At 68.1% G+C, this 57,494-nt stretch carries 52 protein-coding genes and 3 tRNA genes (1 of these 55 cut by a window edge); 26 read left to right on the forward strand and 29 right to left on the reverse strand.

Annotated features, from left to right (window positions below):
* Together EDF42_RS01770 and gabT are read right to left on the reverse strand one after the other, a co-directional pair.
* A protein-coding gene (locus EDF42_RS01770) for an NAD-dependent succinate-semialdehyde dehydrogenase (protein WP_123671296.1) crosses the window boundary here: on the reverse strand, positions 1-1,391 show its 5' portion. 142 nt of this gene lie to the left of the window's left edge; 1,391 of the gene's 1,533 nt are visible here — the first part of the coding sequence; the start codon lies at positions 1,389-1,391; its stop codon lies off the left edge, out of view.
* A complete protein-coding gene (gene gabT / locus EDF42_RS01775; RefSeq protein WP_123339539.1) occupies positions 1,388-2,749 on the reverse strand; it encodes a 4-aminobutyrate--2-oxoglutarate transaminase in 1,362 nt (453 codons plus the stop codon). The genes EDF42_RS01770 and gabT overlap by 4 nt, the downstream gene beginning before the upstream one ends.
* 92 nt (positions 2,750-2,841) lie before the next feature.
* Between gabT and EDF42_RS01780 the strand changes: the two genes are divergently transcribed.
* Both EDF42_RS01780 and EDF42_RS01785 read left to right on the forward strand, forming a co-directional pair.
* On the forward strand, positions 2,842-4,377 hold the full coding sequence (locus tag EDF42_RS01780; protein ID WP_123671297.1) for a PucR family transcriptional regulator: 1,536 nt from the start codon (positions 2,842-2,844) through the stop codon (positions 4,375-4,377).
* Between the two features lie 20 nt (positions 4,378-4,397).
* Positions 4,398-5,015 (forward strand): TetR/AcrR family transcriptional regulator, encoded by a 618-nt coding sequence (locus EDF42_RS01785; RefSeq protein WP_123339311.1) that lies wholly within the window; start codon positions 4,398-4,400, stop codon positions 5,013-5,015.
* Here EDF42_RS01785 and EDF42_RS01790 read toward each other — a convergent pair.
* Positions 4,998-5,699, reverse strand: coding sequence for an NUDIX domain-containing protein (locus EDF42_RS01790; RefSeq protein WP_123671298.1), 702 nt, complete (start codon positions 5,697-5,699; stop codon positions 4,998-5,000). The genes EDF42_RS01785 and EDF42_RS01790 overlap by 18 nt on opposite strands.
* A 224-nt stretch (positions 5,700-5,923) precedes the next feature.
* Positions 5,924-6,010 (reverse strand) — tRNA-Leu (locus EDF42_RS01795).
* A gap of 86 nt (positions 6,011-6,096) precedes the next feature.
* Between EDF42_RS01795 and EDF42_RS01800 the strand changes: the two genes are divergently transcribed.
* The 7 genes from EDF42_RS01800 to pknB all read left to right on the forward strand — a co-directional run bounded on the left by EDF42_RS01800 (position 6,097) and on the right by pknB (position 15,249).
* Positions 6,097-6,777, forward strand: coding sequence for a DUF3662 and FHA domain-containing protein (locus tag EDF42_RS01800; RefSeq protein WP_123292929.1), 681 nt, complete (start codon positions 6,097-6,099; stop codon positions 6,775-6,777).
* Positions 6,774-7,325: an FHA domain-containing protein gene (locus EDF42_RS01805; RefSeq protein ID WP_123339313.1), complete on the forward strand. Its 552-nt coding sequence runs from the start codon at positions 6,774-6,776 to the stop codon at positions 7,323-7,325. Before EDF42_RS01800 ends, EDF42_RS01805 begins: the two co-directional genes overlap by 4 nt.
* Positions 7,326-7,331: 6 nt before the next feature.
* Positions 7,332-8,690 (forward strand): Stp1/IreP family PP2C-type Ser/Thr phosphatase, encoded by a 1,359-nt coding sequence (locus EDF42_RS01810; RefSeq protein ID WP_123339314.1) that lies wholly within the window; start codon positions 7,332-7,334, stop codon positions 8,688-8,690.
* Entirely contained in the window at positions 8,687-10,129 is a 1,443-nt protein-coding gene (locus EDF42_RS01815; RefSeq protein WP_123339315.1) for an FtsW/RodA/SpoVE family cell cycle protein, read from the forward strand. The genes EDF42_RS01810 and EDF42_RS01815 overlap by 4 nt, the downstream gene beginning before the upstream one ends.
* A complete protein-coding gene (locus tag EDF42_RS01820; protein WP_123339316.1) occupies positions 10,126-11,580 on the forward strand; it encodes a penicillin-binding protein 2 in 1,455 nt (484 codons plus the stop codon). The genes EDF42_RS01815 and EDF42_RS01820 overlap by 4 nt, the downstream gene beginning before the upstream one ends.
* On the forward strand, positions 11,577-13,325 hold the full coding sequence (locus EDF42_RS01825) for a serine/threonine-protein kinase (protein ID WP_123671299.1): 1,749 nt from the start codon (positions 11,577-11,579) through the stop codon (positions 13,323-13,325). Before EDF42_RS01820 ends, EDF42_RS01825 begins: the two co-directional genes overlap by 4 nt.
* 127 nt (positions 13,326-13,452) lie before the next feature.
* A complete protein-coding gene (pknB, locus tag EDF42_RS01830; protein ID WP_260234982.1) occupies positions 13,453-15,249 on the forward strand; it encodes a Stk1 family PASTA domain-containing Ser/Thr kinase in 1,797 nt (598 codons plus the stop codon).
* Positions 15,250-15,366: 117 nt separating this feature from the next.
* On the opposite strand, the gene EDF42_RS01835 is transcribed toward pknB, so the two are convergent.
* Positions 15,367-16,011: an aminodeoxychorismate/anthranilate synthase component II gene (locus tag EDF42_RS01835; protein WP_123339319.1), complete on the reverse strand. Its 645-nt coding sequence runs from the start codon at positions 16,009-16,011 to the stop codon at positions 15,367-15,369.
* Positions 16,012-16,092: 81 nt separating this feature from the next.
* Here EDF42_RS01835 and EDF42_RS01840 point away from each other — a divergent pair, with 81 nt between their 5' ends.
* Positions 16,093-16,347: a cell division protein CrgA gene (locus EDF42_RS01840; RefSeq protein WP_123339320.1), complete on the forward strand. Its 255-nt coding sequence runs from the start codon at positions 16,093-16,095 to the stop codon at positions 16,345-16,347.
* Positions 16,348-16,791: 444 nt separating this feature from the next.
* Here the strand turns inward: EDF42_RS01840 and EDF42_RS01845 are convergent, their stop codons facing one another.
* Both EDF42_RS01845 and EDF42_RS01850 read right to left on the reverse strand, forming a co-directional pair.
* Positions 16,792-17,646: a rhomboid family intramembrane serine protease gene (locus EDF42_RS01845; RefSeq protein ID WP_123671301.1), complete on the reverse strand. Its 855-nt coding sequence runs from the start codon at positions 17,644-17,646 to the stop codon at positions 16,792-16,794.
* Positions 17,647-17,653: 7 nt separating this feature from the next.
* A complete protein-coding gene (locus EDF42_RS01850; RefSeq protein ID WP_111083688.1) occupies positions 17,654-18,193 on the reverse strand; it encodes a peptidylprolyl isomerase in 540 nt (179 codons plus the stop codon).
* A 117-nt stretch (positions 18,194-18,310) separates the two neighbouring features.
* Here EDF42_RS01850 and EDF42_RS01855 point away from each other — a divergent pair, with 117 nt between their 5' ends.
* On the forward strand, positions 18,311-18,886 hold the full coding sequence (locus EDF42_RS01855; protein WP_123339322.1) for a hypothetical protein: 576 nt from the start codon (positions 18,311-18,313) through the stop codon (positions 18,884-18,886).
* Between the two features lie 399 nt (positions 18,887-19,285).
* Here EDF42_RS01855 and EDF42_RS01860 read toward each other — a convergent pair.
* The 10 genes from EDF42_RS01860 to dnaA all read right to left on the reverse strand — a co-directional run bounded on the left by EDF42_RS01860 (position 19,286) and on the right by dnaA (position 30,694).
* Positions 19,286-19,358: transfer RNA gene (locus EDF42_RS01860), tRNA-Ala, on the reverse strand.
* A 55-nt stretch (positions 19,359-19,413) separates the two neighbouring features.
* Positions 19,414-19,490: transfer RNA gene (locus tag EDF42_RS01865), tRNA-Ile, on the reverse strand.
* Positions 19,491-19,565: 75 nt separating this feature from the next.
* Positions 19,566-19,973 (reverse strand): DUF3566 domain-containing protein, encoded by a 408-nt coding sequence (locus EDF42_RS01870; protein ID WP_027466922.1) that lies wholly within the window; start codon positions 19,971-19,973, stop codon positions 19,566-19,568.
* A complete protein-coding gene (gyrA, locus tag EDF42_RS01875; protein ID WP_216834274.1) occupies positions 19,966-22,623 on the reverse strand; it encodes a DNA gyrase subunit A in 2,658 nt (885 codons plus the stop codon). The genes EDF42_RS01870 and gyrA overlap by 8 nt, the downstream gene beginning before the upstream one ends.
* 126 nt (positions 22,624-22,749) lie before the next feature.
* Positions 22,750-24,753, reverse strand: a complete 2,004-nt coding sequence (gene gyrB / locus EDF42_RS01880) for a DNA topoisomerase (ATP-hydrolyzing) subunit B (RefSeq protein ID WP_123292937.1) — start codon at positions 24,751-24,753, stop codon at positions 22,750-22,752.
* Between the two features lie 133 nt (positions 24,754-24,886).
* Positions 24,887-25,387 carry a DUF721 domain-containing protein gene (locus EDF42_RS01885; protein WP_111083686.1) on the reverse strand — a complete coding sequence of 167 codons (501 nt, stop codon included), beginning with the start codon at positions 25,385-25,387 and terminating at the stop codon, positions 24,887-24,889.
* Positions 25,387-26,697 (reverse strand): DNA replication/repair protein RecF, encoded by a 1,311-nt coding sequence (gene recF, locus EDF42_RS01890; protein ID WP_123671302.1) that lies wholly within the window; start codon positions 26,695-26,697, stop codon positions 25,387-25,389. Before recF ends, EDF42_RS01885 begins: the two co-directional genes overlap by 1 nt.
* 31 nt (positions 26,698-26,728) lie before the next feature.
* Entirely contained in the window at positions 26,729-27,616 is an 888-nt protein-coding gene (gene gnd / locus EDF42_RS01895; protein ID WP_123292939.1) for a phosphogluconate dehydrogenase (NAD(+)-dependent, decarboxylating), read from the reverse strand.
* Positions 27,617-27,686: 70 nt separating this feature from the next.
* Positions 27,687-28,832, reverse strand: coding sequence for a DNA polymerase III subunit beta (gene dnaN / locus EDF42_RS01900; RefSeq protein WP_111083683.1), 1,146 nt, complete (start codon positions 28,830-28,832; stop codon positions 27,687-27,689).
* A 407-nt stretch (positions 28,833-29,239) separates the two neighbouring features.
* A complete protein-coding gene (dnaA, locus tag EDF42_RS01905; protein WP_111083682.1) occupies positions 29,240-30,694 on the reverse strand; it encodes a chromosomal replication initiator protein DnaA in 1,455 nt (484 codons plus the stop codon).
* A 517-nt stretch (positions 30,695-31,211) separates the two neighbouring features.
* Here dnaA and rpmH point away from each other — a divergent pair.
* The 9 genes from rpmH to EDF42_RS01950 all read left to right on the forward strand — a co-directional run bounded on the left by rpmH (position 31,212) and on the right by EDF42_RS01950 (position 36,707).
* Complete coding sequence (gene rpmH, locus EDF42_RS01910; RefSeq protein ID WP_022889115.1) at positions 31,212-31,349, forward strand: 50S ribosomal protein L34; 138 nt, start codon at positions 31,212-31,214, stop codon at positions 31,347-31,349.
* Between the two features lie 47 nt (positions 31,350-31,396).
* Positions 31,397-31,747 carry a ribonuclease P protein component gene (gene rnpA / locus EDF42_RS01915; RefSeq protein WP_123339324.1) on the forward strand — a complete coding sequence of 117 codons (351 nt, stop codon included), beginning with the start codon at positions 31,397-31,399 and terminating at the stop codon, positions 31,745-31,747.
* Positions 31,744-32,124 (forward strand): membrane protein insertion efficiency factor YidD, encoded by a 381-nt coding sequence (yidD, locus tag EDF42_RS01920; protein ID WP_185040717.1) that lies wholly within the window; start codon positions 31,744-31,746, stop codon positions 32,122-32,124. Before rnpA ends, yidD begins: the two co-directional genes overlap by 4 nt.
* Before the next feature lie 8 nt (positions 32,125-32,132).
* Positions 32,133-33,101 carry a membrane protein insertase YidC gene (gene yidC, locus EDF42_RS01925; RefSeq protein WP_123339325.1) on the forward strand — a complete coding sequence of 323 codons (969 nt, stop codon included), beginning with the start codon at positions 32,133-32,135 and terminating at the stop codon, positions 33,099-33,101.
* A complete protein-coding gene (locus tag EDF42_RS01930) occupies positions 33,102-33,602 on the forward strand; it encodes a R3H domain-containing nucleic acid-binding protein (RefSeq protein WP_123339326.1) in 501 nt (166 codons plus the stop codon). It begins immediately after the preceding gene.
* Complete coding sequence (rsmG, locus tag EDF42_RS01935) at positions 33,599-34,279, forward strand: 16S rRNA (guanine(527)-N(7))-methyltransferase RsmG (protein WP_123339327.1); 681 nt, start codon at positions 33,599-33,601, stop codon at positions 34,277-34,279. The genes EDF42_RS01930 and rsmG overlap by 4 nt, the downstream gene beginning before the upstream one ends.
* 81 nt (positions 34,280-34,360) lie before the next feature.
* Complete coding sequence (locus tag EDF42_RS01940; RefSeq protein WP_131845076.1) at positions 34,361-35,248, forward strand: ParA family protein; 888 nt, start codon at positions 34,361-34,363, stop codon at positions 35,246-35,248.
* A gap of 5 nt (positions 35,249-35,253) precedes the next feature.
* Entirely contained in the window at positions 35,254-36,219 is a 966-nt protein-coding gene (locus tag EDF42_RS01945; protein ID WP_123671303.1) for a ParB/RepB/Spo0J family partition protein, read from the forward strand.
* Between the two features lie 179 nt (positions 36,220-36,398).
* On the forward strand, positions 36,399-36,707 hold the full coding sequence (locus EDF42_RS01950; protein WP_123671565.1) for a helix-turn-helix domain-containing protein: 309 nt from the start codon (positions 36,399-36,401) through the stop codon (positions 36,705-36,707).
* Between the two features lie 24 nt (positions 36,708-36,731).
* On the opposite strand, the gene EDF42_RS01955 is transcribed toward EDF42_RS01950, so the two are convergent.
* From EDF42_RS01955 to EDF42_RS19115, 7 genes are all read right to left on the reverse strand, one after another.
* Positions 36,732-37,319, reverse strand: a complete 588-nt coding sequence (locus EDF42_RS01955) for a ClpP family protease (protein ID WP_123671304.1) — start codon at positions 37,317-37,319, stop codon at positions 36,732-36,734.
* Positions 37,316-37,954, reverse strand: coding sequence for a ClpP family protease (locus tag EDF42_RS01960; protein ID WP_123339330.1), 639 nt, complete (start codon positions 37,952-37,954; stop codon positions 37,316-37,318). Before EDF42_RS01960 ends, EDF42_RS01955 begins: the two co-directional genes overlap by 4 nt.
* Before the next feature lie 159 nt (positions 37,955-38,113).
* Complete coding sequence (locus tag EDF42_RS01965; RefSeq protein ID WP_123339331.1) at positions 38,114-39,076, reverse strand: D-alanine--D-alanine ligase; 963 nt, start codon at positions 39,074-39,076, stop codon at positions 38,114-38,116.
* Between the two features lie 60 nt (positions 39,077-39,136).
* The gene (locus EDF42_RS01970) at positions 39,137-40,441 is read right to left on the reverse strand and encodes a PLP-dependent aminotransferase family protein (RefSeq protein WP_123339332.1); all 1,305 of its coding nucleotides are present in this window, start codon (positions 40,439-40,441) and stop codon (positions 39,137-39,139) included.
* A gap of 160 nt (positions 40,442-40,601) precedes the next feature.
* Positions 40,602-40,928 (reverse strand): thioredoxin, encoded by a 327-nt coding sequence (trxA, locus tag EDF42_RS01975; RefSeq protein WP_017887828.1) that lies wholly within the window; start codon positions 40,926-40,928, stop codon positions 40,602-40,604.
* Positions 40,929-41,004: 76 nt separating this feature from the next.
* Positions 41,005-41,991 (reverse strand): thioredoxin-disulfide reductase, encoded by a 987-nt coding sequence (trxB, locus tag EDF42_RS01980; RefSeq protein WP_123671305.1) that lies wholly within the window; start codon positions 41,989-41,991, stop codon positions 41,005-41,007.
* A gap of 83 nt (positions 41,992-42,074) precedes the next feature.
* Entirely contained in the window at positions 42,075-46,226 is a 4,152-nt protein-coding gene (locus EDF42_RS19115) for a DUF6049 family protein (protein ID WP_221180996.1), read from the reverse strand.
* A gap of 110 nt (positions 46,227-46,336) precedes the next feature.
* Here EDF42_RS19115 and EDF42_RS01990 point away from each other — a divergent pair, with 110 nt between their 5' ends.
* From EDF42_RS01990 to dnaB, 6 genes are all read left to right on the forward strand, one after another.
* Entirely contained in the window at positions 46,337-47,776 is a 1,440-nt protein-coding gene (locus tag EDF42_RS01990) for a CCA tRNA nucleotidyltransferase (protein ID WP_123671567.1), read from the forward strand.
* A 192-nt stretch (positions 47,777-47,968) separates the two neighbouring features.
* Positions 47,969-48,358, forward strand: a complete 390-nt coding sequence (gene rpsF / locus EDF42_RS01995; RefSeq protein WP_123671306.1) for a 30S ribosomal protein S6 — start codon at positions 47,969-47,971, stop codon at positions 48,356-48,358.
* Positions 48,359-48,361: 3 nt separating this feature from the next.
* Positions 48,362-48,949, forward strand: coding sequence for a single-stranded DNA-binding protein (locus tag EDF42_RS02000; RefSeq protein WP_123311310.1), 588 nt, complete (start codon positions 48,362-48,364; stop codon positions 48,947-48,949).
* 50 nt (positions 48,950-48,999) lie between these two features.
* Positions 49,000-49,257, forward strand: a complete 258-nt coding sequence (gene rpsR, locus EDF42_RS02005; protein WP_017887834.1) for a 30S ribosomal protein S18 — start codon at positions 49,000-49,002, stop codon at positions 49,255-49,257.
* 14 nt (positions 49,258-49,271) lie between these two features.
* Positions 49,272-49,724, forward strand: coding sequence for a 50S ribosomal protein L9 (rplI, locus tag EDF42_RS02010; RefSeq protein ID WP_111083665.1), 453 nt, complete (start codon positions 49,272-49,274; stop codon positions 49,722-49,724).
* A gap of 647 nt (positions 49,725-50,371) precedes the next feature.
* Complete coding sequence (dnaB, locus tag EDF42_RS02015; RefSeq protein ID WP_111083664.1) at positions 50,372-51,736, forward strand: replicative DNA helicase; 1,365 nt, start codon at positions 50,372-50,374, stop codon at positions 51,734-51,736.
* Positions 51,737-52,938: 1,202 nt separating this feature from the next.
* Here dnaB and EDF42_RS02020 read toward each other — a convergent pair.
* From EDF42_RS02020 to EDF42_RS18785, 5 genes are all read right to left on the reverse strand, one after another.
* Positions 52,939-53,913, reverse strand: a complete 975-nt coding sequence (locus EDF42_RS02020; RefSeq protein WP_123671307.1) for an IS481 family transposase — start codon at positions 53,911-53,913, stop codon at positions 52,939-52,941.
* 102 nt (positions 53,914-54,015) lie between these two features.
* Entirely contained in the window at positions 54,016-55,014 is a 999-nt protein-coding gene (locus EDF42_RS02025) for a hypothetical protein (protein ID WP_123671308.1), read from the reverse strand.
* Positions 55,001-55,537: a DUF6932 family protein gene (locus tag EDF42_RS02030; protein WP_395864949.1), complete on the reverse strand. Its 537-nt coding sequence runs from the start codon at positions 55,535-55,537 to the stop codon at positions 55,001-55,003. The genes EDF42_RS02025 and EDF42_RS02030 overlap by 14 nt, the downstream gene beginning before the upstream one ends.
* A 473-nt stretch (positions 55,538-56,010) precedes the next feature.
* Entirely contained in the window at positions 56,011-56,535 is a 525-nt protein-coding gene (locus EDF42_RS02035; protein ID WP_123671310.1) for a hypothetical protein, read from the reverse strand.
* Between the two features lie 60 nt (positions 56,536-56,595).
* Positions 56,596-56,739, reverse strand: coding sequence for a hypothetical protein (locus EDF42_RS18785; RefSeq protein ID WP_185040718.1), 144 nt, complete (start codon positions 56,737-56,739; stop codon positions 56,596-56,598).
* Positions 56,740-57,494: the final 755 nt, after the last annotated feature.

Genomic DNA, 57,494 nt, shown 5'->3' on the forward strand with positions numbered 1-57,494 from the left:
GCGTTCGAGACGACCCCGGTGTTGAGTCCGAGCATGCCGGTCTCGAGCCGCTCCGTCAGGCGCTGGCCGCGGGCCGGGTCCTCGGTGAACGCGTAGCCGACCAGACCGTACTCGGTGTCGTTGGCGGCGGCCACGGCCTCGTCCTCGGTCCGGAAGGTCCGGATCGCCAGGACGGGTCCGAAGATCTCGTCGCGGAGCAGGTCGCTGCCGGGCTGCACGTCGGTCAGGACCGTGGGCGCGTAGAAGGTGCCGGGGCCGTCGACCGGGTGGCCGCCGGTGTGGAGCGTCGCCCCGCGGTCGAGCGCGTCGGTGACCAGGCGGTGCGCCTTGTCGACGGCGCGGTCGTCGATGAGCGGTCCGATGGCGACGCCGTCCTCGGTGCCGCGGCCGACCCGCATGGCCTCGACGCGTTCGGCGATCCGGCGCGTGAACTCGTCGACGACGTCCTCGTGCACCAGGAACCGGTTCGCGGCGGTGCACGCCTGCCCGGTGTTGCGGAACTTGGCGGCGAGCGCGCCCTCCACGGCCAGATCGAGGTCGGCGTCGGCGAACACCAGGAACGGGGCGTTGCCGCCGAGCTCCATGCTCGTCCGGAGCACGTTCTGCGCCGCCTGGGCGAGCAGCGTGCGTCCGACCGGCGTCGAGCCCGTGAAGGACAGCTTCCGGAGCCGGGGGTCGGCGATCACCGGCCCGGAGACGTCAGCGGCCCGCGTTGTCGGGACCACGTTGACCACCCCGGCGGGCAGACCGACCTCGCGCAGCAGGTCGACGAACAGCAGCGTCGTGAGCGGCGTGAGCTCGGCCGGCTTCACGACGACCGTGCACCCGGCGGCGAGCGCCGGTGCGATCTTCCGGGTCGCCATCGCCAGCGGGAAGTTCCACGGTGTGATGAGGAACGCGGGGCCGACGGGCTTGTGGGAGACGGTGGCACGGCCGGTGCCCTCCGGGTTGGTGCCGTACGAGCCGCCGATCCGGACCGCTTCCTCCGAGAACCAGCGCAGGAACTCTCCGCCGTACGCGACCTCGCCGCGGGCCTCGGCGAGCGGCTTGCCCATCTCGAGCGTCATGAGCAGCGCGAACTCCTCGCGTCGTTCCTGCAGCAGGTCGAACGCGCGGCGGAGCAGCTCGGCGCGGTGCCGCGGCGGTGTGCTCGCCCAGCCCGTCTTGGCGGCTTCCGCGGCGTCGAGGGCGCGGACACCGTCTTCGGGGGTTGCGTCTGCGATGTCGAGCAGCGTCTCGCCGGTGGCGGGGTCGACGACGGCGAAGGTCCGGCCGTCGGCCGACGACTGCCAGGTGCCGCCGACCAGGAGGCCCGTGGGGACGCGGGCGAGCAGCTCGCGTTCGGCGTCGGTGCGGTCGGCCGCAGGGGCGGTGGTGGTGCCGGTGGTCATGCGGTTGCGAGTCCTTCCAGGACGACGTCGAGTCCCTCGTGGAGCAGGGCGTCGCCGATCGACAGTGGGGGCAGGAACCGGACGACGTTGCCGTACGTACCGGCGGTCAGCGCGATGACGCCGTGCTCGAACGCCGACCGCACCACCTTCCCGGTCAATGCTGCGTCCGGTTCGCCGGTCGCGGGGTCCACGAGTTCCATCGCGACCATCGCGCCGCGTCCGCGGACGTCACCGATCCGCGGGTCGGTCGTCTGCGCGGCACGGAGTCGTCCGAGCAGCACCTCACCGATCTCGCGGGCTCGGTCGATCAGCCCGTCGTGCTCGAACGCGTCGATCGCGGCGAGGGCGGCGGCGCAGGCGATCGGGTTGCCGCCGTAGGTGCCGCCGAGCCCGCCGACGTGCGCGGAGTCCATGATCTCGGCGCGCCCGGTCACGGCGGACAGGGGCAGACCGCCGGCCATGCCCTTCGCGGTCGTGACGACGTCCGGCACGATCCCCTCGTGCTCGCTCGCGAACATCGACCCGGTGCGCGCGAAGCCGGTCTGCACCTCGTCGGCGATGAGCACGACGCCGTTCGCCGTGGTCCACTCGGACAGGGCGGTGAGGAACCCGGGCGCGGGGACGACGAAGCCGCCCTCCCCCTGGATCGGTTCGATGAGCAGCGCAGCGGTGTTCGCCGCGCCGACCTGCTTCTCGATCTGGCTGATCGCGCGCTTCGCCGCCTCGGGCCCGGAGAGGCCGTCGTGGAACGGGTAGGACATCGGCACCCGGTAGACCTCGGGCGCGAACGGGCCGAAGCCGTCCTTGTAGGGCTGGTTCTTCGCGGTGAGCGCCATCGTGAGGTTCGTGCGCCCGTGGTACGCGTGGTCGAACACCACGACGGCCTGCCGACCGGTGTGCTTGCGCGCGATCTTCACGGCGTTCTCGACGGCCTCGGCGCCGGAGTTGAACAGCGCCGTGCGCTTCTCGTGGTCACCGGGGGTCAGCCGGTTGAGTGCCTCGGCGACCGCGACGTACCCGTCGTAGGCGGCGATCGTGAAGCACGTGTGGGTGAAGGCAGCGACCTGCTCGGTGACCGCGGCGACGACGGCGGGGTGCGCGTTGCCGACGCTGGTCACGGCGATCCCGGACCCCAGGTCGACGAACGAGTTGTCGTCCGCGTCCACGACGACCCCACCACCGGCCGCGACGACGGCGATCGGCACGGCGACCCCGACCCCGGCCGCGACGGCTCCGGCCTTCCGCGCCATGAGCTCTCGAGACCGGGGGCCGGGGACGGCCGTGACGAGCCGTCGTTCCTGGGGCAGCGAGGGGCCGCCGGTGGGCGCACTGATCGATGGTGCTGCGGTGGAGGACATGCGGCGATGGTAGGAGCCTGCGGCGACCCCGGTGGCTGTCCACCGTGTACATCGAGCACCGGTCGGATCGCCCCGGTGGATAAGGTGCTCCCATGCCCGCGACGCTGCGTTCCCTGTTGCACCGTGCCGACCTCCGCCTCCGCCCGCTGACCGACGCGGACACGGGCGCCCTCGACGCCCCGCTGTCGTGGCTGCACAGCTCCGACCTCGAGGACCCGACGCCGTTCCTGGCCGACGGGCAGGGACTGCTGACCACGGGCACCCAGTTCGGCGCCGAGGCCGAGGTCCCGGAGGACGTCGCCGGCCCGTACGTCCGCCGACTCGTCGACCGGGGCGTCGTCGCACTCGGGTTCGGCACCGAGGTCGTCCGCGCGGGCACCCCGGACGCCCTCGTCGCCGCCTGTTCGCAGCACGGGCTCCCGTTGTTCGAGGTGCCCTACGAGACCTCGTTCATCGCGGTCGCGCAGGCGAACGCCGAAGCGGTCGCCCGCGACGCGAACGCCCGGAACGCCTGGGCCCTCGCCGCACAGCGGGCGATCTCGCTCGCGGCGATGCGCCCGGACGGACTCGGCGCCACGATCGCCGAGCTCTCCGGGCAGCTCGACGGCTGGGTCGGGCTCTTCGACGTGTCGGGACGGCTCGACCGCGGGCACCCGAGCGACGAAGTGCCCGCCCAGGACCTCGAGCTGCTCCGGACCGAGGCGCTGCGCCTGTTGCGCGCGGGACAGCGGGCGAGCCTGCCGGTGACCACCGAGCACCACACCGGGTTCACCCTGCAGACCCTCGGCAGCGGGGGCCACCTGAGCGGCGTGCTCGCGATCGCCAACGGTGGTGCGCTCGACCGCGCCGGACGTGAGGTGGTGACGTCCGTCATCGCCCTCGCCGGACTCGCGCTGCAGCAGAACCGTGAGCTGGCCCGGGCACGCGGGCTCCTGCGCACCGGCCTGCTCACCATGCTCTCGGTCGGCGATCCGGAGGTGGTCCAGTCGACGTCGCGCGAGGTGTGGGGTCCCCTGCCCGCCGAACCCGTCCGGATCGCGGCCCTCGACGTCGACGACCACGACCTCGACACCGTCGTCGACCTGCTCGAACTGTGGGTGCAGGACCGGCCCGGACAGCTCTTCTTCGCCGTCGACGACGCCCTCTTCCTGTGCGTGAGCGCCGACGACACCGCGATCGTCGAGGAACTGGTCGGGCGCTTCGACCTGCGGGCCGGCCTGTCGGACGGTGCCGCGTACCGGTCGTTCGGCCGCGCTCGCACCGAGGCCGTGCAGGCCCTGGACCGTCGGCGCGAAGGACGACCGGGCACCACCGAGTTCGGCGACCTCGCCCGGGAAGGCGTCCTCGCACACCTGGCCCACGTGGACGTCGACGCCGGAGCCGTCGCCCGCGCGTTCCTCGCTCCCCTGCTCGAACACGACCGATCGGCGGGCACCGAGCTCACCCGCACCGTCCGTGCCTGGCTCGAGCAGAACTGCGAGTACGACCGCGCCGCCCAGGTGCTCGGCATCCACCGCCACACCGCACGCTCCCGGGTCGAGCACGCCGGTCGGCTCCTCGACCGCGACCTCGCCGTCTTCGCGACTCGTGCCGACCTGTGGGCAGCCTTCGTCGTCGAGGGCGCGTGACGCGCGGATACGGTGGGACGATGCCGACGACACCGGCCCGCCGGCGCCTGAGCCCGGCCGAACGCGGATCCCAGATCGCGGCGGCGGCCGTCGACCTGGCGCGCGCCGAGGGCCTCGCGGCGGTGACGCTCCGCGGGGTCGCCGCCGTGATCGGGGTCGCGCCGTCGCTCGTCGCCCACTACCGCCCGAGCATGGAGGACCTGGTCGGCGAGACGTTCCGCACCGTCGCGACAGCGGAGGTCGCCGAGGTCCGCGCGATCGTCGCCGCTGCGCCCGACCCCGTCTCCGGCCTCCGCACCCTGCTCGGCTGCATCGCCGATCCCGCGCGCGACGACGTCGCCACCCTCTGGGCCGACGCGTGGAGCATCGGCCGCACGAACGCGGCACTGGCGACCGCGGCACGGGACGTCATGGACGACTGGCAAGTCCTCGCGACCACGGTCGTCGTCGACGGGGTGCGCACGGGCGTGCTGTGGACCGACGACCCGGACGGCGTAGGACGCCTGCTCTTCGCGCTCGTCGACGCCACCAACGGGTACGCCCTGGTCGACTACCTCGACCGACCGACCCGCGAAGGCCTGGTCCGCACGACGATCGCCCGAGCGGTGGGCCTGGACGGCTCAGCCCTGTCGGGGTGACACCCGCCACACTGCCACCGACCGCAGTGCCACCCACTGCAGCAGCATGATCGTCTTGCCGTCGGCGATCCGGCCGTCCTCGACCATCGCGAGCGCCTCGTCGAGTGCCAGCTCGAGCACCTCGATGTCCTCACCCTCGTCCTCGACCCCGCCTCCCGCCTCGACCCGGTCCGCCGGCGTGTAGGCACCGACGTAGAAGTGGACACGCTCGGTGACCGAACCGGGGCTCATGAAGACGTCGCCGACGCGCACCAGGTCACCCAGCCGGATGCCGAGCTCCTCGGCGGCTTCGCGTCGGACGGCGGTCTCGGGGTCGTCCTCGTCGAGCAGCCCCGCCGCAGCCTCGATGAGCATCCCGTCCGGGTGCCCGTTCACGTACGCCGGCCACCGGAACTGCCGGGTGAGCAGGACGGTGCCGCGCTCGGCGTCGTACGGCAGCACCGTGGCGCCGTTCCCCCGGTCGTAGGTCTCGCGCTGCTGCCGGTCCCACCGGCCGTCCCGGCGCCGGACGTCGAGCGTGGTGCGACGGAGCACGTGCCAGCCGTCCGACACGACCTCGACGTCCCGCACGACGACGTCGGGGTTGCGCTCGAGGTCACGGCCGACGGCGTCGAGTCCGGTCCGCCCACGGGCATCGGGGACGTCGACACCGGGACGAGGGACTGCTGCACGATCTTCGGTCACCTGGTCACGCTAGCGGCGCGGGTGGACCGGAGCGGTGCGGGAAGACCCGACCACGGGTTCTCCGGACCCGGCGTGTCGGGGTCGAGCCGCGCCTCCTGGCCGGATCCCGACCACGCGACGGACGCCGATCGGACCTGATCCGCCATCCGGCGACGGCCGCTCCGGGACGCCCCGGAAGAAACACGAAAGGCCCCGGATTCCTCCGGGGCCTTTCGCTGTTTGCCTGGTGCGCGAGGGGGGACTTGAACCCCCACGCCGTTTCCAGCACACGGACCTGAACCGTGCGCGTCTACCAATTCCGCCACTCGCGCCAGCCCCAAAACACTACCACGCACAGACTGCCCCCTGCGCCAACCACTACCATGCAGTGGTTGACGACCGACGACTCTGGAGACACATGGGCCTGCTGGACAACTTCGAGCGAGGGCTGGAGCGCGCCGTGAACGGCGCGTTCGCGAAGACCTTCCGCTCCGGTGTGCAGCCGGTCGAGATCTCCAGCGCCCTGCGCCGCGAGCTCGACACGAAGGCCGCCGTGGTGTCGCGAGAGCGCATCCTGGTGCCGAACGAGTTCACCGTGCGCCTCGCGCCGCCGGACTTCACGCGCATGAACGACGTCGGTCGTCCGCTCATCGACGAACTCACGCAGATGGCCCACCAGCACGCCGTCGCGCAGAACTACTCGTTCTCCGGACCGGTCACCATCCGGCTGCAGCAGGACGGCACGTTGTCGACGGGCATCCTGCAGATCGACTCCACCACGGTGCAGCGCGACGTCGCCTGGATCGCCGTGCTCGACATCGGCTCGCAGCGCCACCGCCTGCAGCGCGGACGCACCGTGATCGGCCGTGGCAGTGACGCCGACATCACCATCGCGGACACCGGGACGAGCCGGAAGCACGTCGAGGTCCTGTGGGACGGCAAGCACGCCCAGGCCACGGATCTGGGCTCGACGAACGGCTCGAAGCTGAACGGACAGCACTTCCAACAGGCGATCGTGGAGCCGGACTCCACCATCGAGATCGGTCGTACCCGTATGGTGTTCCGGGTGATCCCGGAGAACGACGGAGGTGCTCGATGACCACAGGCCTGACCCTGCTCGTCCTGCGCTTCGCGTTCCTCGCGGTGCTCTGGCTGTTCGTCTTCGTGATCGTCTTCGCCCTGCGCAGTGATCTCTTCGGCCAGCGCGTGCGCACGATCCCCACGGATTCCAAGTCGGCTCCCTCCGGACCGACGACCCCGACGATCCCCGCAGCGGCGGCGCCGGCAGCGGCCTCGGGTGGAGCGTTCACCGACCTGATCGGGCAACCGACCCAGGCGACGCAGTCCGCATCGCCAGCCGCGACCCGCCTCGTGATCACCGAGGGCGCGCGTGAGGGCATGGAGATGCCGCTCGGCGGCGGACCGATCACGATCGGTCGCTCCAGCGAGTCCAACGTCGTGATCCGCGACGACTACACCTCGACCAACCACGCCCGGCTCGACCTGCGCACCGACGGCTGGCTCCTCACCGACCTCGAGTCCACGAACGGCACCTTCGTCAACGGTCAGAAGGTGAGCGCTCCCCTGATCGTCGCGGAGCGCACGCCGATCACGATCGGGACGACGACGTTCGAGCTGCGGCGGTAACCCGGCATGACCGCTCGCACGTTGAGCGCCGCTGTGTCCCACGTGGGCCGCATCCGCGCGAACAACCAGGACTCCGGCTACGCCGGGGCGCACCTGTTCGCGGTCGCGGACGGCATGGGTGGGCACGCCGGCGGCGACGTCGCCTCGGCGATCGCAATCCGGCGCATCAGGGAGGTGGACCGCGAGTTCCCCTCGGCCCACGACGCCGAGTTCGCGCTGCAGTCGGCACTGATCGCCGCGAACCAGCTCATCACCGAGACGGTCTTCGAGCACCAGGAACTGACCGGCATGGGCACCACGGTGTCCGCGATGATCCGGGTCGGCGACCAGATCGCGATCGCCCACATCGGTGACTCGCGCATCTACCGCCACCGCGACGGTGAACTGCAGCAGATCACGTCGGACCACACCTTCGTGCAGCGCCTGGTCGACAGCGGCCGGATCACCCCGGAAGAAGCCGCGGTCCACCCCCGTCGCTCGGTGCTCATGCGGGTGCTCGGCGACGTCGATGCGGCACCCGAGGTCGACACCGCGATCATGGACATCCAGCCGGGCGACCGCTGGCTGCTGTGCTCCGACGGCCTGTCGTCGTACCTGGCCGAAGAGCGCATCCGGCACGCGCTGGCGTCGAACATGGACGCCAACCAGGTCACGCAGCGCCTGGTCAAGGAGACCCTCGACCACGGCGCCCCCGACAACGTCACCGTCGTCGTCATGGACGTCACCGCGGACGAGGTCGACGACGACGACGACGCGGCCACCACCGTCGGGTCCGCGGCCGCTCCCCTGACCTTCGAGGCGTCGACCGGCCGCAAGCCGATCCGCCTCCCCACGATCCTGCTGCACCCGCTCAAGGTCACCACGGCTCCAGAGGACTCGCACTTCGAGCCCGAATCCGACCAGTTCTTCGCGGAGCTGATCGCCGAGGACCGCCGACGCCGCATCCGACGTCGGGTCTCGTGGACGGTCGCGCTCGTGGTGGCGGTCGCTGCCCTGGTCGGGGCCGTGTTCCTCGGCTGGCGGATCACCCAGGACCACTACTACGTCGGCACCGACCGCGGCACGGTCGCGATCTACAAGGGCGTCCAGCAGTCGATCGGACCACTGGCGCTGTCGGACGTCTACGAGGACACCGACATCACCGTGTCGATGCTCCCGGACTACACCCGCGAGAACGTCCGCTCGACGATCAACGCGCAGTCGCTCGACGACGCGCGGGACATCGTCGACCGACTGCGCAAGGCCGCCGAGACCGGGCAGGACCAAGCCGGTACCGGCGGTGACGGCGGATCCACCTCGTCACCCTCGCCGTCACCGACCCGGTCGTCGACGCCCTCCCCGTCCCCGACCCGGGGCTCGCGATGAGCAACGCCACCGCCCAGTCGTTCACGCAGGCGATCACGATCAAGCTCCGTGAACCCGCACGTGCTCGGAACCTCGAGCTCGTGCTGCTGGTCATCGCCTGCGGCATCTGCGCCGGCGCGATGGTGCTCGTGCAGCTCGGCACCAAGGGGCGACTGTTCGACACCTCGGTGCTGTGGGTCGGCGGGGGCATCCTCGGGCTGGGGCTCGTGATGCACGTCGTGCTGCGGGTCGTCGCCAAGAACGCCGACCCGTTCGTCCTGCCGATCGCACTCGTCCTGAACGGCATCGGCATCGCGGAGATCTACCGCATCGACGTCCACAACGGCCTGACCGGCTGGGACGCCATCGGTGTGAAGCAGATCGTCTGGACGATGCTCGCGATGGTCCTGGCGATCATCACGCTGCTGCTGGTGCGGAACCACCGGTTCCTGCAGCGGTACCGCTACATCTTCATGTTCCTGACGATCGCGCTGCTGCTGCTGCCGATCCTGCCCGGCATCGGTCAGAACATCGGTGGCGCACGGGTCTGGATCAAGATCGGACCGTTCTCGTTCCAGCCGGGCGAACTCGCGAAGATCACCATGGCGCTGTTCTTCGCCGGGTACCTCGTCACCGCGCGCGACTCACTGTCGATCGTCGGCAAGAAGTTCCTCGGCATGACGTTCCCGCGTGCCCGCGACCTCGGCCCGATCCTGGTGATGTGGGGCGCCGCGATGGCGGTCCTCGTCTTCCAGCGCGACCTCGGCACGGCGCTGCTGTACTTCGGCCTGTTCCTCGTGATGATCTACGTCGCGACCGCGCGGATCAGCTGGGTCGTCATCGGTCTAGCGCTGTTCGTCGGTGGTGCCCTCGTCGCGCAGAGCGCCCTCGAGTACGTGCACGGCCGCTTCGAGCAGTGGCTCGACCCGTTCAACCAAGAGGTCTTCAGCCGCGACACCCAGGCGAGCTACCAGCTCGTGCAGGGGCTCTTCGGCTTCGCGAACGGCGGCATCACCGGCACCGGCCTCGGCCAGGGGCGCCCGTACATCACACCCGTCGCCAACGCCGACTACATCATCGCCTCGCTCGGCGAAGAGCTCGGCCTGATCGGCGTCTTCGCGATCCTGGCGCTCTTCATCGTGCTGGCCTCGCGCGGCATCCGCGTCGGGTTCATGGCACAGGACGACTTCGGCAAGCTCCTCGGCGTCGGCTTCGGCTTCGTGATCGCCCTGCAGGTGTTCGTCGTCGTCGGTGGCATCACCCGCGTGATCCCGGTGACCGGCCTGACCACACCGTTCATGGCCGCGGGTGGTTCCTCGCTCATCGCCAACTGGATCATCGCCGCGATGCTGCTGCGACTCACCGATTCCATCCCAGCCGAACAACGCGTCCAGCAGGGCGCGATCCCCGCCGCGAGCGGGCGGTCCGCGCGCGCGACCAGGAAGGAGCGTCGTCGATGAACCGACAGCTCCGCGGTGTCTCGACCGTCATCGTGCTCATGTTCGTCGCACTCTTCGTGTCGACGACCTCGATCCAGTTCTTCTCGGCTGACACGCTCCGCGCCGACTCCCGCAACTCACGCACCATCTTGGACAGTTACTCGACCAAGCGCGGTGCGATCCTCGTCGACGGCAGCCCGATCGCCGAGTCGACCCCGGTGGACGACCAGTACGAGTACCAGCGCAAGTACACGAACGGGGACCTGTACTCCGCCGTCACCGGGTACTTCACCATCGGCCAGGGCAACACCGGCATCGAGAGCGCGGAGAACACCGTGCTGTCCGGCAACTCGGACGCCTCGTTCTTCCAGAACCTCAACTCGATCCTCACCGGCCAGGACGTCCAGGGCGACAACGTCAACCTGACGATCGACCCCGCCGTGCAGCAGGCCGCGTACGACGCCCTCGGCACGAACAGCGGCGCCGTCGTCGCCGTCCAGCCGAAGACCGGCAAGATCCTCGCGATGGTCTCGAAGCCGAGCTACGACCCGAACACCCTCACCTCGCACGACACCGCGAAGGTCAAGGAGCAGTACGACGCCCTGCTCGGCGCCTCGTCGTCCCCGCTGCAGAACCGCGCGATCGGCGGCGACCTGTACACGCCCGGATCCGTCTTCAAGCTCGTCGTCGCATCGGCGGCGCTCGAGGGCGGCAAGTACAACCTCGACTCGACGTTCCCGAACCCGTCACGCCTGCAGCTCCCCGGCACGAGCTCGTACATCAACAACGCCGAGGGTGGCACCTGCGGCGGTGGCGACAAGGTCAAGCTCCGCACGGCCATCCAGTACTCGTGCAACATCCCGTTCGCCGAACTCGGGCAGAAGCTCGGGTACGACGCGATCAAGAGCATGGCCGACAAGTACGGCTTCGGTGACGCCATCGAGGTCCCGATGTCCGCCACCGCCAGCCAGTACCCCGAGGTCGACTCCACGGCGCAGCTCATGCTCAGCGCGTTCGGGCAGGCGAGCGTCCGGGTGTCCCCGCTGCAGATGGCCATGGTGTCGGCTGGCATCGCGAACGGTGGCAAGGTCATGCAGCCCTCGCTCATCGACTCGATCACCACGAGCGACCTGAAGACGGTCGAGTCCTTCTCCCCGAGGCAGTACAGTGATCCGCTGTCGTCCTCCGAGTCCGCTGACCTCACCGAGGCCATGCAGAGCGTCGTGAACGCCGGGACCGGAACGAATGCCAAGATCGACGGTGTCGACGTCGCAGGGAAGACGGGCACGGCCGAGGGCGGAACAGGCGATCCCTACACGCTCTGGTTCACCGGGTTCGCGCCCGCGAAGGACCCGGAGGTCGCCGTGGCGGTCGTCGTCGGAGACGGCGGCGGGCTCGGTCAGTCGGGAGTCGGCAACACGGTCGCGGCCCCGGTCGCGAAGAAAGTCATGGAGGCGGTGCTGAACAAATGAGACCCACCAGCGGACTCACCTTCGGTGGGCGGTACCAGCTCTCGTCCCGGGTCGCCATCGGCGGCATGGGAGAGGTGTGGCAGGCCACCGACCTCGTCATCGGCCGAACCGTCGCACTCAAGATCCTCAAGGACGAGTACCTCGGCGACCCCGGGTTCCTCGAGCGCTTCCGCGCCGAGGCCCGCCACGCTGCGCTCGTCAACCACGAGGGCATCGCCAACGTCTTCGACTACGGTGAAGAGGACGGCAGCGCCTACCTCGTGATGGAGCTCGTCCCCGGCGAAGCACTGTCGACCATGATAGAGCGCGAGCACACGCTGCCCGTCGACAAGGTCCTGGACATCGTCGCGCAGACCGCGAACGCCCTGCAGGCCGCACACGCGGTCGGTCTCGTGCACCGTGACATCAAGCCCGGCAACCTGCTCATCACGCCGGACGGCCGCGTCAAGATCACCGACTTCGGCATCGCGCGCATCGCCGATCAGGTCCCGCTCACCGCGACCGGCCAGGTCATGGGCACCGTGCAGTACCTCTCGCCCGAGCAGGCGAGCGGGCACCCGGCGTCGCCGTCGACCGACATCTACTCGCTCGGCATCGTCGCGTACGAGGCCCTCGCGGGTCGTCGTCCCTTCACGGGTGAGTCGCAGGTCGCGATCGCGATGGCGCACATCAACGAGCAGCCGCCGGCGTTGCCCGGGGACATCCCCGAGCCCGTCGCTGCCCTCGTGATCTCGTGCATCGCGAAGAAGCCCGCCGATCGTCCCGCCACCGCCGCCAACCTGGCGCGCGCCGCACAGGCGCTCCGCCGTGGTGACGTCGCAGCGGCCACCGTCGCCGTCCCCGCCATCGCGCAGGGTGGCACCGTCGCGTTCAACCCGCCGCAGGGCCAGGGGAACGACGCCGCCACGGCACTGCTCGGCACACAGTCCGCCGCGGCAGCCGCGGGCGCCGGCGGACCCGGCGCACCGGTGTCCCCGTCGAACGACGAGGCCGAGGAGCCGAAGAAGAAGCGCGCCTGGATCTGGTGGGTCGTCGGGATCGTCGTGGTGCTCGCGATCGCCGGTGTCGTCGGCGCCTTCGCACTGAACGGTGCGGCTGAGCCGGAGCCGACCCCGACGAAGTCCTCGAGCAGCCCGAAGCCGACCCGTTCGCAGACGCCGCCCCCGACACCGACCACACCGGCCCGCGTGACGGTGTCGCAGGCCGACTACGTCGGCATGCAGGCGACCGATGCCCAGGCGAAGCTGCAGCAGCTCGGGCTCGAGGCCACGATCGTCGACGGCGACCCGGCGGCGAACGCCGGACAGGTCGGCACCGTGCAGTCGCTCGACCCCACCGGCAACCTCGAACCGGGATCGCTGGTGACCATCAAGGCGTACACCGAGGTGGCGACGGTCACGACCGCACCCGACGCCCCGACGGCCGGCACGGTCTCGTCGGACGGCAAGGTGACGTTCTCGTGGAACGCGTTCACGGCATGCCCCGCCGGCCACTCCCTGAGCGGCTACACGTACACGATCAACAACGGCACCGACGCGAAGAACCAGTCGACCGGGACGGTCACGAACACCTCCATCGAGGTCACGGGGAAGGACCCGGGCACGATCTCGCTCTCGTACACGGCGGAGTGCGGTGACCTGACGTCGCCGAGCTCGTCGACCACGAGTGCGACGTGGGAGGCCGACCCGGAGCCGACGACCGACCCGACCGAGGGCATCAACCCCAGCCAGGGACCGCAGGACTGACCGCGAACGTCCCCCGGACGGGGGCTGTCGACACCGTTCGGTAACGGTTCGGTCGACCCGTCCGTGGCCAGCGTCTCACCAGGTCGGGCTGCCGTACACTAGCCCGGACCGACAGACGGAGGAGTACGTGCCAGAAGGTGTGACCGCGGGGATCACGCTCCTCGCGAACCGTTACGAGATCGGTGACGTCATCGGTCGAGGCGGCATGGCCACCGTGCACCTCGGTAACGACACGCGTCTCGGTCGCAAGGTCGCGGTGAAGCTGCTGAAGCCGAGCCTGGCCAACGACCCGGCCTTCCGCACACGGTTCCGGCAAGAGGCCCAGGCGGCCGCACGCATGGCGCACCCGACCGTGGTCCGGGTCTACGACGCCGGCGAGGAGACCGTGACGGAGACGTCCGGCGCCGAGGTGCAGGTCCCCTTCATCGTCATGGAGTACGTCGAGGGCCGGCCGCTCTCCGACATCATCGCCGAGGGCGCGGTCGCCCCGGACGAGGCCGTGCGCATCACCGAGGGCATCCTCACGGCCCTCGAGTACTCGCACCGTGCCGGCGTCGTGCACCGCGACATCAAGCCCGCCAACGTCATGGTGACCCACACCGGCCAGGTGAAGGTCATGGACTTCGGCATCGCGCGCGCGATCACCGACACCTCGGCCACGGTCGCGCAGACCACCTCGATCCTCGGGACCGCGTCGTACTTCTCGCCGGAGCAGGCACGCGGCGAGACCGTCGACCCCCGCACCGACATCTACTCGACCGGTGTCGTGCTCTTCGAACTCCTCACCGGACGACCGCCCTTCCTCGGGGACACCCCCGTCGCCGTCGCCTACCAGCACGTCAGCGAGCACCCGGTTGCACCGTCGTCGATCACCCCGGCGGTCTCACCGGCGCTCGACGCCGTGACCCTGCACGCACTCGTCAAGGACCGCACCCGGCGCTTCCAGAACGCCGCCGAGTTCCGCACCGACCTGCAGCAGGCCGCCGCTGGTCGCGTGCCGACGTCCACCAAGAAGCTCCAGCAGAACGCGGCGAACGACGCATCGACCGTGTTGTTCGGGGTCGACCCGCGCACCACGTCGAACCCGGCCGCAGCCTTCCGCGAGCTCGACGACGACACCGCTGAACACCGACCGCAGCGCACCCAGAACCGGCCGCCCGTGGCGTGGATCTGGGTCGGCATCCTGCTGACGGTCGCGGTCATCGTGGGCGTGGTGTTCTTCGTCGCGAACCTGCAGCCGGGCAAGCCCCCGGTGTCGTCCTCGGTGAGTGTGCCGAACGTGGCCGGGTCGACCTTCGACGCCGCGAAGGCAGCCCTCGCCAAGCGCGACCTGACGGCCGTCAAGGTCGAGGAGAACTCCGACGACGTCGCCAAGGGCACCGTCATCCGGACCGACCCCGGCTCCGGCATCAACGTCGGACGGAGCCAGAGCGTGGACGTCGTCGTGTCGCTCGGCCCGGCACCCGTCGCGATCCCCCAGTTGAGCGGTCAGACACAGTCGGCTGCGCAGCAGGCCCTCGACGCCGCCGGGTTCCAGCTCGGCGCGATCAGCTCGGACTACTCGTCGGACGTCCCGGCGGGGACCGTCCTGAGCTCCGACCCCGAGACGGGTTCGATGCAGGCCAAGGGTTCCGTGGTGAACCTCACGATCTCCAATGGCAAGGTGCAGCTGCCGGACGTCACCAACCAGCAGTACGCCGACGCCAAGGCCGCGCTGGAGCAACTCGGTCTCACCGTCACCCCCGCGCCCACGAACTCGTGCACCGGCGGTGCGGTCACGCAGCAGGACACCCCGCAGGGCGACGTCGACCAGGGCAGCTCGGTCGCCCTGACCTACTGCGCTGCGCCGGCTCAGCCCTCGCAGGCACCGCCCGCCAACGGTGACGACGGCGACGAGAAGGACGGCGGCGACGACGGTCGCTGACCGGCGTGACCGGTCTGGAGGGACGGCGCACCGCCGCCACGCACCGCAGCTCCCACGCGCGGACGGTTCACGAGCCCCACACGACGCCGTCGTGTCGGCACGCGGACTGCAGCCTGGTCAGGCGCGGTGCGTCGCGATGAGCGGACCCAGACCGGCAGCGTGCTCCGCTGCACCCGACAGGCCCGTGGTCTCGAGCCAGTTGCCGACCATGCGGTAGCCGCCCTCGGTCAGCACGGACTCGGGGTGGAACTGCACGCCGTACACCGGGTGCGCGCGGTGCTGCACGCCCATGATGACGCCACCGCCGGTACGCGCCGTCACGGTGAGCTCGTCGGGCACCGTGCCGTCGACGATCGCGAGGGAGTGGTAGCGCGTCGCCGTGAACGGGTGCGGGACCCCGGCGAACAGCACGCTGTCGTCGTGGTCGACTTGCGAGGTCTTGCCGTGCATGAGCTCGTCCGCGTGCGTGACGGTGGCGCCGAGGGCTTCCGCGATCGCCTGGTGCCCGAGGCAGACCCCGAGCAGCGGAGTGCCGGACGCGATCGCCGCGTGCACCGTGGGGATGGAGACACCGGCGTCCGCGGGAGTCCCCGGGCCGGGCGAGAGCAGCACGCCGTCGTACTCGGCGATGCGGTCGGCGATCTCCGACTCGGGGAAGGCATCGTTCCGCACCACGTCGGTCTCGGCCCCGAGCTGCTGGACGTAGCCGTTCAGCGTGTAGACGAAGCTGTCGTAGTTGTCGACGACGAGGATCCTGGTCATGGCGGTTCACCGTACTCGTGGGGGATGTGTGCAGCGGTCTGCGGGCCGATCCACACACGTGGTCACGGTAGGATACCGGCCATGGCCAGTGACAAGGACCGCACCAAGCCCGCCCGGAAGACCCGAGCCGACTCGGTCGACACCGCCGGGGACGCCCCGAACCCGGTGTGGTTCAAGCCGGTCATGTTCGGCTTCATGATCATCGGCCTCGTCTGGGTGATCGTCTTCTACATCTCGAACGCCACGCTGCCCGTGCCGAGCCTTGGTTCGTGGAACATCCTGGTCGGCTTCGGCATCATGTTCATCGGCTTCCTCATGACCACCCGCTGGCGCTGATCCACAGTCGCGAGACTCTCTGACGCCCGTCGCACCAGTTGGTGCGGCGGGCGTTGTCGTTGTCCACAGGACTTCCGGCCCCTGGTACCCAGATCATCGAGGATCCGGGTGGTTGTCCACACTTCTCCACACTCTCCACATCGTCATCCACACCCGGACCCCGGAGTTATCCACAGCTGAGTCCACAATGGGGATAATCACACGCGTGTAACTCACCGCTTTCTCCACACCTGTGGATAACTCGGCGAGGGCCTTGTGGACGAGCGCATGTCGCGCCCGAGTCGCGTGCCGACGGCGGACGGGAGGCCCGTGGCGAGCCGGCACCGTGCCTCCCGTCCGCCTGGTGGTCGCGGAACGGACGGCTGCCGGCAGCGATGGCCCGGGAACACCGAACGCCCCGCCGCGGAGGCGACGGGGCGTTCGGGGACGTGTGACCGGACCGTGTCAGCCGATGGTGACCGCGTACCCGACTGCGGTGAGGGCGATACCCACCAGTGCGGAGGCGACGAGCAGGCCGATCTGTAGCGGCCGCTGCCGGATGTTCCGGGTCTTGGCGAACACGAAGCCCACCAGGAAGCCACCGATGATGCCACCGACATGCGCCTGCCACGAGATGTTCGTCCCCGGGAGGAACCCGACGACCAGGTTGAGGCCCATGATCACCAGGAGCTGGACGGCGTTCTGACCGAGGCTCCGCTGCAGGACGAAGAACGCCGCGAAGAGCCCGAAGATCGCGCCGGACGCCCCGACCACCCAGGTGCCGGGGGCGAGGAACGTGACGAGCATCGAACCGAAGATCCCGGTGATGAAGTACAGCGCCACGAACCGCCACGCACCGAGCATGTTCTCGAGCATCCGGCCGAAGATCCACAGCGCCCACATGTTGAACAGGATGTGGAGGATGCCCGAGTGGACGAAGAGCACGGTCACGACCCGCCACGGCTGCGTGGGCAGCAGCAGCGAGTTGTAGGCGAGCAGGCTGGTGAAGAAGCCCCCACTGACCTGGTCCAGCAGCCAGATGGCGACCGTGATCGCCACGATGACGACCGTCGCCTTCTGGTCGAGCATCGCGAAGCGCCGTCGCGCGACCGTCAGCCCACTGGGGGCTCCGGACGCGCGACGGTTCGCCGCGAACTGTGCGCGCTGCTCACGCACGCACTCCGGGCAGTGCACCCCGACTGCCGCCGGCGTCTGGCACTCCGGGCAGATCGTCCGCCCACAGCGCTGGCAGAGCACGAAGCTCTGCCGGTCCGGATGCCGGTAGCAGGTGTTGTTCGGGTTGTACGCCTGGTCGGTCACGTGAGGATCAGACGCCTTCGACGTCGATGCTCTGGATGACCACGTCCTCGACGGGCTTGTCACGGCCGTCGGTGGGGACACCCTCGATGGCGTCGACAACGGCACGCGACTCGTCGTCGGCGACCTCACCGAAGATGGTGTGCTTGCCCTGCAGCCACGGCGTCGCCACCGTGGTGATGAAGAACTGCGAGCCGTTGGTGCCACGGCCACCCTGGATGCCGGCGTTGGCCATGGCGAAGATGTAGGGGTTCTGGAACGTGAGCTCGGGGGAGATCTCGTCGTCGAAGCGGTAGCCCGGGCCACCGATGCCCTGGCCGAGCGGGTCCCCGCCCTGGATCATGAAGTCCTTGATGATGCGGTGGAAGACGACGCCGTCGTAGAGCTTGTCGGTGGAGACCTTGCCCGTACCCGGGTGGGTCCACTCCTGCTTGCCCGTGGCGAGGTCGACGAAGTTCTTGACGGTCTTCGGTGCGTGGTTGCCGAACAGGTTGACGCGGATGTCGCCCTTGTTGGTGTGGATCGTTGCGACAGCGGTGTGCAGAGACATGTTCCGATTCTCGCATGTAGCGGCTGCGTACGGACCGCACCCACAGGTGAGGCTCCGTGACCTGTCAGGGACTCTGGTGGCAGGATGGGTGTCACGCCGATCCGATGGAGGTACCAGATGACGACGATCGAGATCCCGCGCAAGCGTCGGAAGCAGATCAAGAAGCTCAAGGGCCAGACCGCCTCGCTCCTCGGAGAGCAGCGCAAGGTCCTCGAGCACGCGAACGCGATCCTGGCGGAAGCCCGGTCGAACGCAGCCGACGCAGCCCGCAAGGACATCGCCCCCCGTGTGCAGAACGCGATCGACAACGGGATCCGTCCCGCGGTCGCAACGGGCGTGCACGCTGCGACGTCCGCAGCACACAGCGCTTCGCACAAGTTCCAGTCCGAGGTCATCCCCGGGCTGGTGTCGACCGCTGGCTCTGTGCTCAGCGTCACCGACCTCGCGAAGGACCCCCGGGTCAAGAAGATCGTGAAGAACGCCCAGAAGAAGGGCAAGAAGGCGAAGAAGGCTGCTGCGAAGTACGTACCGTCGCAGCAGAAGAAGGGCATCGGCTTCGGTGGTGTCGCACTCATCATCGTCGGCGTCGTCGCCGTTGCTGGTGCTGCGTACGCCGCGTACCAGACGCTCCGCGCCGACGACGACCTGTGGGTTGCCGACGACGCTGACACGGCGGAGAAGCCTGCCGCCTGACCTCCACGGTTCGTACGAAGGGCCCCGGCACTCCGCCGGGGCCCTTCGTCGTCTCCGGGTGCAGCGCTGCGACGACGCGCGGTGTTCCCGTGTCCGGTACCGCGCGGACGCGCCCGTCGGCCGACGCCGAGGTTCCACGACATGCCGCACGTTGCCCGCCGAGGTTCCACGGGCGGCCCCTGGAGCGCCCGAGATGCCAAGATTTCGGAACCTCGGCGCCGCGAGACGTCGGCGCACCGGCACCCGCCCGACCCGAGCACGCACGCACGCACGACGAACGCTCGACGTCTCACGGAGCCGGCCATCGCGGAGCGGCCAGTGCCGAAGGCACGAGGCCAGCACGGCGGAACGATCCGGCGGAGAGTGGAACGACCGCAGCAGGGTCATCCCGGAGTGGAGTGGAGCCTGGGAGAATCGAACTCCCGACATCCTGCTTGCAAAGCAGGCGCTCTACCAACTGAGCTAAGGCCCCGGGTGCCACCGAGGTGATCGGTGGCGGGATGGAATTGTCGTGTGTTCCGAAGAACTGGTGGGGCTACAAGGACTTGAACCTTGGACCTCTTCGTTATCAGCGAAGCGCTCTAACCGCCTGAGCTATAGCCCCTCAGACCGGATGAAAGCCTACCCCACGGATCTCGCAGAACGAAATCGAGCGATCGGCTCACCCGGCCCGGGTGTGTCAGTTGTTCGTGAAGCCGACGAGCAAGCCGCCGGTGATGCGAACACTGAGGTTGTAGAGGACGCTCACGATGGCGCCGAGCACGGTGCCGACGACCACGTTGAGGATGCCCACGACGATGGAGAACCCGAGCACCTGACCCAGTGAGAACTGGTCCATGATCGAGTAACTGTTCTGACCGGTGACGTCCTTCAACAAGGCGTCCACCTGCGTGAACACGCCCGTCTGGTTGAGGATGACCCACACCAGCGCCGTGGCGACCACGATCACGATGCTGCCGGCCAGGGCGATGAGGAAGCTGAGCTTCACCATCGACCAGAAGTCGACGTAGACCAGCCGCAGCCGCACTTGGCGGGTGCCGACGGGTCGCTTCGCCTTCTTCTGGAGCTTCTCGGCGACACTACTCATTGCTTGACTGGTCCTCTCCGGCCTCGTCCGCGACGGGCTCGGTGTCGATGGGATCAGTGGAGTCCGGGGCCGCTTCGGAAGGGCTGACCGTCTCCACCGGGCCCGCTGGCTCGATCTCGGCGTCGTCCTGGTCGACCAGGTTCCGCTCGGTGTTCTGGGCCACTGCGATGATCTTGTCGTTCGCCGCGAACCTGGCGAAGACGACACCCATGGTGTCGCGACCCTTGGCAGGGACCTCGGCCACGGCAGACCTTACCACCTTGCCCGATTGCAGCACGACGAGCACTTCGTCGTCCTCACCGACGATGAGAGCACCCACAAGGTCGCCTCGGTCGGTCGCCAACTTCGCCACCTTGATGCCGAGACCACCGCGTCCCTGGATGCGGTACTGGTCGACGGCGGTGCGCTTGGCGTACCCGCCCTCGGTCATCACCCAGACGAAGCCGTCGTCCGCCACCACGCGTGCGGCCAGGAGCGAGTCGCCGTCGCGGAAGGACATGCCCTTCACACCGGAGGTCGACCGACCCATCGGCCGCAGGGTGTCGTTCGTCGCGGTGAACCGGAGCGACATGCCCTGTCGGGAGACGAGCAGCAGGTCGTCGTGCTCGTCGACGAGCAGCGCCTGCCGGAGCTTGTCGCCGTCGCGCAGGTTGATCGCGATGATGCCTCCGGTGCGGTTGGTGTCGTACTCGGTGAGCGCGGTCTTCTTCACCAGCCCGTGCTCGGTCGCGAGGACGAGGTACTGCGCGACCTCGTAGTCACGGATGTCGAGCACCTGCTGGATCTGCTCGTCCGGCTGCATCGCGAGCAGGTTCGCCACGTGCTGGCCCTTGGCGTCGCGGCCGGCTTCCTGCAGCTCGTACGCCTTGGCGCGGTAGACCCGGCCCTGGTCGGTGAGGAACAGCAGCCAGTGGTGCGTCGTCGTGACGAAGAAGTGCTCGACGATGTCGTCCGCGCGGAGCTGGGCGCCACGGACACCACGGCCACCGCGGTGCTGCGAGCGGTACTGGTCGCTGCGCGTGCGCTTGACGTACCCGCCGCGGGTGATGGTGACGACCATCTCCTCTTCGGGGATGAGGTCTTCCATCGACATGTCGCCGTCGTAGCCGAGCATGATCTCGGTGCGGCGGTCGTCGCCGAAGCGGTCGACGATCTCCTCGAGCTCGTCGCGGATGATCGTGCGCTGCCGGGTCTCCGACGCCAGGATGTCCTGGAAGTCGGCGATCTTGCGCTCGAGCTCTTCGGCCTCGTCGTGGATCTTCTGGCGCTCGAGCGCGGCCAGTCGACGGAGCTGGAGCTCGAGGATCGCGCGCGCCTGGATCTCGTCGACGGACAGCAGGTCCATCAGGCCGGAGCGGGCCTCTTCGACGTCGGGCGAACGACGGATGAGCGCGATGACCTCGTCGAGGGCGTCGAGCGCTGCGAGGTAGCCGCGCAGGATGTGCGCGCGCTTCTCGGCCTCGCGCAGGCGGAACTGGGTGCGGCGGACGATGACGTCGACCTGGTGCGCGACCCACGCCGAGATGAACCCGTCGAGCGGCAGGGTGCGGGGCACACCGTCGACGATCGCGAGCATGTTCGCGCCGAAGTTCTCCTGCAGCTGCGTGTGCTTGTACAGGTTGTTCAGCACGACCTTGGCGACGGCGTCGCGCTTGAGCACGATCACGAGGCGCTGGCCGGTGCGACCAGAGGTCTCGTCGCGGATGTCCGCGACGCCGGCCAGCTTGCCGTCCTTGACCAGGTCGGCGATCTTGATCGCGAGGTTGTCCGGGTTGACCTGGTACGGCAGCTCGGTGACGACGAGGCAGGTGCGACCCTGGATCTCCTCGACGTTGACGACGGCGCGCATCGTGATCGAACCACGACCGGTGAGGTAGGCGTCCTGGATGCCCTTGGTGCCGAGGATCTGCGCACCGGTCGGGAAGTCGGGCCCCTTGATGCGCTGCATGAGCGCGGCGAGGAGCTCTTCGCGCGTCGCCTCGGGGTTGTCGAGCGCCCACTTCGCGCCCTCGGCCACCTCGCGCAGGTTGTGCGGCGGGATGTTCGTCGCCATGCCGACCGCGATGCCGACCGAGCCGTTGACGAGCAGGTTCGGGAACCGTGCCGGCAGGATCGCCGGCTCCTGGGTCCGACCGTCGTAGTTGTCCTGGAAGTCGACGGTGTCCTCGTCGATGTCCCGGACCATCTCCATGGCGAGCGGCGCCATCTTGGTCTCGGTGTACCGCGGCGCTGCTGCGCCGTCGTTGCCCGGCGAGCCGAAGTTGCCCTGGCCGAGTGCGAGCGGGTAGCGCAGCGACCACGGCTGCACCAGACGGACCAGCGCGTCGTAGATCGCCGAGTCACCGTGCGGGTGGAACTGCCCCATGACGTCACCGACGACGCGGGAGCACTTCGAGAACGCGCGGTCCGGACGGTAGCCGCCGTCGAACATCGCGTAGATCACGCGGCGGTGCACCGGCTTCAGGCCGTCGCGGACCTCGGGCAGCGCACGGCCGACGATGACCGACATCGCGTAGTCGAGGTAGGAACGCTGCATCTCGAGCTGCAGGTCGACCTGCGAGATGCGGTCACCGGAGACGACGATGTCCCCGCTGTCGCCGTGGACGATCTCGGGCTGCTCGTCGGGGGCGTTCTCGTTGTCGTCAGCCATTGGCTTGCGTTACCTTTCTGACGGCCGGGAGGCCGTGGTGACGTTCGTCGCGGTGGACGCGACCACAGGTGGTCCGGACCAGAGCGCGCGGCTGGCACCGCGCCTCCAGGCCAGGGTCGAGACTGTTCAGATGTCCAAGAAGCGGACGTCCTTGGCGTTCTGCTGGATGAACTGGCGACGTGCGTCGACGTCTTCACCCATCAGCGTCGAGAAGGTGCTGTCCACCGCGGCGGCGTCCTCGAGCGTGACCTGCAGGAGCGTGCGGGTGTCCGGGTTCATCGTGGTGTCCCAGAGCTCCTTGTAGTCCATCTCGCCGAGGCCCTTGTAGCGCTGGATGCCGTTGTCCTTCGGGATCCGCTTGCCGGCGGCGATGCCCGACTGCATCAGGGCGTCGCGCTCGCGGTCGCTGAACACGTACTCGTGTGCGGCGTTCGACCACTTCAGGCGGTACAGCGGCGGCTGCGCGAGGTACACGTAGCCGCGCTCGATGAGCGGCCGCATGTAGCGGAACAGCAGGGTCAGCAGCAGCGTGGTGATGTGCTGGCCGTCGACGTCGGCATCGGCCATCAGCACGATCTTGTGGTACCGGGCCTTGTCCGGGTCGAAGTCCTCGCCGATGCCGGCGCCGAACGCCGTGATCATCGACTGGATCTCCTGGTTGGCGAGCGCGCGGTCGAGCCGCGCCTTCTCGACGTTCAGGATCTTGCCGCGCAGGGGCAGGATCGCCTGGGTCATCGGGTTGCGGCCCTGCACGGCGGAACCGCCGGCGGAGTCGCCCTCGACCATGAAGATCTCCGACAGGGTCGGGTCCTTCGACTGGCAGTCCTTCAGCTTGCCGGGCATGCCACCCGACTCGAGCAGCCCCTTGCGGCGCGTGGTCTCGCGGGCCTTGCGGGCCGCGAGCCGTGCCTGCGACGCCTGGATCGCCTTGCGGACGACGTCGCGGGCCTGGGTCGGGTTGCTCTCGAACCAGTGCGTGAGCTCGGCGCCGACGACGCGCTGCACGAAGCCCTTCGCCTCGGTGTTGCCGAGTTTCGTCTTCGTCTGGCCCTCGAACTGCGGTTCGCCGAGCTTCACGGAGATGACGGCCGTCAGTCCTTCACGGATGTCGTCACCCGTCAGGTTGTCGTCCTTCTCCTTGATGATCTTCGTCTCGCGCGCGTACTTGTTCACCAGGTACGTCAGCGCCGCGCGGAAGCCCTCTTCGTGGGTGCCGCCCTCGTGCGTGTTGATCGTGTTCGCGAAGGTGTGGACGCTCTCCTGGTACGAGGTGTTCCACTGCATCGCGACCTCGAGCGCGATCTTGCGCTCGGTGTCCTCGGACTCGAAGCCGATGACGTCCGGGTGGACGAGGTCGGCCTTCTTCTGCGCGTTGATGTACTCGACGTAGTCGGCGAGACCACGCTCGTACATGAAGGAGTCGTTCCGCGCCTCTTCGCCTTCTTCCGGAGTGCGCTCGTCGCGCAGGTTGATCCGCAGGCCCTTGTTGAGGAAGGCCATCTGCTGGAACCGGGTGCGCAGGGTCTCGTAGTCGAAGACGACGGTCTCGAAGATCTCGGCGTTCGGCCAGAAGGTGATCGTGGTGCCGTGCTCGTCGGACGGTTCGTCCTTGGTCAGCGGTGCGACCGGGACGCCGTCGGTGTAGCTCTGGCGCCAGACGTGGCCCTGCTGTCGGACCTCGACGTCGAGCTCGGAGCTCAGCGCGTTCACGACGGAGGAACCGACACCGTGCAGACCACCGGACACCGCGTACGCGCCGCCGCCGAACTTGCCGCCGGCGTGCAGGACGGTCAGGACGACCTGGACGGTCGAGACGCCCTCGGCCGCGTGGATGCCGACCGGGATGCCACGGCCGTTGTCGACCACGCGGACACCGCCGTCTTCACGGATGGTGACGTCGATGGTGTCGCAGTACCCGGCGAGGGCTTCGTCGACGGAGTTGTCGACGATCTCCTGGACCAGGTGGTGCAGACCGCGGGGCCCCGTCGAACCGATGTACATACCGGGACGCTTGCGGACCGCCTCGAGCCCCTCGAGCACCTGAATCTGGTCTGCTCCGTAGGACGGTTCGCTCTGCGGGGTCTCCGCGTCGAGCGGGTTCTGCGGGTCGTCTTCAGATTCTGATGCCATGTCGAGCGTGCTCCTGCCTGCGCGCGGAACGCCCGCGCACTGCACCTCCCAGTCTACCGCAGAGGCCCCTCTTTCGAGGGCTCATCCGGCCCACAGGCGGGCTTTTTTGGCACCACAGGATGATTTCGTCGGCTCAACCGTAGGTGTCGCGAGGACCGCGCCCCTGGACCGTCCTGGGGCCGCGTTTCCAGGTGGGGACGTCCGGCCCTGAAACCCGGATCGACTCCACCCCGGCTTCCGGGTGCCGCTCGGCGATGGTCGTCGTGACACTGGCACGCATGAGACGGAGCTGGGTCGCCCAGGCGGTCGAGTCACACCGGATGACCAGCGCACCGTCGTCGATGGTGACCGGGGTGGAGTGCTTCGCGAGTTCCTCACCGACGACGCTCGGCCAGTCCACGAACAGCTCCGAGCGGGCCAGGGGTTCGGTCCACCCGAGCTCGTTGGCCAGGGATCCGACGACGTCGCCGAGCCCTCGGGGTTCACGGCCGCGGCCGTAGGGGACGGTGTCGGCGTCGAACTCGCGGGAGCGACGGCGGCGGGCATCCACCCCGCGCTTCGAGGGGTCGCCGAAGACGGCACGGAGGTGCCGGTACAGCCGCGACGGCTCGGTCGGCTTCCACGGGCGGGGCATCAGGCGTCGGCTTCCGGCGGGGTCGCGTCGGTGTCGTCCATCGCGTCGGTGTCGTCCGTCGCGTCGGTGTCGTCCGTCGCGTCGGTGTCGTCCGTCGCTTCGGTCGCGTCCGTGTTCGACCTGGAGGCCCGGCTGGCGTCCGCCTCGTCGGTCACGATCGTGCCCGCCTCGATCCGCACCGTGTGCGCGGCCAGCTGTGAGGGGACGTCGCCGAACACCGCTGCCGTGATGAGGACCTGCTCGTAGTCGGCCACGGCGTTCCCGAGGCGCTCACGTCGAGACTCGTCGAGTTCGGCGAACACGTCATCGAGGATGATGATCGGGTCACCGAGGTTCGACTCGGCCCGCAGGATCGACGCGCTCGCCAGCTGGATCGCGAGCGCGAACGACCAGGACTCTCCGTGACTGGCGTACCCGCGGGCCGGTAACCCGTTGAGCTGGAACAGAACGTCATCCCGGTGCGGCCCGACGAGGGTCAGCCCGCGGTCGAGCTCGTCGCGACGACGACGCTCGAGGGCAGCCGCGAACGCCTCGGCTGCGGCGGTCACGCTCACCGGCTCGTCGGGGGTACCGAGGACCGGATCCGTCGCGGCGGCGGCCTCCGGGTCGCCGCCACGGATCGAGAGCACACCGGCGATCGAGGCATCGTGGTCCTCGCCCGCGACGGTGGCGTACGCCTCGGCGACGAACGGTGCGAGCCGGCGGGTCAGGTGGTCGCGCGCGGCGACGATCTCTGCACCGAGTCCGACCAGGCGGTCGTCCCAGACGTCGAGCGTCGACAGCGCGTTGGCCTTGGCGCCGGTGGCACGGGCCGACTTGAGCAGGGTGTTCCGCTGGCGGAGCGTGCGGTCGTAGTCGGCCAGCACCCCCTGCATCCGCGGTGCGATCTGGCCGAGCAGCTCGTCGAGCATGCGTCGCCGACCGGCCGGTTCGCCACGGACCAGGGCGAGGTCCTCGGGAGCGAAGAGGACGGAGGTGCAGTAGCGGGGGAGTTCCCGGGGCTTGATCGCCGACCGGTTCACCTGCGCACGGTTCGCTCCGGTGCGGTTGATCTGCACCTCGGCGAGGATGCTGCGGTCCTCGTGCGCCAGGCGGGCCCGGACGATCGCGGCGTCGCAACCCTGGCGGACGAGCGCGGCATCCGTCGGGACCCGGTGGGACCCGAGCGTCGACAGGTAGCCGATCGCCTCGACCAGGTTGGTCTTGCCCTGTCCGTTCCGCCCGACGAACAGGTTCGGCCCGCGTGCGAGGTCGACGTCCGCCTCCCGGTAGTTCCGGAAGTCGGTGAGTTGGAGATGGTCGACGTGCACGCGGGCCGAGTCCGGGTTTCCCCGGGTGGTCCTAGGACTTCTTGACGGCGTGACCGCCGAACTGGTTGCGGAGCGCCGCGACGGCCTTCATCGTCGGGGACGCGCTGCCCTGACGCGAGACGAAGCGCGCGAAGATCGACGCCGAGAGCGCCGGCATCGGAACGGCGAGCTCGATGCCCTCTTCCAGCGTCCAACGGCCCTCGCCCGAGTCCTCGACGTAGCCCTCGAGCTCGTCGAGCTTCGGGTCTTCGTTGAGGGCCAGGACCATGAGGTCGAGCAGCCAGGAACGGACGACCGTCCCGCGCTGCCACCCGGCGAACACGGCGGGGACGTCGGTGATCAGGTCCTTGGCCTCGAGGAGCTCGTAGCCCTCGCCGTAGGCCTGCATGATCGCGTACTCGATGCCGTTGTGGACCATCTTGGCGTAGTGCCCCGCGCCGATCGGACCGGCGTGCGAGAAGCCCTCTTCGCGGGGGCCCTCGGGGCGCAGTGCGTCGAAGACCGGCATGGCGAACTCGACGTCCTTGACGTCACCGCCGACCATGAGGCCGTAGCCGTTGTCCTTGCCCCACACGCCGCCGGAGACACCGGCGTCCATGTAGCGGATGCCGCGCGCACCGAGCTGCTCGGCGTGCGTGGTGTCGTCGAGCCACTTCGAGTTGCCACCGTCGATGACGAGGTCGCCCTCGTTCAGGACGCCGGCGAGCTCGGTGATGACGTCGTCGGTGATCTTGCCGTGCGGCACCATCACCCAGACGAGTCGCTGACCCTCGGGCAGGGCGCCCGCCAGGTCTGCGAGGCTCGCGACGTCGGAGACGGCGGGGTTCGCGTCGTAACCGGTGACCTCGATCCCTGCGTTGCGGAGACGGGCACGCATGTTGTTGCCCATGCGACCAAGGCCGACAAGACCGATGTGCATGATTTCCTCTTCTGTTTCGTCGTCGCGCTGAGGCCGCAGCTGGTGCGTCAGCGCAGTGTTCCTGTTGCGCCTATCGCAGCAGCAGGTTGGGCTGCAGCAGGTACCGGTATCCATCGGTCGCGGCAGCCTCTTGCGAAGTCTGGCCGGTGATCAGCACCGGGCCCGGCTTGTTGGGGTTCTCCGTCTTGGTGAAGGAGATGCGGACGAACTCGGAGTGCACCGCGTTCAGTCCGTCGAGGAGGAAGGCGGGCTTCAGCGAGACCACCGTTTCCTCTCCGGTCAGCAACGCACTGATCGACTCTGACGCCTGCGCTTGTTCGGATCCGATCGCCTCGAGCGTGAGCCCGTCGACCGTGAAGGAGAACCGGAGCGCTGCTTCGCGCTCCAGGACGAGTGAGACCCGTCGGACGGCTTCGACCAGTTCCGCGGTGTTGATCACCGCGTGGTCGTTGACGTTCTCGGGGAAGAGCCGGCGGACCGGCGGGTAGTTGCCCTTGATGAGCAGGGAGGTGACCGTCTTGTCGTCGGCGTGGAACGCGATGAGCTCACGATCCGAGTTGCCGCTGATCGAGACGGAGACGGTGGACGCCGACCCGAAGGTGCGACCGACCTCCTGCAGGGTGCGGGCGGGGACGAGAGCGTGCAACGGGTCCGAGCCGACGCGGCCGGAATCCCACGCGATGGTGCGGACGGCCACGCGGTACCGGTCCGTGGCGATGAGCGACAGGTCGTTGTCACCGACCTCGAGCTGGACACCGGTGATGACGGGGGTGACGTCGTCGCGGCTCGCGGCGACGGCGACCTGCGACACGGCCTCGGAGAAGGCATCGCCGGGGATGACACCGGTCTGCGGACCGATCTCGGGCAGCGTCGGGTACTCCTCGACCGGCATGGACAGCAGCGTGAAGTGCGCCGATCCGCAGGAGACCGAGATCTTGGAGTCCTCGGTCGTGAAGGTCACCGGGGCGTTCGGCAGTCGGCTCGCGATGTCGTTCAGCAGGCGACCGCTGACCAGGACCGTGCCCGGGTCGTCGATCTGCGCCGAGATGGACGTCTGCGCCGAGACCTCGTAGTCGAATGACGAGAGCGTCAGACGATCGCCGTCGGCGTGGATCAGGACGCCCGACAGGATCGGGAGGGTCGTGCGCTGTGGGAGGAGTTTCACCGCGAAGGAGACGGCTTCGGAGAAGACGTCCCGGTTGACCTCGAACTTCACAGCTGGAACCCCTGTCGATCGGCTTGGACTGTCCGGCCGCCCCATTCTGGCACAGGCGGACGTGGGCCGGATTTCTTGTCATCCCCCCGTCCACAAGGTTGTCCCGCGGAGATGGATCGTTAACCAGGAGTAATGGTGTTAACGCCTGTGCACACTGTGGATAACCCTGTGCATGCCGCTCGGCCGTAGGGAACTACACGGTTGTGACTTGTGGGCGGTCTGTGGGTGACGTCGGGATGAATGAATCTCATCTATCCACTTCCATCCCCAGTTTCCACAGGGGGCCCCCTCGCTGTGAACAACCGGGCGGCGTGTCCTCCACAGTTATCCACAGGCTATCCACACTGTGAGAACTCCGGCCCATGGAACCGTCTCAGATGGTGGATGCGCCCGGAGATGTACCGATCTCAGCGGTAGCGGCGGTCCTGCTTGATGCGGCTCGTGAGCTCGGTGACCTGGTTGTAGATCGACCGTCGCTCCTTCATGAGCTCGGTGATCTTCTTGTTCGCGTACATGACCGTGGTGTGGTCGCGGTTGCCGAACAGCTGCCCGATCTTCGGGAGCGACAGGCTCGTGAGCTCGCGGCACAGGTACATCGCGATCTGTCGCGCGGTGGCGATCGCCTGCGAACGGGACGAGCCGTACAGGTCGTCGACGGAGAGCTTGAAGTACTCCGCGGTGTGGTTGATGATGTCCGTCGGCGCGACGACGTTGTCCTCGTCGAGGGTGATCAGGTCCTTCAGGACGGTCTGCACCAGGGCCATGTCGACCGCCGTCCGGTTCAGGCTCGCGAACGCCGTGACGCGGATGAGCGTCCCCTCGAGCTCCCGGATGTTGCTCGACACCTTCGACGCCATGAACTCGAGGATGTCGTCCGGCACCTGCAGGTGGTCGGACTGCGCCTTCTTGCGGAGGATCGCGATGCGCGTCTCGAGCTCCGGCGCCTGCACGTCGGTGATCAGACCCCACTCGAAGCGCGACCGCATGCGGTCCTCGAAGCCGGTCAGGTGCTTCGGTGCGACGTCGGACGTGATGACGACCTGCTTGTTGTGGTCGTGCAGCGTGTTGAACGTGTGGAAGAAGGCCTCCTGCGTGGAGTCCTTCCCCTGCAGGAACTGGATGTCGTCGATCAGCAGGATGTCGATGTCGCGGTAGCGCTGCTGGAACTGGTTCGACCGGTTGTTCGCGATCGAGTTGATGAAGTCGTTGGTGAACTCCTCGCTCGACACGTACCGGACGCGGATCCCCGGGTAGAGGCTCTCGGCGTAGTGCCCGATGGCGTGGAGCAGGTGGGTCTTGCCCAGTCCGGAGTCGCCGTAGATGAAGAGTGGGTTGTAGGCCTTCGCCGGAGCCTCGGCCACAGCGACCGCTGCGGCGTGGGCGAAGCGGTTCGACGAGCCGATGACGAAGTTGTCGAAGTTGTACTTCGGGTTCAGCCTCGACTCGGGGCGGCCGCTCGTGCCCGGGGAGTCGATCTGGCTCGGCACGAAGGGTGCTTCGATGTACTGGCGGGGTGCAGCGCTCTGCTCCACCGCTTCCTGGACGGGTTCGGCGTACTCCGGCACGTTCGGGTCGACGCGCGGTTCGGACGCCATGTCCGGGTTCACCGTGATGGCGAAGTTCGCGACCGAGTCGTCACCGATGCGGGCGACGGCCTCGGTGATCGGGATGCGGATCCGCTGCTCGAGCATGCCGCGGGTCAGGTCGTTGGGGACCTCGAGGTACAGGGTGCCGGCGAGGACGCCCTTCGGTTCGACCAGGTTGAGGAACCCGTGGAGCTGGGGCGTGATGCGGGGGTCTTCGCTGAGGATTCCGAGTACGGATGACCAGAGGTCCTCGACGGGGTCGGCCGGCATCGTCATGTCGCGCTCGTCTCCAGGTGTGTGTCGTGCGTTCGGTGCCGGACCGGGGTGCGTCCTGCTGGGTCGGACGTGCCGGAGTGCCGCGGGGTGTGGCACTCAGCGGACCGTGTCGTGCGCCGGCGGTTCGTCGGGGTCTCGGGGGCTTCGTCGACGCCTCGTACCGCGCGTGTTCCCACAGGGTTGTCCACAGTGTTGTCCACGACCGCCCGGATCCGTCGGACAGGAGTACTTCCCTGTCGTACCGGGGCGCGGGGCCGATCGATGACCCCACTGTAAAGGACCGGGCCGGGTGGCACCGAACGGAAGTTGTCCCCAATGTGGAGAATGGACCGCAGCGGTGTCCTCGACGCCTCCGGCACCGAGGCCGGCCCGATCGGCGTTTGACCTGCTCGCTGCTGTCACGTACCGTTAACCAGTTGACTGCGGCCGATTGGTCGCGCCCATCTGCGTCGTTCGACACCGAGCGATGACACATACATACGTGACGGCTCGCCGCGGGCAGCCGTGTGGAGAGATCATGAGCAAGCGCACCTTCCAGCCGAACAACCGTCGCCGCGCCAAGAAGCACGGCTTCCGCCTCCGCATGCGGACGCGTGCCGGCCGCGCCATCCTGTCGGCGCGTCGCGCCAAGGGCCGCACCGAGCTCTCGGCCTGATCAGGCTCACCGCCTGATCCGGTCCTCGGTCTGACCCCGGCATCGCAGTGTTGGCCAGCGCCAACCGCATCGTCCGCGGGGACGACTACCGGAACGTCGTGCGTCGTGGTCGCAAGAGCGCCACGGCGCACGTCGTCGTGTCCGTGGTCCGTCGTTCGACGGACCCCACCGGACCGTCGCGGTTCGGCTTCATCGTCGCGAAGACGGTGGGCAACGCCGTGACCCGGAACCTGATCAGGCGGCGGCTCAAGGCGATCGCGCACGGCATCCTCGACGACTCCCCCGTGGGGTACGACGTGGTGGTGCGCGCACTGCCAGCCGCATCGCAGGCCGGATGGCCTACCCTGCTCGAAGACGTCGTGCGCTCCTTCGCGCGCGGGGTGGAGAAGGCAGCATGAACCGCACCCTGTGGACCCGGCTGGCCTGGGTCGCCGCGTTGCTCCCACGCAACGCGTGCGTCGTCGTGCTCCGCGCCTACCGTGCAGTGATCTCCCCGTTGTACGGCAACGTCTGCCGGTACCACCCGTCGTGCTCCCGGTACGCCCTCGAAGCGATCCAGCAGTACGGCGTCGTCCGCGGATCCGCGATGGGCGCCTGGCGCATCGCTCGCTGCAACCCCTGGGCTGCAGGCGGGATCGACGACGTCACGGAACGTCCTCGCCCGTTCGTCGTCAACCGGTTCGGGTTCGTCCTCGCGCCGATCCCGCAGCAGCCGCACCCCGCGGTCGGAACGGCCCGGCCGGTCCTGCTCTCCCAGCGCACTCGAAAGGCGTAGCCGTCCCCATGGAAATCATCGGTACGATCCTCTGGCCGCTCAAATGGGTGGTCTCCGCCATCCTCGTCGGCTTCCACTGGGTCTTCGAGAGCATCGGCATGGACCCGGGCGCGGGAATCACCTGGGTCCTCTCCATCATCTTCCTGACGTTCGTGGTCCGCGCCGCGCTGATCCCGATCTTCGTGCGGCAGATCAAGTCGCAGCGCCGCATGCTCGAGGTCGCGCCGCAGCTGAAGAAGATCCAGGACAAGTACAAGGGCAAGAAGGACCAGTTCTCGCGTGAGGCCATGAGCCGCGAGACCATGGCCCTGTACAAGGAGACGGGCACCAACCCGTTGAGCTCCTGCCTGCCGCTGCTGCTGCAGATGCCGATCTTCTTCTCGCTGTACTCGGTGCTGCACGAAGCGCAGATCAACAAGACCGGCGTCGGCCTGCTCACGAACGACCTCGCGGCGTCGTTCGGCAACGCGGCCCTGTTCGGTGCCCCCCTGCACGAGACGTTCACGAACGCTTCCGGGTGGGAAGTGCGTGCGATCGCCGGCTTCATGATCGTCGTCATGACGGCCTCGCAGTTCATCACGCAGCTGCAGCTCGTCGCCAAGAACATGTCGCCGGAGACCAAGGCGTCGCCGATGTACCGCCAGCAGAAGATGATGCTGTACATCCTCCCGCTGGTCTTCGTGATCTCGGGTCTGAGCTTCCCCCTCGGCGTCATGTTCTACTGGCTCGCCTCCAACGTCTGGACGATGGCGCAGCAGTACTTCGTCATCCGCAGCATGCCGACGCCCGGTTCCGAGGCGGCCCTGGCACGTGAGGCACGCCTGGCCAAGAAGGCCCAGCGTCGCGGAATCGCGAACCCGGTGCTCGCCGAGGCCGGTGCCGGTGCTGGTGCCGCTGAGATCGAGGCCGTGCGCGTCACCACCCAGCGTTCGCAGCCGGTCGGCAAGCAGCGCTCGAAGAAGAACGGGAAGAAGTAAGTGACCGAGCAGGACACCGCCGCAGCCGTCGACACCACCGAGGTCCCGGACGAGGACGCCCGTGACGAGGCCGACATCGCTGCGGACTACATCGAGGAACTCCTCGACATCTGCGACCTCGATGGAGACATCGAGATCGAGGAGCGCGCCGGTCGCGTCTACCTGTCGGTCACCGACGACGGCGAGGCGCTCCGCGTCCTCTCGAAGCCGGACACCGTCACGGCCCTGCAGGAACTCACCCGCATCGCCGTCCAGGCGGAGACGGGCGAGTTCAGCCGGCTCATCCTCGACGTGGGCGGCTCCCGTGACGCTCGTGCCGACGAGCTGCAGCGACTGGTCGACACCGCCGTCGAGCGCATCGAGGGTGGATCGTCGTCCGCAGCACTCCCCCCGATGTCGTCGTACGAGCGCAAGCTGGTCCACGACCTCGTCGCTGAGAAGGGCTTCCACTCGGAGTCCGAGGGTGAGGGTCGGGACCGCCACACGGTCGTCACCCGATGACGGACGAGTCGGTGTCCGCGGACACCGCTCCCGCACCTTCGGACGCTGCTCCGGTGCTCGAGGCTGAGCCTGCAGCTGCGTCCGCCCTGTTCGGCGATCAGATCGAAACGGCTCGGTCGTTCACGAACGAGTTGGCTCGCCGGGGCGAGGAGCTGGGCCTGATCGGCCCGCTCGAGTTGCCTCGGCTCTGGACGCGACACATCCTCAACTCTGCATTGCTGGCGCCCCTCCTGGAGGCCCGTGGCCGGGTTGCCGACGTCGGCTCGGGTGCAGGATTGCCCGGTCTCGTGCTCGCGATCGCCCGTCCGGACGTGCACTTCACGCTCATCGAGCCGATGGAGCGTCGAGTGGACTGGCTCACCAGCGAGGCGAGCCGGCTCGGCCTGTCGAACGTGACAGTGGTCCGTGGCCGCGCCGAGGACGTCTCCGACGACATCGTGGTCGACCAGGTCACGGCGCGAGCAGTGAGTGCGCTGTCGAAGCTCATCCCGATGACGGTTCCGCTTGTCCGCTCGGGCGGGCAGCTCATCCTGATGAAGGGTGCGCGAGTCGACGAGGAGATCGAGAAGGCACGCAAGGTGATCCTGCGCCAGCACCTCTCGGACGTCGAGGTCCTCGAGCTCGGGGACGGTGTGGTCGCAGAGACCACGCGCGTCTTCCGGGCTACAGTTGACTGACCCTGCGGCTCGGATCGGGACAACTGATCCCATGCTGCTCCACGTTTCACGTGAAACATCGAACCGGGGAAGAGGCATTCGTTGAGCTCATCGACCGATTACGACGCGTCGACTCCGCTTGCTCGCGAGATCGCCGACCTGAACCGCCGGCGCCGTGCGATCGCGACGCAGCAGTTCCCGTTGCCCCCGAAGACGCGGATCATCACCGTGTCGAACCAAAAGGGTGGCGTTGGAAAGACCACGACGACCGTCAACTTGGCCGCCGGGCTCGCCCACGGCGGCGCGCGGGTGCTCGTGATCGACCTCGACCCACAGGGCAACGCGTCAACGGCCCTGGGCGTCGACCACCAGGCTGAAGTCGCGAGCATCTACGACGTCATCGTCGACGAGGCCGCGATGGCCGACACTGTGCAGCGGTCCCCCGAGTCGGACACCCTCTGGTGTGTCCCGGCGACGATCCACCTCGCGGGTGCTGAGATCGAGCTCGTCTCCTTGGTCGCTCGAGAGCAGCGGCTGCGCACGGCGCTCGATCTGTACCTCCAGTCGCTGGACGAGCCGTACCACTACGTGTTCATCGACTGCCCGCCGTCCCTTGGCCTGCTCACGATCAACGCTTTCGTGGCGGCGCAGGAAGTCCTGATCCCCATCCAGTGCGAGTACTACGCGCTCGAGGGACTCAGCCAGCTGTTGCGCAACATCGAGCTCATCGAGCGGCACCTCAACCCGAACCTCCGGGTCTCGACGATCCTGCTCACCATGTACGACGGTCGGACCAACCTGGCGAACCAGGTGGCGAACGACGTGCGCGAGCACTTCGGTGACCAGGTCTTGAAGGCGATGATCCCCCGATCCGTACGGGTGAGTGAAGCGCCGAGTTACGGACAGAGCGTCGTCGCGTACGACGTGAACTCCACCGGGTCGCTCTCCTACTTGGAAGCGGCCGCCGAGATCGCAGCACGAGGAGCGTAAGACTGATGGCACCCAAGCGAACCGGACTCGGCCGCGGCATCGGCGCGCTCATCCCGACGGCAACGGACCAGCAGGACCGCCCGGTCGACGTGTTCTTCCCGACCGGTGGGTCGCCGGCGTCGGCACCCACCGCGGACGAACTCGTCGCCGTTCCGGGAGCCCGACTCGCGAACCTCAACCCGCTGGATGTGATCCCGAACGGGCAGCAGCCGCGCAAGGAGTTCCGCGAAGAGGAGTTGCAAGAGCTCGTCCACTCCATCCGTGAGATCGGCGTGCTGCAGCCCATCGTGGTCCGTCCGATCCCCGGGGCTGCGGGGACGGAGCCGCAGTACGAGCTGATCATGGGTGAGCGTCGACTCCGGGCGACCAAGGAGCTCGGGCTCACGACGATCCCGGCGATCGTCAAGGAGACGCCGGACGACGCGATGCTCCGGGACGCCCTGCTCGAGAACCTGCACCGGGCGCAGCTCAACCCGCTCGAAGAAGCTTCGGCGTACCAGCAGCTCCTGGCGGACTTCGGGATCACGCAAGAACAGCTCGGTCAGCGCATCGGCCGATCGCGTCCGCAGATCACCAACACGATCCGTCTGCTCCGGCTCCCCTCCCCCGTGCAGCGCCGGGTCGCTGCCGGTGTGCTGTCAGCCGGCCACGCTCGCGCGATCCTTGCTGCCCCGGACGCCGAGGCGATGGAGTACCTCGCCGAGAAGATCGTCAACGAGGACCTGTCGGTGCGCGCCGCCGAAGCGATCGCGCAGCAGCTGGCGACGAAGACTCCGCCGAAGACGGCCTCGCAGCCCTCGAAGAACCAAGCACACTTCAACGACCTTGCCGAGCGCATCGGCGACCGGCTGAACACGCGAGTCAAGATCGCTGTGGGGGCGCGGAAGAGCTCCGTGACCATCGACTTCGCGAACGGCGACGACCTCAACCGCATCCTGTCGGAGCTGGGGATCAGCGATATCTCGTCCTGACGGCCCGTCAACGACGCTGTGCGGCCCGTAGCGGGCCTCGCAAGCCCTGCGCGGGTATACGGAGCAGCGAAGAAAGGTTCGGCCCAGTACGGGGCGCGTAGCCGTTGGGTCGGTTCGAGTTCACGAGCAGCGAACGGGAAGCCCGTACGTTTCACGTGGAACACTGCCAGGCTCGCATCATGAGATCCCGCAATCCCGAGCCGCTCTGGCGTGACGTCGTCGGTCAAGAACTCCGCGGTCGTCGCCGCGGCCGCGGGGACACCCTGCACGACGTCGCTCGTCGTGCAGGGGTGTCGCCGCAGTACTTGTCGGAGATGGAGCGGGGGCGGAAGGATCCCTCGAGCGAGATGCTGGCAGCAGTCGCGGGCGCACTCGAGAGCTCGTTGCTGGACCTGACGGCAGCGGCAGCAGAACAGCTACGCGAGCGGGCACGTTCGGCAGGTACCGGTGGCGAACAAGTGCGGAGCGCGTTCGTCCTCGCAGCGTGAGGCATCGCCAGTCAGCGCCGTCGGTCAGCGTCGTGTGATCACGTGGTCCACGAGCCCGTACTGCTGGGCCTGACGGGCCGTGAAGACGCGATCATGATCGGTGTCGGCTCGGAGTCGCTCGACACTCTGGCCGCTGTGCTCGGTGAGCAGGTGCTCGATCTCGGCCCGGATCCGAACGACCTCGTCGGCCTGCAGGATGAGCTCGGGAATTGCCCCCTGCCCCTGAGCCGCGGGTTGGTGGAGCACGACCCGAGCATGCGGCAGGGCCGATCGCTTTCCTTCGGCGCCCGCGGCGAGCAGCACGGCTCCGACACCGATTGCCTGGCCAACACAGGTGGTCGCGACGGCGGGGCGGATGAACCGCATGGTGTCGTAGACGGCGAGCATGGCACTCGGATCGCCGCCGTCGCAGTTGACGTAGAGCTGCACGTCAGAGTCCGGGTTGTCCGACTCGAGGAAGAGAAGTTGCGCGATGAGGGCATTGGCGACGCCAGCATCGATCGCGGTACCGATGTAGATGATCCGCTCGGTGAGCAGGTGCGAGTAGACGTCCAAGACCCGGTCGCCGCGAGCGTCCCGCGCGATGACGTTCGGGATCGTGTAGGCGCTCATCGGTCTCCCTCCCCTGCCGCAGGTCCGCCGAAGCCGGTCACCGTGGAGCGGAGCTGCTGGGGCCGGATCACCGAGAAGTCGTCGACGATCACGTCGACGAACCCGTAGTCGAGGGCCTCCTGCGCGGAGTACCAGTGGTCGTGCAACGAGTCCTCGAAGATTCGGTCGACCGTCTGCCCGGTGTCCGCTGCGATGAGTCCGAGCACGGTGTCGCGGGTGTTGCGGAGGTGGTCTGCCTGCAGCGCCACGTCCACCGCACTCCCCCCGATCCCTGCGGATCCCTGGTGCATCAGGATCCGGCTGTGTGGCAGTGCTCGCCGTTTGCCAGGAGTACCCGAGGACAGCAGGAACTGCCCCGCACTGCAGGCGATCCCGAATGCGAGCGTGCTGACGTCGTTGGGGATCACCCGCATGAGGTCCCGGAGTGCGAGCATCGCCGGGACCGAGCCTCCGGGCGAATGGATCCAGAGCGCGATGTCGTTCCAGGGGTCCGCCGTCGCGAGCTGTACCAGCTGCGTCATGAGGACGGTGCCGTTGTCGTCGTCGAGAGGGCCGTCGAGTACGAGCACGCGTTGGTCGAGAAGGGCACGCCGGTACTCGGTCGTGAAGGCTGCGGGGGATGGTGAATCGGTCATGCGTCCACCGTGCGCCGGCAGATGACCAGGCGCATCGGATGCTGCTCAGAGCAGATCAGCTCTCAGCAGCGAACCGCGGGTACCGACGTTCCACGTGGAACATCGACGCTTGCGAACGCTCGTGTTCCACGTGGAACACGGAACGTGGGAGCGTGCGGATCAGGCGTGGTGGTCGCGGATCGCCTGTTCGGCGAGCTCTGCGTACGTCCACCCGAGATCGAAACCGGACGCGGAGAGTGCCTGCGGCAGCAGCGACGTCTCGGTCAGGCCCGGGAGTACGTTGGCCTCGAGGAACCAGGGCGTACCAGCGCCGTCGACGATGAGGTCCACGCGGGACAGGTGGCGGAGGCCGAGGGCCGCGTGTGCCGCGACGGCGGCGTCGGCTGCAGCGGTCGCGAACTCGTCGGACAGTCGAGCGGGGGTGTAGAACGTCGTCTCTCCCGCGTTGTACCGCGCCTCGAAGCCGTAGATGCCGTTCCGTGGGACGATCTCCACCGCGGAGAGTGCCACCGGTCCGTCGCCCGTGTCGATGATGCCGACCGCGACCTCGGTGCCGCGGATGAGCTGCTCGACCACGACGTCGTCGCAGTACGTGTAGGCCGTGACCATGGCTCGTGGCAGGTCATTGACGTCGTCGACGAGGGTCACTCCCTGCGCACTCCCGCCGCGTGCCGGCTTCACGGCGAGCGGGACCGGGTGCTCCCCCGCGATGGCCTTGAGTACCCCGACGGCGCCGAGTTCACGGAACACGTCGTGGGACAGCGTGACGGATCGAGGGGTGCGGACGCCTGCCCGCGCGACCAGCGCTGACGCCGTGGGCTTGTCCCATGCCAACCGGGCCGACGTGGAACGTGAGCCGACGAACGGGATGTCCACCGCCTCCAGGATGCCCCGCAGGGCCCCGTCTTCACCGGAGGCGCCGTGCAGAGCCGGCCACACGACATCCGGGCGGGACTCGGCGAGAGCCGGCAGCAGCAGCGCGTCGGCGTCGCGGAGGTCGACCTGCCAGCCGTACCCGGTCAGCGAATCGGCGACCCGTCGCCCGGAGCGCAGGGAGACGTCACGCTCGTGCGAGATCCCTCCGGCGACGACGACGACGTGACGACGGGTGAGCTCAGCCATGGGGGTCCTCCGGGGTGGAACGACGGTGCTGATGGGCCACGCACCGAGGAAAAGCGCTGATCAGGAGATGTTCGGCGGCGGAGCGCTGACCGATGAGGTCTCGCGGACGACGCTGTTCGGCCGAGTCGTCGGACCGAACGTCTCGATCAGCTCGAGTTCGTCGTTGACGACGTTGGCGAGCCGCTTCACGCCGACGCGGATCTGCTCGGGGGTCGGGTAGCAGAACGACAGACGGATGTGCCCGCCGCCACGACCGTCGGCGTAGAAGGCGGTCCCCGGCGTGTAGGCGACCAGCTCCTTCACGGCGCGCGGCAGCATGCCCTTCGAGTCGAGGGACTCGGGGAGCGTCAGCCAGACGAAGAAGCCACCGTTCGGCTTCGTCCAGGACAGGTCCGGCAGGAACTCCCCCAGGGCGGACAGCATGGCGTCACGGCGCTCTGCGTAGATGCCCCGGAAGGTGTCGACCTGACCCTTCCAGTCCGCGGCGTCGAGGTAGGCGTTCACGACGTACTGCCCGAAGGAGTTCGGGGCGAGGACGGCGGACTCGTTGGCGAGCACGAGCTTCTCGCGGATGGCGTGCGGTGCGAGCGCCCAGCCGACGCGGAAACCGGGTGCGAGGGTCTTCGAGAAGGACCCCAGGTACACCACGCCCTCTTCGTCGATGGAGCGGATCGCCTGCGGTGCCGGCTCGTCGAACCAGAGGAGTCCGTAGGGGTTGTCCTCGAGCACCAGGATGTTGTTCGACCGGCAGATGTCGAGCACCTCGATGCGGCGCTCCCGGCTCATGGTGACGCCGGCCGGGTTGTGGAAGTTCGGGATCGTGTAGAGGAACTTGATCCGCTTGCCCTGCGTGCGGAGGTTCGCGATCGCCTCACGCAGCGCCTCGGGCACCAGACCGAGCTCGTCCGTCGTCACGTGGACGGTCTCGGCCTGGTACGACCGGAACACACCGATCGCGCCGACGTAGGACGGGGACTCGGCGAGGACGACGTCGCCCGGGTCGATGAACAGCCGCGTGACGAGGTCGAGCGCGTGCTGCGAGCCCGTCGTCACGACGACGTCCTCGGCACTGGCACGGATGCCCTCGAGGCTCATGACGTCAACGATGTGCTCACGGAGGGACCGCAGACCCTGTCCGCCGCCGTACTGCAGTGCCATGGCCGCGTGCTCGTTCATCACGCGGTCCAGGGAGCCCGTGACGAGCTCTCTCGGCAGCGCGGAGACGAACGGCATGCCGCCGGCCAGCGAGACCACCTCGGGGCGCGAGGCGACGGCGAACAGGGCTCGGACCTCGGAGGCGCTCAGCCCGGCGGTGCGCTGGGCGTAGGAGTCGTACCAGGGGTCGAGGCTGTTGCCGTTCGTCATACCGTGCTCCGATCAGTGAGACATTCCCGCCACACTACGACATCGACCCCGGAAACCCGGGCTCCGCGGCGGGGGCCGATCCGCAACGGGTGGCATGCGAACGCCCCGCCGACGCCTGCTGAGCAGGACATGACGGGGCGTTCGGTGGTGCTGAGGCGACCTACGCGAGGAACTCGGCGAGGTCGGCCTCGAGCGCGGGCTTCGGCTTGGCGCCGATGACGGTCTTGACGACCTCGCCGCCCTTGAAGACCTTCATCGCCGGGATCGAGGTGATCTGGTAGTTCATGGCCGACTGGGGGTTGTCGTCCACGTTGAGCTTCACGATCTCGATCTTGCCGGCGTGCTCTTCGGCGATCTGGTCGAGGATCGGCGAGACGGCGCGACACGGGCCGCACCACTCGGCCCAGAAGTCGACCAGGATCGTCTTGTCGGACTTGAGGACCTCGTCCGAGAAGGTGGCGTCGGTGACAGCCTTTGCGTTGGACATGGGTGTCCTTTCGTGAGAAGTCGGTACTGGGTGTGGAACCGCGGACGGGCCCCCGGCATTCCGGGGGCCGTACGGGTCAGGCGGAGATGGTGACCGGCTCGACCGGGGTCTCGCCCGCAGCAGCGTCGGTCAGCGTGTCCTCGAGGTCGGCGAGGTACTTCTCGGCGTCGAGCGCGGCGACCGCACCGGAACCGGCGGCCGTGATGGCCTGGCGGTAGGTGTGGTCGAGCACGTCGCCCGCGACGAAGACCCCGGGGACGCCGACGGCCTTGGACGTGCGGCCCTCGACGGCGATGGTGCCCTCGGGAGCGAGCTCGAGCTGACCGTGCACGAGGTGCACGCGGGGGTCGTTGCCGATCGCGATGAACAGACCGTCGAGGGCGAGTTCGCTCTCGGTGCCGTCCACGGTGTCCTTGAGCGTCACGCCGGTCACGGCGGAGTCACCCTGGATGCCGATGACCTCCTTGTTCCACGCGAACTCGATCTTCGGGTCGTTGTGGGCGCGGTCCTGCATGATCTTCGACGCACGGAGGGTGTCCTTGCGGTGGATCACGGTGACCTTGTCGGCGAAGCGGGTGAGGAACGTCGCTTCTTCCATCGCGGAGTCGCCGCCGCCGACCACGGCGATGTTCTTCTGGCGGAAGAAGAAGCCGTCGCAGGTCGCGCACCACGAGACGCCGTGGCCCGACAGGCGCTCTTCGTCGGCGATGCCGAGGTGGCGGTACGCCGAACCGGTCGCGTAGATGACCGCGAGGGCTTCGTAGGTCTCGCCGGAGCCGACGGTGACCTTCTTCACGTCGCCGGTGAGGTCGACGGAGATGGCGTCGTCGTACAGGACCTCAGCGCCGAACTTCTCGGCCTGCTCCTGCATCTTGATCATGAGGTCGGGACCCTGGATCCCCTCGGGGAAGCCCGGGAAGTTCTCGACCTCGGTCGTCTTGGTGAGTTCCCCGCCCGTCTCGACGCTGGACGCGACGATGAGCGGCTTGAGCTCTGCGCGCGCGGCGTAGATGCCGGCGGTGAACCCGGCCGGACCGGAACCGATGATGATGAGCTGGCGCATGCCTGATTGCCCTTCCGTTGCGTGCTGACCGGGTCAACACATGGTACCGGCGCGGCATTCCGCGACGTCCGGGAACCGTGCGGTCAGCGACCGAGCTTGCTCTTCACCATGCCGACGGCGTTCTTGATCTCGCCGTTCTTGGCGACGACGAGCGCCCCGAAGTACACGAGGACCATGACGGCGCCGGTCAGGACGATGGTGATGAGTGCCCCGGTGCGGTCCGACATCGCGAACCCGGCTGCGGAGAATGCTCCGAGGAAGTTCGCGACCACCAGACCGACCACGCCGGCGATCAGCGCCGCGATGATGAACTGCACGTGCGAGCGGGTCACGACGGGACCCTCCATGCCACCCAGGCGCTTGCGGACGAGCACCAGCGCCACGATGGTCTGCGCGGTGCCGGCCAACGTGGTGCATGCGGCGATCGCGACCCCGATCGTCTCGTTGGGGAGCGTGGTCACCGCCAGCGCGCCGATGACGAACAACACGGACTGGACACACTGCATCAAGAACGGCGTGCGGTGGTCGTGCATGGCCCAGAACACGCGTTGGATGATGAACAGGATGCTGAAGAGCACGAGGCCCGGCATGTAGGCGAAGAGCACGGCGCCGATCGACAGCGCGCCGTCGAACGTGTCCGAGAACATCCGTCCGAACGGCACGGCGACGACCATCAGTGCGACGGACGCGAAGACCGTGAAGAGCCCGACGATGCGGAGCGAGAGCGACAGGTTCTTCTGGACCGCGCCGAGGTCGCCGCGCTCCGCGTCGTGGCTCATGCGCGTGAAGTAGGCGGTGGCGATCGAGACCGTGATGATCGAGTGCGGCAGCATGAACAGCAGCCATGCGTTCTGCAGAACGGCGTTGCCGGCGGCACCCGAGCCGAGCGACGCGACGCGCGACTGCACGATGCCGGCGAGCTGGGTGACGAGGATCATCGCGAACAGCCATCCGGCCGCGGTGCCCGTTGCCTTCAGACCGACGCCCCGCCAGCGGAAGTCGGGACGGAAGCTCAGGCCGGCTCGGCGCCAGAAGAACGGCAGGAAGGCTGCCTGGGCGAGGACGCCGAGCGAGGCGCTGCCCGCGAGCACCGCGATCTTCGTGGCGTCCCAGTCGTCGACGCCCGAGTTCGCGGCGCTGCCGCCGAACATCGCGATGAAGACGACGAGACCGGCGAGCGAGATGACGTTGTTGAGCAGGGGCGCCCAGGTGAACGGTCCGAAGACCTGCTTCGCGTTCAGGACCTCGCCGAGCAAGGAGTACATCGCGTAGAAGAGGATCTGCGGCAGGCACCAGAAGGCGAAGAGGACGGCGAGGTCGTACGCCTCGGGTGAGAGGCCCTTGCCACCCGAGGTGGATTGGGAGCTGTACAGGCGCACCAGCAGCGGAGCAGCGAGGGTGGCGACGATGGTGATGACGATGAACACCGAGCCACCAAGCGTCACGATCTTGTTGACGTAGGACTGGCCGCCGTCGGTTCCGTTCTTCATGGCGCGGACGATCTGCGGGATCAGCACCGCCGACAGCAGGCCGCCCGCGATGAGGGCGTAGATGTTGTTCGGCAGCTGGTTCGAGATCGCGAAGGCGTCTCCGGCAGGGCTCTTGTACTGCCCGATCGCGTAGGCCAGCACGAACGTCTTCGCGAATCCGAGGATGCGCGACAGCATCGTCCCCGCCGCGAGCATCGCACTCGCACGCCCCAGGCTGCGCTCGGCGACCGGTTCCGCATCGACGTCGGGCTGGGGCTGGGTGGCGCTGATGGTCGGCTCCTCGGGGTCGCGGGCGTCCGCGACAGGGCTGGTACGGGCGTCGGACGGGAGGCCCGGTTCGACTCCGGCTCGGGCGATCGCGTCCTGCAGGTGGTCGCCTCCAGGAGCCGCGACAGCGGCCGCACCGGAGCCGGCCACGGCGAACGCGGTGGGTGCCTCGGCGCGGTGATCCGGGCCTCCCGGTCCGACGACCGATCCCGCGGGCGAGCCGGGCGCACCGGGCGCACCCGGCTGCACGGCGAGCGGGCGGTTGGGGTCGTCGTCGTCCTCGTCGTCGAGTTCGCCGTTGCGACGGCGGATGCGCTTCCGGATGCTGCGGAAGATGCCGAAGCCGAAGATCGCGATCAGAGCGACCGCTGCGGCAGCGGTGATGACCGTCTCCCACTGCGCCTGGACGTTGAGCTCGACGGTGGCCGGCTGGGCGATCGCGACGCCGGTCGGGCTCGACAGCGACATGGTCAGCTCGACCTTGCCGTTCGCGACGGACTGCACGGGGACGGTCGCTCGGGTCGACGAGTCCGGTTGGATCTCGACCACGATGTCGTTGCGGACGACCCGGAGGGCGGAGTTCGACGGCTGGACGGCCAGGTGCACCGTCACCGGGTAGTCGGAGCTGTTGCGGATGGAGACCGGCAGCGAGGACCGGTCGCCGAGCAGGGTCAGGCTGCTCGAGTCGACGATCCCGACCTCGGTGGTCTGCTTCGCCCAGGCGGCCGTGCGGGCGTCGACGGCGGCCGTCAGCCCGTCGTTGTCCCCCCGCCACGCGTTCGACGCGATGGCGAGCAGTCGGAGGCGTGCGGGTGCGGTCAGTTCGGCGGGGGTGTCGAGGATCGTGGCGAACGCGGAGAGCCCCTGTTCGCCCTGCACCAGGCGCTTGAGCTGTGCGATGCGGCCGGCCCCGGTGGACGCGCTGTTGAGCGTGAGTGACCCGGCGACGGCGTTCGACGCCGTTGAGAGGTCGGCGGGTGCCACCCAGGCGGTGCTCTCGAGGGCGTCGAGGGTCTGGCTGAGGCGCGCGGAGTCCGAGGGCCAGTCACGACCGAGGGTCAGCAGGATCGGTCCGCTGGCGGTCCCGTCGCGTGCCGAGGTCGCGAGCGTCGCGGTGAGTTCGGACATCGCCGACGACCAGCTCTGGCGGTCCGGTGCGGTCGCGGCATCGCGCAGCAGGGACGACATCGACTGGTCCGACACGAGGACGTGGTCGTCGCCGATCTTCTCCGACGCCGAGATCGTGGCGTTCGCGCCGGCGGAGGTGTTCCCGCTCGAGACGATCGTGGTCTTCGTGCCCGCCCGCTCGAGTGCCTCGAGGTCCGACGACGACACGGTGCCCTCGGTCGGCCAGGAGATGGAGTCCATCGAGTAGGGGAAGTCCAGCAGCTGCTCGGTCGTGGGCAGTGTCTCCGTGGGCTCGCCCGCACCCGAGTCGGCTTCGGCGTCGGTGGTGGCGTCGTCGCTCGGGGACGCGGAGCTGCTCGGGGTCGTCGTCTGGCCGGCGGTGGCGGTCGGGGTCGGTGCGGGGGTCTCGGCGCCGGGGAAGTTCTCGGACTTCACGGACTGGTCGAGCGAGATCGGCGCGAGGATGCCGTCCGACCCGGCCTGGCGCAGCCCGGTGACGTCGGCGTCCGCGTAGGACAACGAGAACGTCTCGTTGCGCAGGGACTCGAGGCGTTGGAGCCACGCGGTCGCGGTGGACGGCGCGTTCTCGCCGAGGATCCGGATCGAGGCGATGATCCGCGGGTCCACGGCGACGGCGACGTTGTGGTCCTCGGCCGCGTCGAGCTGCTGGGTCAGGGTGCCGTCGACCGAGGTGGCGGAGGCCAGGACGGCCGCGGTGAGGATGCCGTCGGTGGACTTCGGGACCGTCACCGGCATCGCCACCGAGACGCTGACCGGCACCTGCTCGAAGTCCGGGTACCAGGTGATCGCGGAGCGGGCCACGGCGAAGGTGTCACCGGCCGTGTACTCGGCCGCGATGCGCCGCGCACCGAACGACGAGTACCCGCCGAGTGCCACGTTGCCCGAGACGATCTCGACCGAGTCGATGGTGACGGATCGGTGCGCCGGGACCTCCGGAATGTCAACGGAGTCCATCGGGGCGCCGAGGTAACCGGTCGTGGTGGTGTCGGCGAGCCAGTCGGCGAGGACGTCTCGCGTGCTCACGGAGCGGAAGATGTCGAACTCCGCGCTGCCGGCGGGCAGTGCAGTGTCGGTGTCGTTCGTGACGGTCACCGAGAGGGTGAGGTCCTGGTCGCGCTGGACGATCCCACGGTGCGCGGGAGCGACCGAGATCGTGGCCTTGCCCGCATCGGCAGCAGCCGGATCGGCGAGGTGGGTCTTGGCCGACGAGACCGTCGCGGCATCGGCGTGCGGGGCGCTGACGGGCGCGACGACCAGGCCGAGCGCGACGAGGGTCGACGCGGCTGCGGCGAGCGTGGTGCGGAGGATGTGCATACGGAAGCGGGCCACGGGGTCGGTTCGGGCCGAGCACGAGTGTATGAGGCGCGACCATGAACAGGTCCCGTGCGCGCGGGGTTGTGGAGAACTCGGGGCCCCGATCTGGGAGGATGAACACCGTCATGCAGTCCGTTGCCCAGGCCGTCGAACGACTCGACGCACTCGCCACCACCGAGCCCGTCGACCTCCTCGCTCGGGCCTTCGCCGACGCCGGACACGAGCTGGCCCTGGTCGGCGGACCCGTGCGGGACGCCTTCCTCGGTCGTCCCGTCACCGACCTCGACTTCACGACGAGCGCCCGTCCGGACGACATCCTGCGCATCGTCGAGCCGATCGCGAGCGCCACGTGGGACGTCGGCCGCCAGTTCGGCACCATCGCCGCGCGGGTCGGCGGCGAGCAGGTCGAGATCACCACCTACCGCAGTGACGTGTACGACGGCGAGACCCGCAAGCCCGAGGTCGCGTTCGGCGACACCATCGAGGACGACCTGCTCCGCCGCGACTTCACCGTCAACGCGATGGCGCTGCGGCTGCCGGCCCGTGAGCTCGTCGACGTGCACGGCGGCGTCGAGGACCTGCTGGCCGCCCGCCTCCGCACCCCGCAGGCCGCCGTGGTGTCGTTCCGCGACGATCCGCTCCGGATGATGCGGGCAGCGCGGTTCACGTCGCAGCTCGGGTTCACCGTCGACGACGACGTCCGTGCCGCCATGCAGGACCTCGTCGACTCCATCGACATCGTGTCCGCCGAGCGGGTGCGCGACGAACTCGTCAAGCTGCTCGACACGGGCGACCCCGTGCCGGGCATCCGCCTGCTCGTGGACACCGGGCTGGCGCAGCGGTTCCTGCCCGAGCTGCCCGAGATGCAGCTCGAGATCGACGAGCACCACCACCACAAGGACGTCTACGAGCACTCCCTGACCGTGCTCGAACAGGCGATCGGCTACGAGGCCGAGCGGCACGCGGGCGACCCGCCGGACACCGTGCTCCGGCTCGCGGCGCTGCTGCACGACATCGGCAAGCCCGCCACCCGCAAGCTCGAGCCGGGCGGCGCCGTCAGCTTCCACCACCACGACCTGGTCGGCTCGAAGCTCGCGAAGAAGCGGCTCCGTGCCCTGCGCTTCGACAACGACACGATCGCCGCGGTGTCCCGCCTGATCGAGCTGCACCTGCGGTTCTTCGGGTACACCGACGGTGCCTGGACCGACTCGGCCGTCCGGCGCTACGTCCGCGACGCCGGCCCGCAGCTCGAACGGCTGCACGAGCTGACCCGCTCGGACGTCACCACGCGGAACCGCCGCAAGGCCGACCGCCTGGCGTTCGCGTACGACGACCTCGAGGAGCGGATCCGCGTCCTGGCCGAGCAAGAGGAACTGGACTCGATCCGGCCCGACCTGACCGGCGACGACATCATGCGGATCCTCGACATCCCGCCGGGGCGTGCCGTGGGCGAGGCCTACCGCTTCCTGCTCGAGGCGCGGATGGACGACGGGCCGCTCGGGGCCGACGCTGCCGAGGCGCGCCTGCGCGACTGGTGGGCCGCGCGGGACGCGACGAGCTCCTGAGGCGACACCGGCGCCCGAGACGCGACCGCCTGACGGACGCGACGGTTCTGCACAGACCGGTGGCGCGCCTCCAGGCCGTCGGGTAGTCTGTGCAGGTTGCCCGGCGCGTGTCTGCGCGCTGTGGCACATGCATCAACCCTCCTGCCCCGGGAACTGCCCGGGGCCGCTGAGACCAGAGGAGGTGGGTTCCGCATGCACCAGTACGAACTGATGGCGATCCTCGACCCCGAGATCGATGAGCGCACCGTCGCTCCCAGCCTGGACAAGTTCCTCGCTGTCATCCGCAACGACGGTGGCACCGTCGACAACGTGGACGTCTGGGGCCGTCGCCGGCTCGCTTACGAGATCGCCAAGAAGTCCGAGGGCATCTACGCCGTCGTCGACTTCACGTCCTCGCCCGAGGCCGCCAAGGAGCTCGACCGTCAGCTCGGTCTCTCCGAGGCCGTGCTCCGCACGAAGGTCCTCCGCGCCGAAGAGGGCATCGCGCAGGTCGCCGCCCAGAAGCAGCGCGACGAGGCACGCGCAGCCCGCAAGGCTGCCAACGCAACCGCAACCGCAACCGCGACCGCGAGCGCCGAGTAACCCGTGGCCGGCGAAACCGTCATCACGGTGGTGGGCAACCTCACCGCGGACCCCGAGCTGCGGTACACGCAGAACGGGCTCGCAGTGGCGAACTTCACCATCGCCTCCACGCCTCGCACGTTCGACCGTCAGGCGAACGAGTGGAAGGACGGCGACGCGCTGTTCCTCCGCGCGAGTGTGTGGCGGGAGTTCGCCGAGCACGTGGCGGGGTCGCTGACGAAGGGCTCGCGCGTCATCGCGCAGGGTCGTCTGCGTCAGCGTTCCTACCAGGACCGTGAGGGTCAGCAGCGCACGAGCATCGAGCTCGAGGTCGACGAGATCGGCCCGTCGCTCCGGTACGCGACCGCACAAATCACCCGCGCAGCGGGTGGCGGCGGCGGTCGTGGCCAGGTCGGCGGCGGCAACGGCGGCGGTCAGCAGGGCGGCGGCAACGGCGGATGGAACAACAACGGTGGCGGCAACGCCTCCGCTGGTGGCCAGTCCGACGAGCCGTGGTCCCCGCAGGGTGGCCAGCAGGGCGGCGGCAACGCACAGTCGAACGACGTGTGGAGCACCCCCGGCGGCAACTTCGACGACGAGACCCCGTTCTGATCCTCTCGGTTCCGACGGACACACAACTTTTCTTCTAAGGACAAATCACTATGGCTGGAAAGAGCACCGGCGACCGCCGGAAGCCTCGCGGCAAGGGCGGCAAGAACGCCGCTCCCGCGAAGTCGATCAAGGTCGGCGTCATCGACTACAAGGACGTTGCGACCCTTCGCAAGTTCATCTCGGAGCGTGGAAAGATCCGCGCCCGTCGCATCACCGGCGTCTCCGTCCAGGAGCAGCGCCTCATCGCCCGTGCCGTGAAGAACGCCCGTGAGATGGCGCTCCTCCCCTACGCCGGCTCCGGCCGCTGATCGGAGGTCGACACATGTCGAAGCTCATCCTCACCCACGAGGTCTCCGGCCTCGGTTCCGCTGGCGACGTCGTCGACGTCAAGAACGGCTACGCCCGCAACTACCTCATCCCCCAGGGCTTCGCTGTCGCGTGGTCCAAGGGCGGCGAGAAGCAGGTCGAGTCGATCCGTGCCGCGCGCACCGCGCGTGAGCTCGCCACCATCGAAGAGGCACAGGACCTCAAGATGAAGCTCGAGAACGCGACCATCTCCCTGGCGGTCAAGGCCGGCAAGGACGGTCGTCTGTTCGGCTCCGTCCGTCCGGGCGACGTCGCTGACGCCGTCCAGGCGCAGGGCGTCGGCTCGCTCGACAAGCGCAAGGTCGAGGTCCCCGCGACCATCAAGACCGTCGGTGACCACGAGGCCACCGTGCGTCTGCGCGAGGACATCACTGCCGTGATCTCGCTCAAGGTCGTCGCTGCCAAGTAGCACTGACGTTCCGCTCCACGACGGGCGGGTCTCCTCCGGGAGGCCCGCCCGTCGTTGCGTTGGCGGGGGCTCCGCGTGGTGCGGGGCGCGGGGCGTGCGGGTTCACTTGGTGAGCAGAAAAGGTCGGGTCCCGATCCCCCACTCGACATCTTCTGCTCACCGTCAACGCACGGTCGTCCAGAACGGCCGGGAGGCCCGCCCGACGTTGCGTTGGCGGGCTCGGCTTTGCTGGCTGGTTACCTCTCAGGCACGGTCCGGCTTGCTGGGAACGGCCCGAGAACACTTCCCACAGGAGGGGTGCTTGTCAAGTCGTTTTACACAGCAGAAACGTGTCAAATCGGAACCTTCAAGGCGTACTTGAACCCCACTTTTCCACACACCGTATGAACATGAAAACCCCCGGTCAAGTGGTCGAAAGTGTGTTCCCATGGCTATGTTTCCACAGGCTCGTCCACAGTTCTCCACACAGCATTCCGGCGTGTTCCGCAATCCGTCCACAGAGTTATCCACAGGGCCGTTTGTTGGGGATAACTCTGCGGCCGTAGCTTGGCCCAGCGACTCGGGGATGTCAGTCGCTGGGGGTAGAAAGTCGTTGCAGGTGTCGGGCCACTGTGTCCAGCCCTGCGTCGTTCAACAGAGGAGAGAGTGTGTCGATCGCGCATCTTGAGCCCGCACCGCAGGAGTACGCGGAGCGCGGCATGGAACGCACCCCGCCGCACGACCTGTTGGCCGAACAGTCGACCATCGGCGGCATGCTCCTGTCGAAGGATGCCGTCGCCGACGTCATCGAGACCGCTCGTGGCGTGGACTTCTACGTCCCCAAGCACGAGGTCATCTTCGACGCGATCCTCTCGCTCTACTCGCACGGCGAGCCCACCGACGTCATCGCCGTCACCGACGAGCTGACCAAGACCGGTCTGCTGTCCCGCGGTGGTGGCGCCGAGTACCTGCACAGCGTGACGAGCATGGTGCCGACCGCGGCCAACGCGGGGTACTACGCCGGCATCGTCGCCGAGAAGGCAGTCCTCCGTCGCCTCGTCGACGCCGGTACCCGCATCGTGCAGATGGGCTACGCGTCCGAGGGTGAGGTCACCGACCTCGTCAACAGCGCGCAGGCCGAGGTCTACAACGTCGCCGGTGGTGTGCAGACCGAGGACTACGTCCCCCTGACCGACGCCATCTCCGCCGCCCTCGACGAGATCGAGGCCGCCAAGGGCCGCGACGGCCAGATGACCGGCGTGCCGACCGGGTTCGCGCAGCTCGACGGCCTGACGAACGGCTTCCACCCCGGACAGCTGATCATCGTCGCCGCTCGACCCGCCCTCGGTAAGTCCACCCTTGCGCTCGACCTGTGCCGCGCCGCCGCGATCAAGCACGATCAGACCGCCGCCTTCTTCTCGCTCGAGATGGGTCGCGCCGAGATCGCCATGCGTCTGCTCTCCGCCGAGACCAGCGTGCCGCTGCAGAACATGCGCAAGGGCACCGTGGACTCCCGCGACTGGACCACCATCGCGCAGACCCGCGGGCGCATCAACGACGCCCCCTTCTTCATCGACGACTCCCCCAACATGACGCTGGTCGAGATCCGCGCCAAGTGCCGTCGACTCAAGCAGCAGCACAACCTCAAGCTCGTCGTCATCGACTACCTGCAGCTGATGACCTCGGGCAAGAAGGTCGAGAGCCGCCAGCAAGAGGTCTCCGAGTTCTCGCGTGCCCTGAAGCTGATGGCGAAGGAACTCCAGGTCCCCGTCATCGCGCTGTCCCAGCTGAACCGTGGCCCCGAGCAGCGTGCCGACAAGAAGCCCGCGATCTCCGACCTGCGTGAGTCCGGGTCGATCGAGCAGGACGCCGACATGGTCATCCTGCTGCACCGCGAGTCGGCGTACGAGAAGGACAACCCGCGGCAGGGAGAGGCCGACCTGATCGTGGCGAAGCACCGTAACGGGCCGACGGACACCATCACCGTGGCGTTCCACGGGATGTTCTCGCGGTTCGTGGACATGCCGCAGTAGGGCGGGTGTCGTGTCGGTGTCACCACTAGATGGTCTCTCCGCCTAGAAGATGGTCCTTCCTAGTGAAGCGGATCATCTGTACGGCGGACCACGGCCTGATGATCGGATCGACGTCATGAGGGGCCTTCCCTACCTACCTGCGCCTGTGTCTACGCCGTTCGCTGGAGCTCCCAGGAGCTTTGCCCCCGATCCGGAGCCTCGACGGCGGCGTACGCCGGACCCCTGGGCGGACTTTGAAGCGTGGTGTACACGGCGCGGGATCGGCTCGTTGCCCGCCTCCGGCGCGGTTGTCGCAAGTTATCTACTCGATCGGTCGCGGGACGTCGATGACACGGGGGCACTCGCTCATTCGCCTGGTCGACTTCAAAGTTGGATCGATGTCATCGATGCAAAACACGTGGCAGCAGACCTTCCGCGAGTAAGACTTGCTCCGCCGGTGCCGGCCGTTCTTTCCACCCTCATCCGGTACCGCAAGGGGGAGTGTCAGTCCTTCCAGGCAGTGCGCACGCTTGAAGCTGTGCTGGAGGCTATCGAGTGCTCTCTCAAGGGAGCAGAGAAGGACCGCGCCCGGGCGTTGCTTCTGATCGGAGCAGTCGGAGGATTGACATACGCGAGCCTGAAGGCCCTGCGTTTCGGCGATGTGCTTGCGGACCCCGGGGACGGCCTTCGAGTGTCGACTTCCTCCGCTGACACCACTTGGATCCCGGTGACCCGGCAGGCCGAATTGTGCCCCGCATGTGCTTTCGTCAGGTGGTGCGCCCACACTGCGCCCCGGAAAGAGCCGGCGGCGAATGCCGGGCAGTTCGGTCATGTCTGCTTAATTGCCGCCATCTCGTCGCCGGCCGGGCTAGAGAAATCCCCCTTGTTCCGTCGGGTAGGGACGAATGAGGGCGTCAATCCTCAGCCGCGCCGGGCAGTCGGGTGTCTTCTCCCCCCAAACGCGCCGGGACGCGAGAGCGGCTTCTCAACGACCCGAACCGCAACACGACGAGGTTGCGTTGCTTCAGCCTGGAGGGGCGTCGAGTGCAAACGCGCCCCGGTCCGCGAGCGACAGTCGTCCGCCTCTCGAAGTCGTAAAACCAGCGACGACGAGCGCCCTCAGAACGCCGACCACAACCCAGGCCGCCACCTACGCGGAGTGTCGCCGCCGGCGGTTAAGAGCACTCCCTGCGAGTGCCAGCGCGGCTAGTTGTACTGAGTCATCACGTTGGTGAAACTCGGGCTGCGGGCGTGAGCCCGTGGCTCGAGTGGATCCGGCCAGTGTTGTAGTGCTCGATCCAGGGTGCAAGTGCGTCGGCACGTGCGTTGTTGTTGGTGAAGGGCTGCCGATAGGCCCACTCGGTCGCGAGGGTCCGGTTGAAGCGTTCGACCTTGCCGTTCTGCCATGGGCAGTGCGGCTTGATGAACTTCTGCTTCGCACCCAGCTCCGCGACCGCGTTCTTGAACGCGGCTGAGTGCCGGTAAGCAAAGGCGTTGTCCGAGATCACCCGCTCGATCTTCCGGATGCCATGGGCGGCAAAGTACGCTGCCGCGCGGGTGAGGAACCCAGCCGCGGTCACGCCGCGCTCGTCCGGGTGGACTTCGGCATAGGCGAGCCGGGTGTGGTCATCGACAGCGGCGTGAACGTAGTCGAACCCGATCGGTTTCTTATCGACGCGGGACTGGTGATTCGCGGCCGTCCAGCCCTGCACCCGCCAGCCGCCGCCGTCCGGGATCCGACCGAGCTTCTTCACATCCACGTGCACCAAGTCGCCGGGGTGCTCGTGTTCGTATCGGTTCGTGGTCGCTTTGGTGGCACGGATCAGGGCACCAGTGATCGGGTCCAACCACGCCAGCGGCGGAACGTGGTGCCGGGCGAGGACGCGAGAGATCGTGCGAGCCGGCACCCCGGTCTCCGCAGCGAGACGGGCGGGACCGAACCGGAGCCGGGTCCGTGCCTCCAGCACCGATTGCTCGCGCTCTGGAGTGGTCTTCGTCGGCGATCGATGCGGCCGGCTTGACTGGTCCGACAAGCCGATGTCGCCGTGGTCCCGGAAACGCCGCACCCACCGATGCGCACACTGGCGAGAGACGCCGAGTTCCTTCGCGACATGAGCGACTGGACGACGGTCCTCAACAACGCGAGCGACGAGTAACCGTCGCCCGTGCAGCGTCAACCGGGCGTTAGCGTGGACCACAGAGGCCTCCTGGTGATGGCAGAACTAGACAGCTCCATCAAGCCAGGAGGCCTCGTCACGTCACAAGACCCGAAGTGTCACCAACGTCATGGCCGAGTACAGCTAGTCCGCGGAAGGCAGATCCAGTTCCGCGTCGGGCGCGACGGCCTGGATTGCCTCCAACACGTAGCTCCGACGGCCCTCGTCCGCGCCTCGTCCCACCGCGGTGTAGATCGTGAAGCGCGCCTCCACACGCCGGTCTTCCACCGTGGCGAGTTGAGCGACGCGTTGCTCTAGATCTGAGGACTCAAAACTGGCAGCGAATGTGCGGACGCGGTCGTCCGCTGAGAAGAACATCACTCCTGTGTCCCACCGATGGCCTGTGATCGCTCCGGACGTCGTCCACTGGGCACGATGGACGTCCTGCACAGCGAGCTGTTCCGCCAGATGCTTGGCACCCCTGCTCGACAGCGACACACCGTGCGTGCGCAGTCCCTGCTTACGGAACTCACCCGTAACCTGCCAGTCGCGCGCAGCGACTTGCTCAGCCACCTTTCGCAGCTGGATGCGTGCTCGAACTGGGATGGTCTGGATGATGCCGTCGAGCGCGTCGTTCTCCTGGTCCGGCTCGGCGTTGCTGAACACCGTGGCGATGGCCCACAACGACTCAGAGAACACATCGCTCTCAGTCCACACCCGATCGTCCGTGGGAGCCCCGCCCAAAGGTGTGTGCCGTGCATCGGAACGCTCATGTGGCGAGGGGGCGATGAACGTGGCTCGAACCGAGCCAGGTCCAGGAGCGATGCGCAGCGGGGAGCTCATCGCTCCGAGCCGGAGGGAACTCTTCACGAACTCCTTGGACGCTTCGGCCATCGCGGTGACGAACAAACCGAACGAACGAGCGTTCGTCGCATGCTCTTTCACATCGCCGTCGTCAAGATGAAGCTCCAGCTCCGCCGCTTCCGGTGCGAGCTCCTCCTCCGCGACGAGCTGCAGACTCGGAGTATCCGCAGCAGACGCGAGGAGCGCGCCGACGAGCAGATCCCGATCAACGTCGGCGAGTGCTTCGCGGAGCGCCTCCCGGAAGAGTTGCTCGAGGGACTTCTGGTCACTGCTCGACATGCGGGTTGCTCACCTCCACGTAGCCCTTCCGTTCCCCAGCAACCAGAGTCTTGTCCGGACCAGTGACGTTTGACCACATGCGATCCCAGTACGCGAGCTGTGCCGGCTTGCCCGCAGGCGCCGGGTACGCGTCAATCAGACCACCCATCACTGCTGATTTCGGCATGTTCAGCGGCTGGCCCGAGACCTTGCCGCTGACGTCTGACACGGTAAACAGTGGTGCTCGCACGATCGCGCTCAGACTCCCGGACGGAGCCGGGGTGTCGTAGACCACGACGACATCGGCGTCCTCCGGAGCGGCCCAATCCTTGTGGGTCACGAAGCCGCCGTCGATCCGTAGTCGCGCGGACGGGAGTGAGACCCAGATCAGTTCTGCGTAGAGGGAGAGCGCGCTGAATATCCGCTGTCGCTGTTCGCGATGCGGCGCTTCGACGACGAACCGCTGATGCAGCTCCTCGAGTGTTGTCGTGTACGGGTGCTCCGCGGGTGGCAACATCCCTCGTTCATCCAAAGCCGGAAGCACGGTCCCCCTCAAAAGTCGTCTGCATGAGTCTAGAGGTGAGGAACACTTGGCCTGTTAGTGCGGAGGAGTCACAGCAACAAGAGCGCTGATCTGGGCAGCGCCACTCCCTGCCCACTTCCACGCATCTCGACTGGGACCTGTTCACCGCACGCCGCATCCGGCACGCGCACACAGGACGGGCAACCGCGCTGCACCGACGCGACCTGCGAGCACTCGGGGCACAATGCATGGAGCCGTACCGACTCGCGAGTTGACAGCGCCGTACAACGACCCCTTGAGGCTGGCGCTCTGCCCGATGCCATCGGGGTGACGCCCTAGTGGCGATCCGGGCCGCCGCACCGCGGCTTCGAGCGAGATCTCGACTCGTACTCGAAAGGCGCGGTCATGTCGTCGTGGTGGCTTCGAGGTCCGGACCGGATCGGGAGCGGGCTGGTGTCGGCTACTGAGGCGACCGAGCCAGAGTGGGGAGGCTGCTACGAAGCGAACGCTGAGGTGAGCGCGGAGATGGTGTGACGAGCGAGTTCCGTCGACTCGTGGGTGACGCCGGCGCTCACTCCCGCCACTACGGGTGCGAGAAGCCCCTTGATGAAGGTGACGCTGCGCCGCAGTTTGTGCACGTCTGGCGCCTCTCCGGTAGTTTCCGCGAGTGCGTCCTCCGCTGCCTGCCGCAGTTCCGCTTCATCGTCCGAGCCGAGACCGTATGCGCCGGCATTTCCGAGGACCGTGGCCAGGAGCTCCGCGATTGCCTCGAGGCCGGGCGCGACAGCTTCGACGCGATTCTGCGTCACCGGTCCACTGTTTCCCCAGGCCACCTGGGCGCCGTCACCCGTGATGTTCACCGTCGTGCCATGGTGGTGAACGACAGCTGCAGGAGCAGCGGTGGCGCGGCGAGTGCCCGGCTGCACGGGTACCTGGATCGGATGCTTGTCGAACTCGCGCTGCAGCTCCTTCGTCATCTTCGCAATCTCGGTGCGGTTGATCTTGAAACCGTTGGACATGCTTTTCCCTTCTCGACGGGTCACGGTGGGCGCACCGGGCTGGTGCGCCCACCGGTACTGCTACTTGGAGCCCTTGGACTTCGCCTGCGCGAGTGCGCTGGCGGCGATGCTGCGGGTGCGGGCCGAGGAACGCCCGTCACGCAACGCAGCGGACGCCTTGTGCGCGACGGACTTCGACGTGGTGCGAGACGAGGACTTCGCCATCATGAATCACCTCCCCTCGAAGGTCGGGGGCGGAGCGGTCAGGGCGTCCGGAAGGTCCGGCCGCAGGAGTCGCAGCGGACGTCAACGCCGCGCACGAACGCGGTGATGTTCCGGAACGCGTGCCTGCAGTGCGGGCACGTGATCGTGTACGTCCGGGTCTGCACCCGGTACGTGATCCGACGAGTGGGCATGAGCATCCAATCCAGCGGACTGTTGCGCTCGCCAGCCTCGATGTGGCACGGATGTGCCACATCTGCCGCTGACGGTTTAGGCTCATGGAGATTCTTGCCGGAATCCATGGGCCCCTGCGTAACGGTCGACCTCGGTCGGACGTTCCGACAGGGGCCTTACTTTACGTGGCGAGCCTACATCTTGGGGCGGACATCACCGCCGACCACAACATGAAGTGTTACAGCCGTGTAATTCTCCACAGCGCTCTCCACAAGGAGGACTATTGCCGTACCCCGCCGAGCCCGCGGAATATCTGGGTGCGGGCTCGTGGTGAACCCCACGGCGTGCGGAGATTCCACAGGCTGTGGATAGTCGTGCCCGGCGTGTCCGGGAAGCCAAGCGCCAGCGCGGGAGTCCGATCTGTCGTTAAGCACGCCACGGTCATGGTCGAGGGCGCATCTGCGTGCGGCGGTGGGCTCAGGGAGCCGCGTACGGGCTGAGGGGCACTGGCGCTTTGCCTCGTCACGGCCCAGACGACGCCCTTCAGTGCTCCAGCAGTGACCGGTCGTTCCATCGGTTCAGCC

The organism is Curtobacterium sp. PhB172 (genome assembly GCF_003752545.1).
Classification (GTDB): domain Bacteria; phylum Actinomycetota; class Actinomycetes; order Actinomycetales; family Microbacteriaceae; genus Curtobacterium.

Coding starts and splice junctions, on each gene's coding strand:
- EDF42_RS01835 (WP_123339319.1), bottom strand. CDS start 16,011: ATGACCAGGATCCTCGTCGTCGACAACTACGACAGCTTCGTCTACACG.
- EDF42_RS01955 (WP_123671304.1), bottom strand. CDS start 37,319: ATGAGCGCCTACACGATCCCGAACGTCATCGCGCGGGACGCTCGCGGC.
- EDF42_RS01970 (WP_123339332.1), bottom strand. CDS start 40,441: ATGACGAACGGCAACAGCCTCGACCCCTGGTACGACTCCTACGCCCAG.
- rsmG (WP_123339327.1), top strand. CDS start 33,599: ATGACGGACGAGTCGGTGTCCGCGGACACCGCTCCCGCACCTTCGGAC.
- EDF42_RS01870 (WP_027466922.1), bottom strand. CDS start 19,973: ATGAGTAGTGTCGCCGAGAAGCTCCAGAAGAAGGCGAAGCGACCCGTC.
- gyrB (WP_123292937.1), bottom strand. CDS start 24,753: ATGGCATCAGAATCTGAAGACGACCCGCAGAACCCGCTCGACGCGGAG.
- EDF42_RS01885 (WP_111083686.1), bottom strand. CDS start 25,387: ATGCCCCGCCCGTGGAAGCCGACCGAGCCGTCGCGGCTGTACCGGCAC.
- EDF42_RS01840 (WP_123339320.1), top strand. CDS start 16,093: ATGGCCAGTGACAAGGACCGCACCAAGCCCGCCCGGAAGACCCGAGCC.
- EDF42_RS01785 (WP_123339311.1), top strand. CDS start 4,398: ATGCCGACGACACCGGCCCGCCGGCGCCTGAGCCCGGCCGAACGCGGA.
- EDF42_RS01965 (WP_123339331.1), bottom strand. CDS start 39,076: ATGGCTGAGCTCACCCGTCGTCACGTCGTCGTCGTCGCCGGAGGGATC.
- EDF42_RS01850 (WP_111083688.1), bottom strand. CDS start 18,193: ATGTCTCTGCACACCGCTGTCGCAACGATCCACACCAACAAGGGCGAC.
- gnd (WP_123292939.1), bottom strand. CDS start 27,616: ATGCACATCGGTCTTGTCGGCCTTGGTCGCATGGGCAACAACATGCGT.
- yidD (WP_185040717.1), top strand. CDS start 31,744: ATGAACCGCACCCTGTGGACCCGGCTGGCCTGGGTCGCCGCGTTGCTC.
- rpsF (WP_123671306.1), top strand. CDS start 47,969: ATGCACCAGTACGAACTGATGGCGATCCTCGACCCCGAGATCGATGAG.
- EDF42_RS01780 (WP_123671297.1), top strand. CDS start 2,842: ATGCCCGCGACGCTGCGTTCCCTGTTGCACCGTGCCGACCTCCGCCTC.
- EDF42_RS01800 (WP_123292929.1), top strand. CDS start 6,097: ATGGGCCTGCTGGACAACTTCGAGCGAGGGCTGGAGCGCGCCGTGAAC.
- trxA (WP_017887828.1), bottom strand. CDS start 40,928: ATGTCCAACGCAAAGGCTGTCACCGACGCCACCTTCTCGGACGAGGTC.
- yidC (WP_123339325.1), top strand. CDS start 32,133: ATGGAAATCATCGGTACGATCCTCTGGCCGCTCAAATGGGTGGTCTCC.
- EDF42_RS02025 (WP_123671308.1), bottom strand. CDS start 55,014: ATGTCGAGCAGTGACCAGAAGTCCCTCGAGCAACTCTTCCGGGAGGCG.
- EDF42_RS18785 (WP_185040718.1), bottom strand. CDS start 56,739: ATGGCGAAGTCCTCGTCTCGCACCACGTCGAAGTCCGTCGCGCACAAG.
- EDF42_RS01960 (WP_123339330.1), bottom strand. CDS start 37,954: ATGACCGATTCACCATCCCCCGCAGCCTTCACGACCGAGTACCGGCGT.
- EDF42_RS01820 (WP_123339316.1), top strand. CDS start 10,126: ATGAACCGACAGCTCCGCGGTGTCTCGACCGTCATCGTGCTCATGTTC.
- EDF42_RS01810 (WP_123339314.1), top strand. CDS start 7,332: ATGACCGCTCGCACGTTGAGCGCCGCTGTGTCCCACGTGGGCCGCATC.
- EDF42_RS01990 (WP_123671567.1), top strand. CDS start 46,337: ATGCAGTCCGTTGCCCAGGCCGTCGAACGACTCGACGCACTCGCCACC.
- EDF42_RS01945 (WP_123671303.1), top strand. CDS start 35,254: ATGGCACCCAAGCGAACCGGACTCGGCCGCGGCATCGGCGCGCTCATC.
- rpsR (WP_017887834.1), top strand. CDS start 49,000: ATGGCTGGAAAGAGCACCGGCGACCGCCGGAAGCCTCGCGGCAAGGGC.
- rpmH (WP_022889115.1), top strand. CDS start 31,212: ATGAGCAAGCGCACCTTCCAGCCGAACAACCGTCGCCGCGCCAAGAAG.
- EDF42_RS01815 (WP_123339315.1), top strand. CDS start 8,687: ATGAGCAACGCCACCGCCCAGTCGTTCACGCAGGCGATCACGATCAAG.
- EDF42_RS01825 (WP_123671299.1), top strand. CDS start 11,577: ATGAGACCCACCAGCGGACTCACCTTCGGTGGGCGGTACCAGCTCTCG.
- EDF42_RS01950 (WP_123671565.1), top strand. CDS start 36,399: ATGAGATCCCGCAATCCCGAGCCGCTCTGGCGTGACGTCGTCGGTCAA.
- EDF42_RS01855 (WP_123339322.1), top strand. CDS start 18,311: ATGACGACGATCGAGATCCCGCGCAAGCGTCGGAAGCAGATCAAGAAG.
- dnaA (WP_111083682.1), bottom strand. CDS start 30,694: ATGACGATGCCGGCCGACCCCGTCGAGGACCTCTGGTCATCCGTACTC.
- EDF42_RS02035 (WP_123671310.1), bottom strand. CDS start 56,535: ATGTCCAACGGTTTCAAGATCAACCGCACCGAGATTGCGAAGATGACG.
- trxB (WP_123671305.1), bottom strand. CDS start 41,991: ATGCGCCAGCTCATCATCATCGGTTCCGGTCCGGCCGGGTTCACCGCC.
- gabT (WP_123339539.1), bottom strand. CDS start 2,749: ATGTCCTCCACCGCAGCACCATCGATCAGTGCGCCCACCGGCGGCCCC.
- EDF42_RS01805 (WP_123339313.1), top strand. CDS start 6,774: ATGACCACAGGCCTGACCCTGCTCGTCCTGCGCTTCGCGTTCCTCGCG.
- rplI (WP_111083665.1), top strand. CDS start 49,272: ATGTCGAAGCTCATCCTCACCCACGAGGTCTCCGGCCTCGGTTCCGCT.
- gyrA (WP_216834274.1), bottom strand. CDS start 22,623: ATGGCTGACGACAACGAGAACGCCCCCGACGAGCAGCCCGAGATCGTC.